This is a genomic window from Methanoregula formicica SMSP, assembly GCF_000327485.1.
GTDB classification, from domain to species: domain Archaea; phylum Halobacteriota; class Methanomicrobia; order Methanomicrobiales; family Methanospirillaceae; genus Methanoregula; species Methanoregula formicica.
This window is the reverse complement of the sequence record NC_019943.1, coordinates 284,593-340,580: the sequence shown is the minus strand read 5'-3', so window position 1 is coordinate 340,580 and position 55,988 is coordinate 284,593. Positions and strand designations below refer to the sequence as shown.

General features: G+C 55.1%; 59 protein-coding genes, 3 tRNA genes and 1 pseudogene (2 of these 63 only partly in view). 27 read left to right on the top strand and 36 right to left on the bottom strand.

What is annotated here, in order from left to right; all coding sequences use genetic code 11:
• From METFOR_RS01740 to METFOR_RS01725, 4 genes are all read left to right on the top strand, one after another.
• Positions 1-131, top strand: partial view of a histidinol phosphate phosphatase domain-containing protein gene (locus tag METFOR_RS01740; RefSeq protein ID WP_015284387.1) — the final stretch only. Its footprint begins 523 nt before the window's first position; only the last 131 of its 654 coding nucleotides appear in the window; its start codon lies beyond the left edge, outside the window; its stop codon occupies positions 129-131.
• Positions 132-230: 99 nt separating this feature from the next.
• Positions 231-455, top strand: coding sequence for an H/ACA ribonucleoprotein complex subunit GAR1 (locus METFOR_RS01735; RefSeq protein ID WP_015284386.1), 225 nt, complete (start codon positions 231-233; stop codon positions 453-455).
• A 70-nt stretch (positions 456-525) separates the two neighbouring features.
• Entirely contained in the window at positions 526-1,530 is a 1,005-nt protein-coding gene (locus tag METFOR_RS01730) for a transcription initiation factor IIB (RefSeq protein WP_048111065.1), read from the top strand.
• Between the two features lie 81 nt (positions 1,531-1,611).
• A tRNA-Ala gene (locus tag METFOR_RS01725) sits at positions 1,612-1,683 on the top strand.
• 25 nt (positions 1,684-1,708) lie between these two features.
• Here METFOR_RS01725 and METFOR_RS01720 read toward each other — a convergent pair.
• Positions 1,709-1,894: a hypothetical protein gene (locus tag METFOR_RS01720; RefSeq protein ID WP_015284384.1), complete on the bottom strand. Its 186-nt coding sequence runs from the start codon at positions 1,892-1,894 to the stop codon at positions 1,709-1,711.
• 113 nt (positions 1,895-2,007) lie between these two features.
• Between METFOR_RS01720 and METFOR_RS01715 the strand changes: the two genes are divergently transcribed.
• The 3 genes from METFOR_RS01715 (at position 2,008) to METFOR_RS14350 (ending at position 4,500) form a co-directional block, all read left to right on the top strand.
• Positions 2,008-2,079 (top strand) — tRNA-Ala (locus METFOR_RS01715).
• Positions 2,080-2,201: 122 nt separating this feature from the next.
• A complete protein-coding gene (locus METFOR_RS01710) occupies positions 2,202-3,296 on the top strand; it encodes a RyR domain-containing protein (protein WP_015284383.1) in 1,095 nt (364 codons plus the stop codon).
• Between the two features lie 79 nt (positions 3,297-3,375).
• The gene (locus METFOR_RS14350; protein ID WP_015284382.1) at positions 3,376-4,500 is read left to right on the top strand and encodes a toll/interleukin-1 receptor domain-containing protein; all 1,125 of its coding nucleotides are present in this window, start codon (positions 3,376-3,378) and stop codon (positions 4,498-4,500) included.
• Positions 4,501-4,517: 17 nt separating this feature from the next.
• Here the strand turns inward: METFOR_RS14350 and METFOR_RS01700 are convergent, their stop codons facing one another.
• The 4 genes from METFOR_RS01700 to METFOR_RS01685 form a co-directional block, all read right to left on the bottom strand.
• A complete protein-coding gene (locus tag METFOR_RS01700) occupies positions 4,518-4,943 on the bottom strand; it encodes a hypothetical protein (RefSeq protein ID WP_015284381.1) in 426 nt (141 codons plus the stop codon).
• A 97-nt stretch (positions 4,944-5,040) separates the two neighbouring features.
• The gene (gene thiL / locus METFOR_RS01695) at positions 5,041-5,907 is read right to left on the bottom strand and encodes a thiamine-phosphate kinase (RefSeq protein WP_048110745.1); all 867 of its coding nucleotides are present in this window, start codon (positions 5,905-5,907) and stop codon (positions 5,041-5,043) included.
• Complete coding sequence (locus METFOR_RS01690) at positions 5,900-7,864, bottom strand: DUF460 domain-containing protein (protein ID WP_015284379.1); 1,965 nt, start codon at positions 7,862-7,864, stop codon at positions 5,900-5,902. The genes thiL and METFOR_RS01690 overlap by 8 nt, the downstream gene beginning before the upstream one ends.
• Positions 7,849-8,703 carry an RIO1 family regulatory kinase/ATPase domain-containing protein gene (locus METFOR_RS01685; RefSeq protein ID WP_015284378.1) on the bottom strand — a complete coding sequence of 285 codons (855 nt, stop codon included), beginning with the start codon at positions 8,701-8,703 and terminating at the stop codon, positions 7,849-7,851. Before METFOR_RS01685 ends, METFOR_RS01690 begins: the two co-directional genes overlap by 16 nt.
• Positions 8,704-8,813: 110 nt before the next feature.
• Here METFOR_RS01685 and METFOR_RS01680 point away from each other — a divergent pair, with 110 nt between their 5' ends.
• Together METFOR_RS01680 and METFOR_RS01675 are read left to right on the top strand one after the other, a co-directional pair.
• A complete protein-coding gene (locus tag METFOR_RS01680) occupies positions 8,814-9,494 on the top strand; it encodes an adenine nucleotide alpha hydrolase family protein (protein ID WP_015284377.1) in 681 nt (226 codons plus the stop codon).
• A 19-nt stretch (positions 9,495-9,513) separates the two neighbouring features.
• Positions 9,514-10,278 (top strand): NAD+ synthase, encoded by a 765-nt coding sequence (locus tag METFOR_RS01675; protein WP_015284376.1) that lies wholly within the window; start codon positions 9,514-9,516, stop codon positions 10,276-10,278.
• Here METFOR_RS01675 and METFOR_RS01670 read toward each other — a convergent pair.
• Positions 10,244-10,945, bottom strand: coding sequence for a glucose-6-phosphate isomerase family protein (locus METFOR_RS01670; protein WP_015284375.1), 702 nt, complete (start codon positions 10,943-10,945; stop codon positions 10,244-10,246). The genes METFOR_RS01675 and METFOR_RS01670 overlap by 35 nt on opposite strands.
• Before the next feature lie 103 nt (positions 10,946-11,048).
• Positions 11,049-11,795: a DUF128 domain-containing protein gene (locus tag METFOR_RS01665; protein ID WP_015284374.1), complete on the bottom strand. Its 747-nt coding sequence runs from the start codon at positions 11,793-11,795 to the stop codon at positions 11,049-11,051.
• A gap of 63 nt (positions 11,796-11,858) precedes the next feature.
• Between METFOR_RS01665 and METFOR_RS01660 the strand changes: the two genes are divergently transcribed.
• The 4 genes from METFOR_RS01660 (at position 11,859) to METFOR_RS01645 (ending at position 16,742) form a co-directional block, all read left to right on the top strand.
• On the top strand, positions 11,859-12,809 hold the full coding sequence (locus tag METFOR_RS01660; protein ID WP_048110744.1) for a hypothetical protein: 951 nt from the start codon (positions 11,859-11,861) through the stop codon (positions 12,807-12,809).
• Positions 12,810-12,902: 93 nt separating this feature from the next.
• A complete protein-coding gene (locus METFOR_RS01655) occupies positions 12,903-14,234 on the top strand; it encodes a dihydrolipoyl dehydrogenase family protein (RefSeq protein ID WP_015284372.1) in 1,332 nt (443 codons plus the stop codon).
• Positions 14,235-14,348: 114 nt separating this feature from the next.
• A complete protein-coding gene (lysS, locus tag METFOR_RS01650; RefSeq protein WP_015284371.1) occupies positions 14,349-15,881 on the top strand; it encodes a lysine--tRNA ligase in 1,533 nt (510 codons plus the stop codon).
• 195 nt (positions 15,882-16,076) lie between these two features.
• Positions 16,077-16,742, top strand: a complete 666-nt coding sequence (locus tag METFOR_RS01645; RefSeq protein ID WP_015284370.1) for a hypothetical protein — start codon at positions 16,077-16,079, stop codon at positions 16,740-16,742.
• A 35-nt stretch (positions 16,743-16,777) separates the two neighbouring features.
• On the opposite strand, the gene METFOR_RS01640 is transcribed toward METFOR_RS01645, so the two are convergent.
• Positions 16,778-18,262, bottom strand: a complete 1,485-nt coding sequence (locus METFOR_RS01640; RefSeq protein WP_015284369.1) for a transglutaminase domain-containing protein — start codon at positions 18,260-18,262, stop codon at positions 16,778-16,780.
• A gap of 107 nt (positions 18,263-18,369) precedes the next feature.
• On the opposite strand from METFOR_RS01640, the gene METFOR_RS01635 reads away from it, so the two are divergent.
• Positions 18,370-18,957 (top strand): class I SAM-dependent methyltransferase, encoded by a 588-nt coding sequence (locus METFOR_RS01635; RefSeq protein WP_015284368.1) that lies wholly within the window; start codon positions 18,370-18,372, stop codon positions 18,955-18,957.
• 382 nt (positions 18,958-19,339) lie between these two features.
• On the opposite strand, the gene METFOR_RS01630 is transcribed toward METFOR_RS01635, so the two are convergent.
• Positions 19,340-19,792, bottom strand: coding sequence for a HEAT repeat domain-containing protein (locus tag METFOR_RS01630; protein WP_015284367.1), 453 nt, complete (start codon positions 19,790-19,792; stop codon positions 19,340-19,342).
• A 272-nt stretch (positions 19,793-20,064) separates the two neighbouring features.
• On the opposite strand from METFOR_RS01630, the gene METFOR_RS14345 reads away from it, so the two are divergent.
• The gene (locus METFOR_RS14345; protein ID WP_015284366.1) at positions 20,065-21,483 is read left to right on the top strand and encodes a hybrid sensor histidine kinase/response regulator; all 1,419 of its coding nucleotides are present in this window, start codon (positions 20,065-20,067) and stop codon (positions 21,481-21,483) included.
• Between the two features lie 38 nt (positions 21,484-21,521).
• On the opposite strand, the gene METFOR_RS01620 is transcribed toward METFOR_RS14345, so the two are convergent.
• The 5 genes from METFOR_RS01620 to METFOR_RS01600 all read right to left on the bottom strand — a co-directional run bounded on the left by METFOR_RS01620 (position 21,522) and on the right by METFOR_RS01600 (position 23,373).
• Entirely contained in the window at positions 21,522-21,746 is a 225-nt protein-coding gene (locus tag METFOR_RS01620; RefSeq protein ID WP_015284365.1) for a hypothetical protein, read from the bottom strand.
• A complete protein-coding gene (locus tag METFOR_RS01615) occupies positions 21,743-22,075 on the bottom strand; it encodes a hypothetical protein (RefSeq protein ID WP_015284364.1) in 333 nt (110 codons plus the stop codon). Before METFOR_RS01615 ends, METFOR_RS01620 begins: the two co-directional genes overlap by 4 nt.
• On the bottom strand, positions 22,076-22,417 hold the full coding sequence (locus METFOR_RS01610; protein WP_015284363.1) for a hypothetical protein: 342 nt from the start codon (positions 22,415-22,417) through the stop codon (positions 22,076-22,078).
• Between the two features lie 83 nt (positions 22,418-22,500).
• On the bottom strand, positions 22,501-22,980 hold the full coding sequence (gene rlmH, locus METFOR_RS01605; RefSeq protein WP_015284362.1) for a 23S rRNA (pseudouridine(1915)-N(3))-methyltransferase RlmH: 480 nt from the start codon (positions 22,978-22,980) through the stop codon (positions 22,501-22,503).
• A gap of 78 nt (positions 22,981-23,058) precedes the next feature.
• Positions 23,059-23,373, bottom strand: coding sequence for a hypothetical protein (locus tag METFOR_RS01600; protein WP_015284361.1), 315 nt, complete (start codon positions 23,371-23,373; stop codon positions 23,059-23,061).
• Between the two features lie 155 nt (positions 23,374-23,528).
• Here METFOR_RS01600 and METFOR_RS01595 point away from each other — a divergent pair, with 155 nt between their 5' ends.
• Complete coding sequence (locus tag METFOR_RS01595; RefSeq protein WP_015284360.1) at positions 23,529-24,014, top strand: hypothetical protein; 486 nt, start codon at positions 23,529-23,531, stop codon at positions 24,012-24,014.
• Between the two features lie 2 nt (positions 24,015-24,016).
• On the opposite strand, the gene METFOR_RS01590 is transcribed toward METFOR_RS01595, so the two are convergent.
• The 15 genes from METFOR_RS01590 to METFOR_RS01530 all read right to left on the bottom strand — a co-directional run bounded on the left by METFOR_RS01590 (position 24,017) and on the right by METFOR_RS01530 (position 37,318).
• The gene (locus METFOR_RS01590; RefSeq protein WP_015284359.1) at positions 24,017-25,234 is read right to left on the bottom strand and encodes a phosphoglycerate kinase; all 1,218 of its coding nucleotides are present in this window, start codon (positions 25,232-25,234) and stop codon (positions 24,017-24,019) included.
• Between the two features lie 19 nt (positions 25,235-25,253).
• Entirely contained in the window at positions 25,254-25,883 is a 630-nt protein-coding gene (locus tag METFOR_RS01585; protein WP_015284358.1) for a V-type ATP synthase subunit D, read from the bottom strand.
• 6 nt (positions 25,884-25,889) lie between these two features.
• On the bottom strand, positions 25,890-27,278 hold the full coding sequence (locus METFOR_RS01580) for an ATP synthase subunit B (protein ID WP_015284357.1): 1,389 nt from the start codon (positions 27,276-27,278) through the stop codon (positions 25,890-25,892).
• Entirely contained in the window at positions 27,275-29,038 is a 1,764-nt protein-coding gene (locus tag METFOR_RS01575; protein ID WP_015284356.1) for an ATP synthase subunit A, read from the bottom strand. The genes METFOR_RS01580 and METFOR_RS01575 overlap by 4 nt, the downstream gene beginning before the upstream one ends.
• Positions 29,029-29,334, bottom strand: coding sequence for a V-type ATP synthase subunit F (locus METFOR_RS01570; RefSeq protein WP_015284355.1), 306 nt, complete (start codon positions 29,332-29,334; stop codon positions 29,029-29,031). The genes METFOR_RS01575 and METFOR_RS01570 overlap by 10 nt, the downstream gene beginning before the upstream one ends.
• The gene (locus tag METFOR_RS01565) at positions 29,335-30,390 is read right to left on the bottom strand and encodes a V-type ATP synthase subunit C (protein ID WP_015284354.1); all 1,056 of its coding nucleotides are present in this window, start codon (positions 30,388-30,390) and stop codon (positions 29,335-29,337) included.
• Between the two features lie 12 nt (positions 30,391-30,402).
• Positions 30,403-30,981, bottom strand: coding sequence for a V-type ATP synthase subunit E family protein (locus METFOR_RS01560; protein ID WP_015284353.1), 579 nt, complete (start codon positions 30,979-30,981; stop codon positions 30,403-30,405).
• 11 nt (positions 30,982-30,992) lie between these two features.
• Positions 30,993-31,253 (bottom strand): ATP synthase subunit C, encoded by a 261-nt coding sequence (locus METFOR_RS01555; RefSeq protein WP_015284352.1) that lies wholly within the window; start codon positions 31,251-31,253, stop codon positions 30,993-30,995.
• Between the two features lie 3 nt (positions 31,254-31,256).
• On the bottom strand, positions 31,257-33,284 hold the full coding sequence (locus tag METFOR_RS01550; protein WP_015284351.1) for a V-type ATP synthase subunit I: 2,028 nt from the start codon (positions 33,282-33,284) through the stop codon (positions 31,257-31,259).
• Positions 33,271-33,600: a hypothetical protein gene (locus tag METFOR_RS01545; protein ID WP_015284350.1), complete on the bottom strand. Its 330-nt coding sequence runs from the start codon at positions 33,598-33,600 to the stop codon at positions 33,271-33,273. Before METFOR_RS01545 ends, METFOR_RS01550 begins: the two co-directional genes overlap by 14 nt.
• Positions 33,601-33,789: 189 nt before the next feature.
• Complete coding sequence (locus tag METFOR_RS01540) at positions 33,790-34,257, bottom strand: hypothetical protein (RefSeq protein ID WP_015284349.1); 468 nt, start codon at positions 34,255-34,257, stop codon at positions 33,790-33,792.
• 4 nt (positions 34,258-34,261) lie between these two features.
• Positions 34,262-34,420, bottom strand: coding sequence for a hypothetical protein (locus tag METFOR_RS15705; protein WP_015284348.1), 159 nt, complete (start codon positions 34,418-34,420; stop codon positions 34,262-34,264).
• 258 nt (positions 34,421-34,678) lie between these two features.
• On the bottom strand, positions 34,679-35,119 hold the full coding sequence (locus METFOR_RS15210; RefSeq protein ID WP_148277566.1) for a hypothetical protein: 441 nt from the start codon (positions 35,117-35,119) through the stop codon (positions 34,679-34,681).
• A 393-nt stretch (positions 35,120-35,512) separates the two neighbouring features.
• On the bottom strand, positions 35,513-36,304 hold the full coding sequence (locus tag METFOR_RS01535) for a hypothetical protein (RefSeq protein ID WP_015284346.1): 792 nt from the start codon (positions 36,302-36,304) through the stop codon (positions 35,513-35,515).
• Positions 36,305-36,514: 210 nt separating this feature from the next.
• Complete coding sequence (locus METFOR_RS01530) at positions 36,515-37,318, bottom strand: hypothetical protein (protein WP_015284345.1); 804 nt, start codon at positions 37,316-37,318, stop codon at positions 36,515-36,517.
• Between the two features lie 689 nt (positions 37,319-38,007).
• Here METFOR_RS01530 and METFOR_RS01525 point away from each other — a divergent pair.
• The 3 genes and pseudogenes from METFOR_RS01525 (at position 38,008) to METFOR_RS15875 (ending at position 39,827) form a co-directional block, all read left to right on the top strand.
• The gene (locus tag METFOR_RS01525) at positions 38,008-38,655 is read left to right on the top strand and encodes a hypothetical protein (protein ID WP_148277565.1); all 648 of its coding nucleotides are present in this window, start codon (positions 38,008-38,010) and stop codon (positions 38,653-38,655) included.
• Positions 38,646-38,963 (top strand): annotated as a pseudogene (locus METFOR_RS16170) (C39 family peptidase); the annotation flags it as partial. The gene METFOR_RS01525 and the pseudogene METFOR_RS16170, both read left to right, overlap by 10 nt.
• Before the next feature lie 147 nt (positions 38,964-39,110).
• Positions 39,111-39,827 (top strand): InlB B-repeat-containing protein, encoded by a 717-nt coding sequence (locus tag METFOR_RS15875; RefSeq protein WP_233504431.1) that lies wholly within the window; start codon positions 39,111-39,113, stop codon positions 39,825-39,827.
• Positions 39,828-40,055: 228 nt separating this feature from the next.
• Here the strand turns inward: METFOR_RS15875 and METFOR_RS01515 are convergent, their stop codons facing one another.
• Both METFOR_RS01515 and METFOR_RS01510 read right to left on the bottom strand, forming a co-directional pair.
• Positions 40,056-41,984: a type II secretion system F family protein gene (locus tag METFOR_RS01515; RefSeq protein ID WP_015284344.1), complete on the bottom strand. Its 1,929-nt coding sequence runs from the start codon at positions 41,982-41,984 to the stop codon at positions 40,056-40,058.
• Between the two features lie 2 nt (positions 41,985-41,986).
• Positions 41,987-43,729 carry a type II/IV secretion system ATPase subunit gene (locus METFOR_RS01510; protein ID WP_015284343.1) on the bottom strand — a complete coding sequence of 581 codons (1,743 nt, stop codon included), beginning with the start codon at positions 43,727-43,729 and terminating at the stop codon, positions 41,987-41,989.
• A 238-nt stretch (positions 43,730-43,967) separates the two neighbouring features.
• Between METFOR_RS01510 and METFOR_RS01505 the strand changes: the two genes are divergently transcribed.
• Positions 43,968-44,795 carry an RAD55 family ATPase gene (locus tag METFOR_RS01505; RefSeq protein ID WP_015284342.1) on the top strand — a complete coding sequence of 276 codons (828 nt, stop codon included), beginning with the start codon at positions 43,968-43,970 and terminating at the stop codon, positions 44,793-44,795.
• Positions 44,792-45,490 carry a KaiC domain-containing protein gene (locus METFOR_RS01500; RefSeq protein ID WP_015284341.1) on the top strand — a complete coding sequence of 233 codons (699 nt, stop codon included), beginning with the start codon at positions 44,792-44,794 and terminating at the stop codon, positions 45,488-45,490. Before METFOR_RS01505 ends, METFOR_RS01500 begins: the two co-directional genes overlap by 4 nt.
• Positions 45,491-46,315: 825 nt before the next feature.
• Here the strand turns inward: METFOR_RS01500 and METFOR_RS01490 are convergent.
• The 4 genes from METFOR_RS01490 to lonB are packed head-to-tail and all read right to left on the bottom strand — an operon-like array spanning position 46,316 to position 51,176.
• Complete coding sequence (locus METFOR_RS01490; RefSeq protein ID WP_015284340.1) at positions 46,316-46,579, bottom strand: pro-sigmaK processing inhibitor BofA family protein; 264 nt, start codon at positions 46,577-46,579, stop codon at positions 46,316-46,318.
• 13 nt (positions 46,580-46,592) lie between these two features.
• Complete coding sequence (locus METFOR_RS01485) at positions 46,593-47,885, bottom strand: TldD/PmbA family protein (RefSeq protein WP_233504429.1); 1,293 nt, start codon at positions 47,883-47,885, stop codon at positions 46,593-46,595.
• Entirely contained in the window at positions 47,866-49,197 is a 1,332-nt protein-coding gene (locus tag METFOR_RS01480; protein WP_015284338.1) for a TldD/PmbA family protein, read from the bottom strand. The genes METFOR_RS01485 and METFOR_RS01480 overlap by 20 nt, the downstream gene beginning before the upstream one ends.
• 5 nt (positions 49,198-49,202) lie before the next feature.
• Entirely contained in the window at positions 49,203-51,176 is a 1,974-nt protein-coding gene (gene lonB, locus METFOR_RS01475; protein WP_015284337.1) for an ATP-dependent protease LonB, read from the bottom strand.
• Between the two features lie 181 nt (positions 51,177-51,357).
• Between lonB and METFOR_RS01470 the strand changes: the two genes are divergently transcribed.
• The 5 genes from METFOR_RS01470 (at position 51,358) to METFOR_RS01450 (ending at position 55,228) form a co-directional block, all read left to right on the top strand.
• Positions 51,358-52,257 (top strand): ribose-phosphate diphosphokinase, encoded by a 900-nt coding sequence (locus METFOR_RS01470; protein WP_015284336.1) that lies wholly within the window; start codon positions 51,358-51,360, stop codon positions 52,255-52,257.
• A gap of 50 nt (positions 52,258-52,307) precedes the next feature.
• Positions 52,308-52,763, top strand: coding sequence for an NOB1 family endonuclease (locus METFOR_RS01465; RefSeq protein WP_015284335.1), 456 nt, complete (start codon positions 52,308-52,310; stop codon positions 52,761-52,763).
• A gap of 21 nt (positions 52,764-52,784) precedes the next feature.
• On the top strand, positions 52,785-53,390 hold the full coding sequence (locus METFOR_RS01460) for an orotate phosphoribosyltransferase-like protein (protein ID WP_015284334.1): 606 nt from the start codon (positions 52,785-52,787) through the stop codon (positions 53,388-53,390).
• Between the two features lie 79 nt (positions 53,391-53,469).
• On the top strand, positions 53,470-55,068 hold the full coding sequence (thsA, locus tag METFOR_RS01455; RefSeq protein ID WP_015284333.1) for a thermosome subunit alpha: 1,599 nt from the start codon (positions 53,470-53,472) through the stop codon (positions 55,066-55,068).
• A gap of 75 nt (positions 55,069-55,143) precedes the next feature.
• Positions 55,144-55,228 (top strand) — tRNA-Ser (locus METFOR_RS01450).
• A gap of 261 nt (positions 55,229-55,489) precedes the next feature.
• On the opposite strand, the gene METFOR_RS01445 is transcribed toward METFOR_RS01450, so the two are convergent.
• Complete coding sequence (locus tag METFOR_RS01445; protein ID WP_015284332.1) at positions 55,490-55,732, bottom strand: ribbon-helix-helix domain-containing protein; 243 nt, start codon at positions 55,730-55,732, stop codon at positions 55,490-55,492.
• A gap of 69 nt (positions 55,733-55,801) precedes the next feature.
• Here METFOR_RS01445 and METFOR_RS01440 point away from each other — a divergent pair, with 69 nt between their 5' ends.
• On the top strand, positions 55,802-55,988 hold the beginning of the coding sequence (locus tag METFOR_RS01440; RefSeq protein ID WP_015284331.1) for a site-specific integrase. Its footprint extends 950 nt past the window's final position; 187 of the gene's 1,137 nt are visible here — the first part of the coding sequence; the start codon lies at positions 55,802-55,804; the stop codon falls past the right edge of the window.

The following is a 55,988-nucleotide window of genomic DNA, read 5'->3' as shown; positions in this document are numbered from 1 at the left end:
CGGATGCGCACGCACCCCATGACATCATGAACGAGCGCGCGAAATTTATTGTTGCAAAAGGAGCCGGGCTGAGCGACCGGGAGTGCAGGGAAGTACTATCTTTAAATATCGACGATTTTCTCGGGCTCTGAATTTTCTATTTATACTTTCACGCAACATTTAAATACCGTGCCGTCGCACATATATAGATTACTAAAAGAATCAGCATTAATGTACCCCCGAGGTTATTCGTGAAAGTTGTTGGCCGAGCGATGAGCACTATTGGCAGCCGGATGCTCATCATCCAGTGCGATGCCGCCCAGCTTCCCCCGCTGTACAGCGAGGTAAGCGATCGGCGGATGAAGCCCGTGGGAAAGATCCTGGATCTCTTCGGGAACATCAAAGCCCCGTATGCCGCCGTTCTCTGCCGGGAAAAATGCACTGTCCAGCCCAATGAGAAACTCTTCACAAAGTAACTCCCGCTAAGGGATACCGGTAAAAATCCCGTAATCAAAATGCCCGCTTATCAGGATAAGGTGAATGTGGATGCAGGAAATCGAGAAACTTAAAGTCCTCCAGTCCGAGCGTGAAGCGCTCAAGGCGAGGACGAAACAGAAAGAGCAGGAGAAGAAAGCCGAGAACCACACGGAAACCGTGTGCCCCGAGTGTGGCGGCAGGCAGCTTGTCCACGACTACGAACGTGCAGAACTTGTCTGCCAGAGCTGCGGGCTTGTCATCGATGACGACTTCATCGACCGCGGCCCGGAGTGGCGTGCATTCGACCACGACCAGAGAATGAAGAGGTCACGTGTCGGTGCACCGATGACCTTCACGATCCACGATAAAGGTCTCTCGACCATGATCGACTGGCGCAACCGTGACTCCTATGGTCGGGCCATCTCCTCCAAGAACCGGGCGCAGCTCTACCGTCTCCGCAAGTGGCAGCGCCGGATCCGTGTCAGTAATGCAACCGAGCGCAACCTCGCATTCGCCCTCTCCGAGCTGGACCGCATGGCCTCGGCACTGGGCCTGCCGCGGAACGTCCGTGAGACCGCGGCCGTCGTCTACCGTGACGCTGTTGACAAGAACCTGATCCGTGGCCGGAGCATCGAAGGTGTTGCAGCAGCTGCACTCTACGCAGCCTGCCGGCAGTGCAGCGTGCCAAGAACGCTCGACGAGATTGCAGAAGTATCCCGTGTTTCAAGGAAGGAAATCGGCAGGACATACCGGTTCATCTCCCGTGAACTGGGACTCAAGCTTCTCCCGACCTCCCCGATCGACTACGTGCCCCGGTTCTGCTCAGGCCTCACCCTCAAGGGCGAGGTGCAGAGCCGTGCAGTGGAGATCCTCCGTCAGGCAGGGGAACGCGAACTGACAAGCGGCCGTGGCCCGACGGGTGTCGCCGCAGCAGCCATCTATATCTCCTCCATCCTGGGCGGGGAGCGGCGCACCCAGCGCGAAGTAGCAGAGGTCGCCGGTGTGACCGAGGTCACCATCCGGAACCGGTACAAGGAACTGGCAGAGAAACTCGATATCGAGATCATCCTCTAAACACCTTCTTTTTCCCAAACTCCTGACAGGACGCCAAGAACTATATCCCAAAGACTCGAAAATATACAGAACACATCAAGCGGGCTCGTAGATCAGGGGTAGATCGCTACGTTCGCAACGTAGAGGCCGCGGGTTCAAATCCCGCCGGGTCCATCGCTGTTTTCAAAAAAGGGATTGGTCACTTCTTCTGCAGCATTGCCTGCACTTCATCGTCGAGTGTTGCTTTCAGCTTCTCCATGGCTTCATTGAGATCGGTGGTTATCGTGATAGTAAACGAATTATCGCTCTTCTTGTCATGGTAGTTCACGATATACTCGATCTGCCCGTCCTTTCCCTTCTTCGGCTCAATGATCAGTTGCGCCATAGGTCAACGCATCTACGTTGGAGCCCTCCCTACATCTTCCTTGCTATATGAGGATCAGTAACAACTATATGGAATCCGCAGAAAAATAACATACCGCAAAGACAGGTGCATGCGGGCTCGTAGATCAGGGGTAGATCGTCACGTTTGCAACGTGAAGGCCACGGGTTCAAATCCCGTCGAGTCCATTCTCATTTTCCAAAAAACAATCAATTACCGAAGGTTATCTATTCCCAGCTCGCTTCGTTTCACATTTGACAAGTGTTATGGGACAGAGGAGTATATCATCAAACAGTTGCGGTGATCTCGGATGGACAATCCACCAGCCAATCTGCAGGAAACCCTTCTCTTTGCCCTTGACGGTCTGGCAGAGTGGGTGCTGGTACTGGAGCCCGATGGCACAGTGGCCTGGTCCAACCGTATCTTCAACGAGTTCATGGGATATGAAGACGTCCCGGGATACCGCCGTCACCTTCGTCAATTCTTTCCAGCTTTCTCTGATGAACTGCTCTCGGAGATTCATGATTTTACCGCACCGGGTCTTTACCATTCCACGGCAACCAAAACACTGACGGGAAAAGATGGGATGAATCATGTCATCCGGTTCACCATGGTTCCCCGTTGTGATAAGAACGGGAATATCGCGGGTGCCTTGGTCTATGGCCTAGACATTACCGAGCTTGTTGAGATGGAGCAGTTCAAGAGGGATGCTTATGCCCAGATCGAGAAGAACATCGAACAGTTCGCCATCCTGGGAGACCACCTTCGCAACCCGCTCACCGCCATCATCGGCCTCTCGGATTTGCTTGAAGACCAGAAGACTGCAGGAAAGATCCACACCCTGGCAACCGAGATCGACGATATCATAACAAGGATCGATAAGGGATGGATTGAATCGGAGAAGGTCCGCACCATCATCAGGAAATACTATGACATCGGTGCAACCGGTACCCGGGAGCTGGTTGCGCGGGCAATCCATGAACACTACCTGGAAAACGAAGGAAAAGCAGGCCAGACCCCCGAGACGAACTCCTCCATGGTTCCTTGGAACGAGCTGCCCAACCGGCTGAAGGATTCGAATATCCGTCAGGCCGAGAATATCTGGAAGATGCTCCACCGCATCCACTGTACCATCGCGCTCTCTTCAGGGGATAAAGAGCCGCTCTTTGCCTTCTCGGATAATGAGGTGGAACTCCTTGCCGAGATGGAACACGAGCGGTGGATCGACGAGCGGGTGAAGAAAGGCTGGGTCTACGTAGGGAATAGGGACGACATGCAGAAGATCCATGACTGCATCCTCCCCTGGGCCAATCTTTCAGACGCGCAGAGAATGAAGGACCGGAACGCTGTCAGGGCGCTGCCGGCAATCCTTGCAAAGGTATACCTGAAGATTGTCCGCGTGTAACGGCAACACTAATCATCATATAGTCCTGATAAAAATCCATAGAGGGAGGGCAGGATCTCTACGCGATCCTGACAGGCACATGACAGACGATCCACTCCAGAAGAGTTCCGGCCATCATGACGTTTTTATCAGTTATGCGCAGGAGGACAAGATCATTGCCGATGCCGTATGTGCACGATTAGAATCGCGGAATATCCGGTGCTGGATCGCCCCGCGGGATATCAATCCCGGTAAGAACTTTCCTGAAGCCATCATCGAGGGTATTGAAGAAGGAAAAGTGCTTGTTGTCATTTTTTCCTCGTCGGCGAACAAGTCTCCCCATGTGACAAGGGAGCTGACCCATGCCGTGAACAAGGGGCGCATCATCATCCCGTTCCGTATCGAGGACGTCACTCCCTCGAAGTCCATGGAATATCTTATCGGTGTACCGCACTGGCTCGATGCCGTCACACCCCCTATGGAACAACATATCGACCGTCTTGTCGGGACTGTGGAGCACATCATCGGCAAAAGAACTGTGACAGCTGTTCCTCCGATACCTGCAGAAGCAGCTGCATCCCCACCGGTGCCGAAGCTCGTACCTCAAGAAATCCCTGACGAATCCTCCCCGGGGCAGATGCCTGAAACAACTCCTGTTATTCCGACCCCGAAAGAGGAGGCAAAAGAAGCCGCCGGCAGCCGACCCTCATCAGGAGTTCCCGTGTGGAATACGAAAGTACTTGCCGCTGCAGGCATTGGTCTCGTTGTGGTTATCCTTCTTTCAGTTATGATGCTGACAGGGATCTTCAACCCGCCCACAGGCCTGAATGCTTCCGGCGCAGCCGGCACTTCATCAGCAATTGACTACCGGAGTTCGGATGCCCTGGTGAATACGGTAGTGCTGACCGTGGAACCAACGCAGACCCTTGCAAAAGACACGGAGCTGTACATCGATGCGAACAAGGACAACAGCAATGCCATGGTGACCGTGACATTCAATGGGGGGCCAGGGATGGGGCTTATAAAAGACAACCGGGTTATCCTGACGCGGTCAGACGGGACAGAGACCGGGGGAAAACTCAATTTCAACCAGCGGCTCTCAGAGGTAAAACTGCAGGGCACCCGGGGGACAGACCGTATCCGGGTGATTGTCACCCTCTATTCCGGATCAGAAAAAACAATTGTTGATAAACTATTGTATTACCGGACTTATCGCTCGATGTAAGACCTCAACAGGCAGGATCAGTCCACCCAATCAAGCAGGTGGCGGGACTTCCCTTCAGCCTCCCGTGCAATGACCTTCCGTTTCACGCTCTTTTCGGATCCTGCAGCAGGGATAGCAACCTGCTCATATTTACCATAGTCCATATACCCGTCCTCACCAGAATCGGCAATCTCCTGGAGAGAGAAAGGTCCCGGATCATGACCGCTTTCCGGCAGGTGTGGTTCTTCATGGATGAGTGGATTCTCCATCTGCATTGCCGGCACTGCAGGAACCGGCTCAGCAGAAAGGACCGGGGGGGCGTTCATCAGGATTGGCGATGGGGAGGGGACTGCTGGTGGATTCTTGTGGAAATTATTCTTCAGGAGAAGGAAATCAACAAAATCTTCCACTTCCATCCGTTGCTCCGGCGTCAGCCGTGCCATCCTGCTCTCGAGTGGTTCCATGCCTGTCTTCCCGCCTGTACTCTCTGAAGAAATGTCTCTTGCGCCTTGTATATAAGGAAACTGCGATAAGCCCGCGGAATGCTGCCTGAAAAAAAAGTTATTCCCAGCGGTGCTGGTAGCCCCGCTTTTCCAGAGGGATACCGTCAACCGTGACGGCATTTTTCTCGGTGACCGTGCCGATTACAGTAGCGGCCACATCATCCACCGGGAACCGGTCCGGTGCGATGGTAAAGATCAGCTCATAGTCACCGCCGCCATAGAGTGCAAGTTCTCGTGCCCGTTCTGCAGGGATGCCGGCTGGCAGGGGGAGTTTCGACAAATCGAGCGCAAAGCCGCAATTTTCGTTCACACTCATCAGGTCATAGAGCGAGAGGGCAATCCCGTCGCTGTCGTCCATCATTGCGCTCACACCGGCCTTCCCGAGGAGCTGCCCCTCCGTTACCCGTGGCTGCGGCTCGAACAAATACTTCTCAAACTGGTGGTACCCATCCAGCCATGCCTGCGCCTGTCCCGGCGTACCAGTGATACAGACAAGGTCGCCCGGCCATGCCCCGGTCCTCCGGGCGATGTCCCGCCTGTCAACAAGTCCAAGGCCGGTCGTAACGACCGTGAGCTCATTATGCCGGTCGATGTCGCCGCCAATGATCTCCGCGCCATACTTCATGCAGCAGTCCTTTGCCCCCTGCATGACACCCTCGAGGCATTTCCAGTCATCAAGGCCAACCGCAATCAGTAAATATTTCGGCGCAGCGCCCATGCTCGCTATGTCAGAGAGGGTGACTGCTGCGCTCATCCAGCCGGCCTGCCAGTCGGTCATCCCCGGGACAAAATCGGTTGACCGGTGGAGCATATCTGTTGTTGCCACCATTACCTGCCCACCACAGGCAAACTCGGCACAGTCATCAACACATTTCTCCTTCCCGACAATGCCCATCACGGTTTTCAGAAGATCCCGGTCATCCACCTTTCTTCACTACCTTACCCCGTTCGCTCTTGTACTCCTTGAAGATGTGCTCGATCAGTTCCGTTTTCTTCTCCCGTTCGTGCCGCTCCTGCTCCCCCTTCCAGCGGGCAAGCGTAGATTCCAGCGCCTCCTTCGCGCAGAGCCCCTGTTTCCCCCGGACCTGAGTAATTGTCTCCTTATCGGAAAGAAGCGGGATACCCGCCTCACGGAATGAGAGGGATAAGTGCGGGTCCCCGACGGCAAGATTTTTTTCTGCTACAATGACGGCACGCACGCGGAGATCAGCAATATCGCGGACAATGCTCCTTCCCCACCCATCAGTCCTGTTCACGTACACCAGATCGCCCTCATCCACACCGACATCGTCTGCGAGCTTGCGAAGTCCCTCCTTTGTGAGGGTGTCCATGACCTTCACCGGGACCACATCGCCTTCCATCGAGAGCTCGGCAAATTTCCGGATCCGGGCAAGGCGCTTTACCAGGTTGCGGTTGTGCCGCTCCTCTTTGTGCAGGCGTTTTTTCAGGCTTTGGATGACTGCATCCCGTTTTACCACTTCGGCATTCTTTGCCAGCGCTGCATCCCGGGAAGTGCTGACCTTCTTCAGGCGTGAGGACATGCGGTGAAGTTCGTAATCTTTTGCTTTGATCTCTTCCTGCAGTTCGGCCACGTATGCCCTGAGGCGTTTGACCATCCCGTCCAGCACCCGCACCCGCTCATCATGTTTCTCATCGACCGTAACCGGCGCGGCATCCGGAATTAAAACAGGGGTAACCGTGTTCATCTCCCCGATGACCTGTTCAAGCGACTGCCCCCGGAGGACCCGCGCCCTCACCTCATCGAGGTCGTGCCCCGACGGGATCCGTTTCATCAGGTTCTGGAACCGGTGGCGGTACTGCCGAAAGGCATCGAGCGCCGCAGACAGCGCATCGCGCTCATGGTCGTTGGTGTATTCGAATGGGGCAGTAAGCTCCATCTTGGTCTCGACACTGGTATCCTGTTTCGGGGTGAACGCGATCGCTGAGAACGCACGGCGGATCTTCTCGACCGTGAAGGGCATCTCCTCGACATCAGAGGCGATGATGAGCGGTTTTCCCACCTTATAGAGCGCCTCGATCACATCGGACATCGTCATCTGGCGCGAGCTCTGGAGGTGGAGGAGGTTGCCATCAAGGTCCAGTGCGGCAAAGGCCGTCGTTGTCCCGGGATCGATTCCCACGATCAGGTACCGGGGTTTCGCGGAGAGCGGGCGGAACCGGATCCGCTCAAGCCGCTTGCCACTGATCCGGACCTGCACATCAGCACCCCTGTACGTGGAGACCGGCACCTGGTCACGGACGGCAAAAACCCGGAACGCAACCCTGCTGCACCCGCCAAACGCCCGGGTTTCCTTCTTCTCGTACCGTAAGCCAGCGGTAACAAGCGCCTGTTCAATCTCCCTCCCCTTGAGCTGCACCGCCCCATGCATCTTCCTCACATACCGGTTCTGGCTCCACCCGCCCTTGCCCGGGGAACGGTGACGGCTGACTACAATCTCGCTCTCGTTCTCGAACGCAATCACTTCAGCCCCGGCGCCCAGCGTGGCAACCTGTGCCGTTGTCCGTGCTTCCGCAAAGGGATCGAACTTGTTGAAACTGATATTGTACCGGCCGGCAACCTTCTGGAGCGACTCCTTGCGTTCACCTCCCGTCACCTGTACAAGACGGGTCCGGGGGGGAAGCCCCTGCAGGAAGAAAAAGAGTTCGTGCTGGTCTGCCGCGATCTCCTGCAGGCTGTCAACGGCAAGGATATCCGGTTGTTCTGCGGTAAGGAGGCGGAAGAGGCGGAACAGGGAGACCTCAGTCTCGCTCTCGATCCGTGAGCCGTCCATACGGACGAGCGCGTACATCGGCCGCCGGGAGCGGGAACGGACTGATCCTTTGACGATGTCAATACCGAAAACCTTCAGCCGATCACCCATTGCAACGCAACCTCCCGGTCACGCCGGATCTTATATTTCCGTCTGAAGAATGCGAGAATATTGTCGATGTCCCGTCCAGCGATGGCCTCAGCATTGGGGTGAGCGGTCCCGATCCATTGGGGCCAGTCGATGAGGACACATCGCCTGTTCTCAACAAGGATATTGTATTCCGAAAGGTCCGAATGGATGATGCCCGCCCTGTACGCGTTCCGGACATTTTCCAGGATCTCATCGAGGGTTTTTTCAGGGGTTTCAAGCGCGGTCCGGTTGAGAATCCCCCCTTCAATAAGAGACATCACCACGGCATGCCGGTTCTGGGCAATGGGAAGCGGAACACTCACCGCAGGGTGCAGCCTTTTTAAGGCCAGGTACTCACGCTCTGCCGACTTTTTTGAGGCGATCAGCCAGGGGCAGTGCCCCTCCTCCATGTACTCCCGGTTCACCCGCGCTGACGAGAAGGAACGCTGACCAACCCGGTGAAACTTGACGGCAACGGGGCCAAGACCAAGTGCCTCGTGCACAACAGACTCCTTTCCCTCACCAATCAAGGCTCCCAGCGCCGAGAGTGTACCTTTCTGGGACAGCGCAGTGAGAGCCAGGGTATCATATCCGCCAAAGACAAGGGCATACCCGTCGTACGGCACCGGGTTGAACCGGACCATTCCCCAGGCAATGAGCCGGGAGAGCCGGTAATTGACCTCGGATTCGGAGAGCTTTGTTGCAGCCCGTATATGTTCAAGCGGCACCCAAGAGTACCGCTTCATCCCGCGTTCAAGGGCTAGCAGGATCGACCGCTCGTATTTGTTCAGGTTGCGGATCTGTTCCGCGGCGACGACCATATCCGTTAGAGAGGTTATGTGCGAGAGTATAAAACCTTCAGCACCCGGGCATTCCAGGCTGCATAACCTTAAACATCTTGCATTGTCCAGAACTGATCGGGTCAGACGGAATGCAGTGCAGCAAGTGCCGGCAGAAGGCAATCCATTACCAGCCATACTCCGGCCAGTATCTCTGTGTGGAGCACCTTGTAGCCGATATCGAAACAAAAGCCAAGCGCACGATCCGCCAGCAAAAAGGAATGTGCCCAGGCGATCATATCGCTGTGATCATCACAGGAGATCCCGCCGAAAGAGCCCTTCTCTTCTTTCTCCACAATCTGGCCGGTAAACGGAGGGATATCCTAGTATCGGGGATCCCGGGAGGAGCCCACGAGAGTCCTGATTCTATAGCAGGACGCACCGGAGCAACACGGATAGCGCTCGCAACCACGCTCGAAGACTGTTCTGCAGCTATCCTTGCCGGAATCCTCAGGGGGGAGCCGATGACCAGCATCATTGGGAGAAGAGGAGATACAGGCACACGTCCCGTTTTCGCTCCCTTCTGCCATATTCCCTCCTGCGAGATCGCCCAGTATTCCCGGATTCACGGGCTGGAGGAGAGCAGCGTGCCTGCCGCACGGCAAAATGACTCCCTGTATGAGGATGTGAAGAACATACTTGGAGCATATGCGCACCGTCACCCGGCAGCACCCCACGCGATCCTGAATCTTGGCGAGATGCTCTCTGCTGCAGCACAAGAAACGGAAGCAGAACAGAACAAGCACCGAACAGTTGATGAAGAAACCCGGTAACAATTAGAGGCAGAGGTGTATGGAGACAGAGGACGGGCTCTGGTGCCGTTTGGGCAGGATCGAACAGATGGTCCGGCATGCCTACTGGCAGACCGGGTGCAAAGGGATTGTCATAGGGTTGAGCGGGGGGATTGACTCGGCAGTAGCGGCGGTATTCTGCTGCCGGGCAGTGGGGCCGGAAAACGTACTAGGCCTCCTGATGCCTTCATCGGTAAGTAGCCCTGACGATCTCCGCGATGCTGAAGACCTGTGCAGCCGGTTTAAAATCCCCTATGAAGTTATCAGTATCGATCCGATGCTCGAAGGCTTTCGGACTATGCCTGGCTTTACAGAAACACCCTATCTCCTCGGAAACCTGATGGCCCGGATCCGGATGATTACTCTCTATTATTACGCCAACCGTGACCACCGGATTGTCTGTGGCACGTCCAACCGGAGCGAGTATATGCTGGGCTACAGCACAAAATACGGCGATAGTGCTGCTGATATCCAGCCTCTCCTCCATTTCTACAAGACCGACATCTTCGTAGCTGCACGAGAACTAAACATACCGGAACCCATCATCAGGAAGGTCCCTTCTGCCGGACTGTGGGCAGGGCAAAGCGACGAGAAGGAGATCGGGCTTTCCTACACCGAGATCGATGCAGCACTCAGGGCACTTGAAGAGAATTCATGGAAGGCACAAAATCCCTCGGAAGAGAAGGTGCTCGCACTGGTGAAAAAGAGCGGGCACAAGCGTATGCCTGCCCCTAGCCTCTTAACAGGTTCTCAAAGAGAGTGCTGAACCGTTCGGGATAGTTAAGGAACGAGAGGGCCTTCTCGTCCCCGATCAGGCTGTACAGGGGGCCTTTGGGGACGCCCCAATGTCCGGATCCCGGACTTGCCGACCGTACCGAGGGAACGCGGGGGTAACGTGCGTTCTTCCGGATCTCGCCGTTACAGAGCGCAAAATACGCTGCCCCGCGGCGGGAGATATATTCCCCATACTCGCTCTCGAATTCCGTTGACACAATGTTTGCCATAGCCAGCGTCTCATCAGTTGTCGGGTTGATGGTGACATGGCCGTACCCGGGCGGGATGACGACAAGATCTCCGGCACGTGCATCGATCATGACAATATCGAGAAGGTCCAGGGACTGAAGGAGATACCGGGCTGTTCCTTCCAGGACCTCATATATCTCAGGGTAGCCCACGCCGGCCGGGTTCCTCGGGTGGTAATGACCTTTGGTCTTAACCCACTCCCCGCAGAGATTGTTGGGGGGGATTACCGTCAGGTCGTACCGCAATTTATGGGCATGCAACCACGTCCAGTCGGCATCGGACTGTGCAAGATCGCGGTACATGCAATACAACGGACCCTCATGTGCACAGTTCGGATCGGCAAGGACTGGTTGCATCTCATTAATTGTCCGAACCGTTGGAGGAGGCAGCTCCCCGTCCCACCCAAACATAACCACATCGTTCACCTTTCAAGTAGATAATACCGGGTGTCATGGTGTTATGGACAATCTGGAGAGACGTTCAGGGAGAAACATTCTGGAACGAAGACGTTCGTTAGTAGTCCCGGATTTCGTCCATTTCCGACACGTCGATGAGACCTTTCATGGCCTGAACCTGGATCCACCGGTCAGCTTCCCGGATGGCTGCGAGGGGGTTTGTCCCCCCGATGGCGGCAATACCGATGAACTGCGGGCTGACCGGGACACCGAGAAGGGGGACGTTCGGCATACCAACGTCGAGCACCCCGGAGAAGTTGCTACCGGACAGTTCATCGAGCACCTGCCCGACAAGGGGTTCGGCTTCCATATGGAACTCGCGGATATTGGCAAGGATGTTGCCGCTGCCCTTGCGCATCACATCCGTCACAGAAGTAGTCTTCTGGGACATCAGGACCTGGAGCGGGTCGATGGTGGTGTGTTCGTAAAGGATCATATGGGTGAAGCGCACCGGTGTCCGGTTCTCGATCTCCACAATCCCGCCCCCGATGGGCCTCACCGGGATGCCATGCCGGATCAGGATGCCGTCAAACGAGATGCTGCACATGGTGCAGATTCCCGTGCAGCCGGGAGGGATCGTAAGCCCTGAGATCTTCTTTTCCGGTTCAAGGAACTTAACAAGCCCGCTCATGCTGATGCCGGACCGGTTAGCATCCTTCAATACCGAGATGGCAAATTCCAAGTCCCCGGTTTTTACCAGGGACAGATTATAGACAATGCTCCCCTCATTTTTTGCCGGATCGTAGGTTGTCTGGAGGGCATAGTCCTCGATTTTGTTGTTGACAAATTTCAGAGGGGGGTTCATTACAGTAATCTCGGGCATTTCAATAGAAAAATTGTTCTATAAGACCACGAAAATGTATTCTTAATGGAACACGACATGCGGGAAAAAGCCAAGAATGCGATGAGACTCATTCTTGAAGCGGCTCGTTTTGAGGTGGAAGAGGTCGACGACCCCCTCGACCTTTCTGCGATCCATGACAGCACATGCATTCTTGTGCTCTGCTCAAACGACCGGAACATGATCGCCCAGTTCGATAAAACCAACTACAGTCTCATGATCGACGATCATGAGATGACCTGCAAGAAACTGCTCTTCACCCTTGATAAGAGTATTACCACAGAGAACTGCATCCAGTGGGGAGTGGAGGAATTTGTCCGGTACACCGGCGAGGCAGTGCTTGCAGATATCGTTGGTCGCGAACTTGCTCTCGATCTCACCGCGTCACGGGCAAAGGCTGCGGCTATTGCAGCGGCTGAGGTGGCAAAGGATGAGCCATCGGGAATCACGCTCCTCCATTTCCCGGTCAAGATTTCAGAACAGGCTGCAATCCGGGCCGGAGGTGTCCAGGGACAGGCCAAGCTTCGGTTCATGCCTTACTTCCTCTTCCACTTCACCAGCACCGGGGAGCAGGTGTACAAGGACCGCCGGATCCCGTTCGATGCTGACGGGTGGGGGGCCATCAATGCCATCAATGGGATCAAGATCGACCTTGATGGAAAACAGGCCGAGGAGAAAGAGATCCCCGGCGGGGCCGAAGTGTGCGATCCCCATATCCGGAAAGAGGAGGCAACGGAACGGATCGTCAGCGAGCTGATCGACAGGCTGACCCAGAAGGTCCGGATCAAGCAGGAAAAGGGGGACGCGATCTTCTACGAGGAGAAGGTCCTGAAGCCCGACCGGAAGAATATCACTGTGGAGACGAGGCAGGTCTACATCCCTGTCTGGCAGATCCGGGGCAAGAAGATCGTGGAAGTAAATGCATTTACCGGTGAACTGCTCTCAGAGCCAATGGATGAGGGCGTCGAAGTCTTCTGACACGCACATGATCCCGCATTTTCCTCTTTTTATCAGTTTTCGCAGGGGCATACCCTGCAACAATTCCTGCTTCAGCCGGATGGGCAGGCGTTCATGATCGTGGTTCTTGGCGGTGGCCCCGCAGGACGGCTTGCCGCGATCCGACTTGCATCTGCCGGCAGGGAGGTCACGCTCGTCGAGAAAGGTGGTATCGGCGGGCAGTGCCTCCATTACGGGTGCATGCCGGTCTGTGCCATGAACGACGTTGCACGGCATATCCAAGCCGCGGGTTTGTTCAGCAAGCTCGGGATCCTCGGAAAGGTGCCGGATCTTGACTTTGAGGCGCTCCTGCGCGAGATGGCAAAGGTGCAGGAAACCATCACGGATGTCCTTGACAAGGAGACACGGGATGCCGGTGTGGAAATTCTCTACGGGCAGGAAGGGAGATTTGATGGTAGGGAGGTTATTGTTGGCAGCGAGAGCCTGAAAAGCGAAGCCGTCATCCTTTCCACCGGATCACGCCCGGCACTGCCGGACATCGATGGTATAAGGAATGAAGGCGTTTTCACTCCGCATTCCCTTAAGGCTATGAAATCTCTGCCAGGGAGGCTTGTCATCATTGGCGGGGGGATCATGGCAGCGGAATTCGCCTACATCTTCTCCCGGTTCGGGAGCAGGGTCACGGTTCTTTCCCGGAGCGGTTTTTTGAAAAATCTCGATGAGACCATCCGGAAACGGGCGGTGCGCGAGCTTGCCGGTGTGGAGATCCGGGAGGGCACCGATGTCCTTGCTGTCGGAGGTTCACCAGAAAACCTCAAGATCCCTCTGAAAAATGGCGGAAAAGAGAGTGTTCTTGCCTGCGATGCGGTCCTCGTAGCAGCAGGACTCACGCCCAATTCTGGGATGCTTGAAGGGATTCCAAAACGACCCAACGGCGAGGTGATCGTGGATGAGTACATGCAGACAACCATTTCTGGTATCTATGCCGCAGGCGATGTCACCGGCCCGCCGTTCCTGACCCCTGTTGCCCGGTTGCAGGGGATCGTGGCAGCGGACAATATCCTCGGGGCGCGGAGGAAGATGGATTACTCAGCCATCCCCCAGGCCCTCAACCTCGGGTATGAACTTGCGTTCTGCTCCGATAACAATCCCCGGTCAAAACCGCTTGTCATCCCGGGCGTAGCAGGGCCCGGAACATTCTGGGCTGTCCCGGCCTCAGATACCGGCTTTGCAAAGATCCTTGTTGCACCGGATGGCACCCTCAGCGGCATGGCCACGGCCTCGCCCGGGGGTGGGCTGATTGCCGGCTATATGGCACTTTTGATGAAGCGCCACTTTTTGGTTCACGACTTTTCCGACTTCATCGAGGTCCACCCGTCCACCGACGGGGTCTACGGACTGGCAAAGTATGCCTCCGGAGTCCTGAAGAAACACGAAAAACACTGATACCCCCATGATAAGCCGGATTCCCGGAACCCTGACGGGGGATTATTATGGTATTATTACGCCCGGGGTCCCATAGATAGGATACATACCGTCCTACACCGTGGTGCATACACAATGACCGACTCCACCGAGAATACCGCATTCGACCAGACACGGCTCGACAAGATCGTGGCCCTCCGTGAGAAAGGGCACTGCATGTTTCCCCCGACATTCGACCGCAGGAACACCGTCTCCGAGATCAAAACAAAGTACGCGGAGATCACCCATGACAAGAGCGCCGAGAGCGTCTCCACGGCCGGGCGTGTCCACATCGTGCGGAACCATGGGAAGACGATCTTTGCCGATCTTGCAGACGAGAGCGGCAAGATCCAGCTCTACATCCGTAAGAACGATCTCGGCGAGGAACAATTCGAGCTCTTCAACCAGTTTGTCGAGCGGGGGGACATCATCGGGGTCGAGGGTCACGTCTTCCGGACGAAACTGGGGGAGATCACCATCTGGGTGGACAAATTCAGTCTCCTCTGCAAAGCGGTCTGTTCCCTCCCCGAGAAGTTCCACGGGTTAAAGGACGTGGAGAAGCGCTACCGCCAGCGCTACGTTGACCTGATCGTGAACGAAGAGAACCGGCAGACATTCCGGAACCGGAGTCGGATCATCTCGCTCCTAAGGAGATACCTCGACGACCATGGGTTCCTCGAATTCGAGACTCCCATACTCCAGCCGGTTTACGGGGGCGCAAACGCCCGGCCGTTCACCACCTACCACAACTTCCTTAACCAGAAGCTCTACCTCAGGATCGCTCCCGAGCTCTACCTGAAGCGGCTAATCGTCGGCGGGTTCGAGCAGGTCTTCGAGATCTCCCGGAACTTCCGGAATGAGGGTGTGGACGCGGATCACAACCCAGAGTTCACCATGGTCGAGATCTACTGGGTGTACCGTGACTTCCGGGACATGATGGAGCTCACCGAGAACATTGTCACGTATATCATCGAAAAGATCCACGGGAAGTACGAGCTCCCGTTCAGCGACGTGACATTGAACTTCACAAAACCGTGGAGGAAACTTTCGATGGCGGATGCTGTAAAGGAGATCGGCGGCATCGACATCTTCGCCCACTCTGTTGACGAACTCAGGAAACTCGCCCATGAGCACAGGATCGAGGACCCGGACAAGCCGCAGTCCCAGCGTGAGTACCTCATCGCATTCTTTGAAGGGCTTGTCGAGGAGAAACTCATCCAGCCGACCTTCATCTACGACTACCCGGTCGAGAACTCACCGCTCGCCAAGCGCCACCGCGAGAAGGAGGGCTTCACCGAGCGCTTCGAGCTCTTCATTGCCGGCATGGAAGTGGGCAACGGCTTCTCGGAGCTGAACGACCCGGTGGACCAAAAGGAGCGGTTCGAGGAACAGGACAAAAAACGCCAGCTGGGCGATGTCGAGGCCCAGATGATCGACTACGACTTCATCAATGCGATCGGGTTCGGTATGCCCCCCGCCGGGGGTGTCGGCATCGGTATCGACCGGCTCGTGATGCTTCTCACCAACAATAATTCCATCAAGGAGGTCATCCTCTTCCCCTCGATGAAGACCCTGAAGGCAGGCGAAGAAGAAGAGCCGGAAGAAGAGAAACCGGCTGCCGGGAATTAAAGTTCTCCTTTTCTCATCCTTTATTCCGTCCGCAATTCCATTCATTGCATGGATCTCCGGCTATCGTCTCTTCTCCCTGTCCTGTTCTGTGTTTCACTCGTCCTTATTGCAGGTTGTACCTCCCCATCTGCTCAACAAACCGTTCCTGCCTCTCCATCCCCTGCAGCCCATAAGGGGATTCCCATGGAGGAGACCATGGCTGCACTCCCCGCATCCACTACCATAAAAGAGTCAATCGCGGAACAGCTCGCATCCGTGCAATCTGACAGCCCGGTCTTCCGTGAAACGTACCGGATGTTCCAAAATATCAGGTCAACCGAGTATGTCCACCCACCCTATACATCGGATGATACCACAGGGACCTACAAATTCGACTGCCTCGGATTTGTCGACCACGTACTCATGAATGCAACACCGGCAGCGTACAGTGAGATCGGCAAGGGTGCCAACCCTTCGATAGAGTCCTATGCTGCCGCGTTCAATACCATGGACACGAAGAGCCCGGCGGCCCTGTATGGATCAAAGGTCCAAAGGCCCGTTGATCTCAGGCCCGGAGATGTCTGTCTCTGGCTGAGACCGAATACCCTCGACACCGGTCACATGTGGATCATTGCCGGGGAACCAACGATCAACCCGAAACGGGCGGACGAGGTCATGGTCCGGATCTTTGACTCAACCGGCACAGTACACAGCGATGACTCGCGGACCGGATCCGCATGGAAGACGGGTCTTGGCACCGGGATCCTCGGCTTCATGACAGATACCGATGGGAATCCTGTCGGCCTGTACTGGGAGGGCGGGGCGAGCACCGCTGCCGGAGAGAAGGACACGACCATTGTCTGCGGGCGGCTGACCCGGTAACGGACTGAGCGGAAGAAAAAAGGGATTATTCCCGCTTACACCTTTTTCACAACTACCTTCCAGTTCTCGAGCATCTCGAACTCCGGGTCGGTATCGCAGGTGTCGCAGACTGCCTTGGGCGACTGCACGACCATATCGAACATGACGACATTGCCCGCGGGCGGGGTAAGCGGGACGTCCACATCTTTCTGGATGATGTAGCGGTATGGGTCGAGGTTTCTCGCATAGAAGTCCTTGTACTGGTGACGGTCATCGTCCGATGCCTCGTACGACCATTCCGCACCCTCGGCTATCGTCACGTCGTTCGGTATCCAGCCATAGCCTGGCAGGTAATACTCTGACCAGAAGTGAGTTCCCGCATAGCCGGGGACGAGCTGGTAGCCGCCGATGGCCCGGGCCGGGATACCGAGCGAACGGCAGAGCGCGGCAAAGTACATGCTCTGCGTACCGCAGTCACCGTAGCCGGTCCTGAGCATATAGACCGATTCAGGTGTCCCGCTGGCGCTGAGCCATACATGGGGGACATGGCTGTAGGGATGCGAGACAACATGCCAGTACAACTTCTCTGCCTGCAGGTAGGGATTGGTCTCGTTCCCCACAATCGAGAGCGCCTTTGCTTTCATCTCGGGTGAGACTACGATGTTCTTTCCGGATGCGGTGTACTTCTGGTATTCAGGATCGCTCGAGTTGTACGTTCCTACCTTTGCCGGATCGATCGTGTACCGCACTTCATACTGCATGTAGCGGAACCGTGCGGTAATATTGAGGAAATCGCCTTTCACGGACTCCAGGGGGATCTCAAGGTATGTAAGGCCCATATCTGCATCTGTACCGGTCTGCGATTTCACGTACTGTGCCGGCTCAACGGAGATAATGGTCACGTCTTTCTGGGAGGGGGACTCAACGGGCAGGGGGACCCAGAGCCGGAAGGTTCCGTTTTTCGGAAGCAATCCTGCGGGGATCCTGAGCGTTTCTGTGCCTTCCCACCGGACCGGGTTGACATACACTGCCCCCTCTGTGGCAGGGGTCGCTGTAAGGGGCTTCATCTCGTCATAAAATGGCGTCTTGCCCATGCCCGCGGTTGCATTTCGTATCAGGTCAGAATTATGGTACCTCACATTGCCAACGGTATCGGTGAAGTACAGGGTTTCCCCGTCACTCGTGATGCACTGGCCCGTTTTACAGGAGAGCCATGTTTCTTTCTGCCCGGCCGATGCTGACGGATATGCTTCATCGATCATGGCTGCCATGACCGACTGGTTGTACGGAAACTCAACGAACATCCGCGCAGAAAGGGAGGCCTTGTTCAGGGCTTCCTTTGCTTTTGCAGCATTGCCTTCTGCCCGGTACTGTCGGGATGTTTTCTCGTACAGGTCAGCAGCAGCATGATAGTTCTCCAGTGCATACTGGCTTTCTGCCTGTGCATAGAGGGCATCCCCCTGCGACGGGGATGTTTTCTGGGATGTGCACCCGGCGGCAAGAATTGCGACGAACAGGATGAGAAGAACAATGCGTTTCATGGGTATCTTCCTACGTAAAACTATGACAGAGTCTCTGGATATTAACATTGGGATAGAGTCGGAAGACTGCCGGAACAGTTATCCCCGAAGTGCACGCAGATCTCTCTATGTCTCCGGGTGAGATGCCCCGCCGCCACCAGCACGAGGTCTTTTCAGCAAAGAATGCCGCCCACCTCGATACCGCGTTCCGCCGGTTCCTCTACCGTCCCGACCGGCTGGCGGAACGGTACGTAAAGTACGGTGACCGTGTGCTCGATTTCGGCTGCGGGCCGGGCTTCTTCACCCGGGAATTCGCCCTGCGGGTAGGAGAGATCGGGCAGGTCTGGTCTGCCGACCTTCAGGAGGAGATGCTCGACATCCTCTCGAAAAAACTTGACCGCAAGGAACTGATGTCGCGGGTACGGACGCACCGGTGCCCGCCTGACCGGATCGATCTTCCTATAGAGCTGCACGGGACATTCGATGTGGCGTTTGCCATCTTTGTCCTGCACGAGGTGCCGGACCTGGAACAATACTTCCGTGAGATCGCACTGCTCCTTAAGCCGGGGGGTACCTTCTTCTACACCGAACCACTGTATATCGTCCCCGGTAAGGAGTTCGCGGAAAACCTTGCGCTACTGGAAAACACCGGGTTCCGGGTTGAGGACCGGTACTGGTATTTCCTGAACCGGGCTGCTGTACTCAGGAAAGTGTGAGGCGGTGTCCTGCATACCCCCCTCCTCTTTTTTTTTAAATTCCCGGTAACCCCCCTGCCTTGTGGGGGGGTGGTATTCGGTATACCCCTCCCCCTTTCAGCCGGGATCCACTTCCCATTCTCATTTCGGGTAACATCCAGGGCTGATCTCTCCGAGAGTGAAAACCTCCAGAGGGCTCTTGAAAGCCTGTGGAATAATGCGTCCTTTCAAACGTGATGGGGGGGTATCCTGTTGACCCCCCACCCGGTTCGTGAAAATCGTTCCTGATCCCCCCCGCATGGGGAGTGGGGGGTCTGCCGGAGACCCCTGTCTGACGCCTCGTGGACCAGGCAGGCAGACTTACCGGTAATTACCCCGGGAAAACGGGAGCACTATCTCCCCCTCACGGACCGGAACTCATCTCCTTCGCGCCAATCCCTTTGAGCAGGTTTTCCGTGCGGGTGCGGAGGGCGTCATCTTCATTTCCGTCAGCGGCAAATTCACGGAGACCGCAAACTGCCCCGGTGCTCCGGATAGCGGTAAGGGCAACAGCTGCCTGTTCCCGGATTGCCGCATGTTCAGTGCGGTCCCGCAGCCGCGCCACCAGGTCATCGACCGGGCGTCCACTCCTGAGCAGGCCAAGAGCGATCGCAGATGCAAGCCGGATCTCCGGGTCTGCATCGTACAACAGGTCGGCCACGGGCCGGACTGCACGCGGATCGCCGCTCTTCCCGAGAGCCGCGACAGCCCGCTGCCGGGTTTCACTATCCGCGCCGGACTGCGCTGCAGAAATAAGATCATACACTCCCCCGCGGGGCAGGACAGAATACTCCTGCCCCTGCCATTCAAGACTCATATCCACATTATTCACCAATCATCAGCATATTCAGAGGACAATACCAGCTCTCATCAACCGGAAAACCGGTTCAGAAGATGAAAAACAGCCTCCGCTTACCATGAGCGGAGCGTACCCGCGTTGCAGCAATCCTTTCCGGAAGGCCTTGGAGGTACATTACAATATTATAATGTAACCCTATTATAAATAATTATTCGATAAAAAATGCACCCTTTTATGAGGACCTCTCCATATCGGTAATTGTATAAACCTCATCAGACGTACCTCTGGTAATGCTGCGCATTCTGGGTGTAGATGATGATCCGGCCCTGCTTGAGGACTGCAGGCGTTCCCTTAACGAGACTGGCCTGTTCACCATTGATACCGCAACCTCTGCCGGCACCGCGATGCAGGTGCACAACGCTGCACCCTATGACCTCATCATCAGCGATTACCCGGTGCCGGAGATAAACGGGATCCCGCTTGTAAAGGCACTCCGGGAACAAGGCGACACAACCCCGTTCATCATCTTTACCGGGAGAGGAAGCGAAGAAGTCGTGATGCAGGCCCTCAGCCATGGTGCGGACGGGTATGTCAAAAAAGGAGGGGCGAAAGGCGAACAATTCGCCCGGCTCACCGCTACCATCCACCAGGTCATCGGAAAACGGAAGGCGGAAGATCGGGCATTCAGGGTGGAAAATGACCTGCTTGCAGGCATCATCCGCACGGTCCCGGCCGGTGTCGGGATTCTCAAAGGGAAAACCATCACTCACGCCAGCGAACATCTCTGCACACTGACCGGGTATACCCGGGAAGAACTGGAAACCACCGACATCCACACCCTCTGGCCGGATGCCGATACCTGCCTCCTGCCACCGGCAGACGGCAATAACCACACGATGAACGGGAATGCCCTTCCGGTGGAAACCCGATGGCAGAGAAAGGACGGCGCAATTCTGCGGGTCCTTCTCAGTCATGGCCCTCTCTATTCCGTTCATCCGGAACGGGGGACAATCATCTGCCTGTTCGATATCACGATGCATATGATGGCTGACGATGCCCTGCGCATGGCCAACAAGAAACTGAACCTCCTCTCCAGTATCACCCGCCACGATATCTTAAACAAGATCTCGATCATTGACAGCAACATCATTTTTATCCAGAAGAGGAATCCTCCGAAGGAGATTGACTCCTTCCTCCTGAAGATCGGGACCACAACACGCGCTATCCAGACCCAAATCGAGTTCAGCCGGGTGTACCAGGATCTGGGGAGCACGGACTCACGCTGGCAGAAGATCGATTCCGTCCTGCCAAGGAGGATGGTGCCGGAAGGGGTGCAATTCCAGACCACCTGCGGTGATGTGGAGGTGTTTGCGGACCCGATGCTCCAGAAGGTCTTCTTCAACCTCTTTGACAACTCCTTGCGGCATGGAGGGCATGTCCGGAATCTCCAGGTCACCTGCCGCGAGGGCGAGGGGGGACTGAAGATCCTCTGGGAAGACGATGGCGTGGGTATTCCCGATGACGAGAAAGAGCGGGTGTTCGAACGCGGGTATGGCAAAAACACCGGCCTTGGACTTTTCCTTGTCCGGGAGATCCTGGGGATCACCGGGATTACAATCAGGGAGACCGGCACACCGGGGAAGGGTGCCGTCTTCGAGATGAGCATACCTCGAGGTGTGTATCGGTACCCGGTCGGAAAAAAAGGGTAAAACGGGGAACACGAACTACCAGGGCGGGATTCCCTTACTCAAAGGGCCTTTATCTGGGTGACTAGTCCCCGGGCAAATTCATCGCCGGCAAAGATCCGGAGCGGCTCATAGAGATCGTCTGCCAGCACGGGAAGCGTTTCTGATGTGATATGTTCCGGCGCGATCCCGAGCTTCTTGCACTTGATACGGAGTGCGGACTGGGCCAGTGCATGGCCGATTTTCGGTTCGAGAATTAGCATGATACGGTCCGAATATTCCGTCATGGCTTCTCCTCCCCGGACAGGTGCAGCAGCCGATATCCCGCATAAATAAAGCAGCCGGCCGATACGATGTACCCGATGGACTGCAACCACCGCAGGGAATACTCATTTGTGAACCCGAACTCGGTGCCGTCGGCATATATACGGAGCCAGCCGGCGACAAAAGTGAAGAACGCAAACAGGATAAGAGTATCGAGGAAAAGACGGATCTTCCCGGTGAAAAAGCGACGGATGGCAACGTACAGCACCAGCGCCACAAGGAAGATGAGCGGGGCTGCACCTTTCAGGATAAGCACAAGCGGGCTCGTGTTGTAATCGAGAAGGTCGGCCATCTATTCTCCTCCCCCTTTCAGCCCGAACGCTTCGGCAATCTCGGAGAATTTCCTGTACACGAGAACGGCCACAAAAAGACTGACGAGTGCAAAGATGATGGCGCCGGTGCTCTCCATCCACTTGAACTGGATGAGGTAGTCCCCCAAAAACCGGGCACCAGCCCCGATGCAGGCAGCGATACCGCCGCACATCAATGCCCCGGCGATGATCTTCAGGTTGCCCCCGTATTTCCTCCAGGCAAGATAAAAGAACCATGTCCCGATGATGTACAGGATGATGATAAGGCATTTGAACAGCGGATTGAGGCTGCTTGCCTTGTAGGACAGTACCTCGATGACCACGGAACTTCCTTCCTGTCTCGAAATCAGATCTTGAATAAGAAAAATGTATCGGATTTTCTGAAAAAAGACGATCCCGTAATTCGTTACTTATGGTAGGGTTCGCCCCGGAGGATCCGGAACGCCCGGTAGATCTGCTCGATGAGAAGAAGGCGGGCTATCGGATGGGTAAACGTCATGTGCGAGAGGGAGAGCCGGAGGTTGCTCCTTGAGAGAACTGCCGGGGCAAGCCCGAGGTCTCCGCCGATGATGAATGCGATCTGGTTGTTGCCGGCAAGTTCCCAGCGCGAGAGGGCTTCGGCAAGGGCCGTGCTTGACCAGTCCTCCCCGTTGACGTCAAGCGCAACAACATACGAGCCCTCGGGGATGGCTGCAAAGATTCGTTCCCCTTCCTTTGCCATCGCAGCCCGTTCAATTGGCGGGGTTGCAGACACCGGGCGTTTCTCTTCGGGAACCTCGATGATCTGGATCTTCGCATAGGGGCGCAGGCGCTTCTCATATTCAAGGATGCCGTCCTGCAGGAACCGTTCCTTGATCCTGCCGACGGAGATAACTCGGATGTGCATGATACAAGCGATCCTTCCAGTTCAATAATCAATAACGCAGGCTACAGGGAGGAGAAAAGAGACGGGGAAGTACGTTACCTATGGATTACCCTTGGCATCCTTTGTTTCCATCTTCTGGTGGGACAACACATCGAGGAGCACTTCTTTCATCATCGTTTTCATGAGCTCCCTTCCTTCCTCTGATGACATATAATCCTTGAACAGTTCCCTGAACTGTCCCATATCGTGGTGATTATCGACGAAGGATAATAAAGCTTGCGTGATACAGTCCGAGACCGTAGAGAACTTCTTTTCCTCGTACACGAGTTTATTGACTTTCTCGTAGATATTGGGGGGCATTTTATAGGAGATCGCAACACGTTCCCCGCGGCTCGCCTGTACTTTTACAGCCATTCCCTAAAAAATAGGGTAAAATACTATAAATAGGCTGTTAAACGCCCGCGATAATTCATAAGTACTACAGAAACCGGCACTCGTATTTCCTAAATAATTCATATGGAATACTTTTTATAGCGCGGCAGTTAAAGGGGAATTATCGTGAGGTGACCATGATGAACGAGATTCTCCTGTTGCTTCTCCCGATTGTCGGGGTGTTTGCCATCGGCTGCAGCATTGCACTCCTTGCGCTCGGAAAGATGATTGACCGTTTCCCGACCGACGACGAGGAGAAACGTGAACGCAGCCTTGCAAGCCCCATCGAGTCCACGAAGATCGCGGTCCTCATCTTCTGGATCGTATTCATTGTCGGCATCTGGGCGCTCCTGCAGGAGACCCGCTTCGGCCTGATCCTCGGTATCACCGCGATCTTTGCGGTCTGTCTCTTCATGTTCACGGCACTTGGATTCTCGTTTGCCGTTCTCTCAACCATGCGGAGCCGGAGCAGGCATCTGGAAAAACCGGTCATGCAGGTGGGGACTTCCGACGAGATTGTTACCATCTCAAAGCCCGCGTACGAGAGGCCCGCCATTGTATCCCGGAAACGGCCGAACAGCTTCCTTACCGGAATGATGCTCGACGTAATGAAAAAAGAGTGAGATTACCCGAATATCTTTTTTGACTGCTCGAGGGCGTCGACCGCGGGCAGGACTTTTCCGGTCAAAAACTCGATACATGCGCCACCGCCGGTCGATATGTGGGTGAAGTCGCCGTCAAGACCCATCTTCTCGATGACCGCAGCGGTATGCCCCCCGCCGACAACAGAGAAGTCGACCTTTGAGGCGGCCTTGATCATCTCGTAAGTGCCGGTGGCAAAATCCGATTCCTCGAAGAGGCCGGCCGGGCCGTTGAAGACTACGGTGCCGGACTTTTTTAAGACCCCGACCATGTCGTGGATTGCATCCATGCCGATATCGAGGACCGGGCAGTCTTCGGGGGGGATCTTCGTGATAGGATATTCCTTCCGGTGGTTGTTCTCGCGGACAGCAACCGTCTGGGGCATGATAACCCGGTCCTTGTATTTTCCAAGAATCTCCTTTGCCTTCTCGATCTCGGGCTGGTACTTGAGCTGGGCAATCAGCTGGGTGGAGGGTCTGCCGATATCGTACCCTGCCGCGATCAAAAAGACGTTTGCCACGACGCCGATAACAATCACCGTGTCCGCGATTCCCTTGTCGAGCACGTTTCTTGCAACGTCGATTGAGTCGTCCACCTTGGTGCCGCCAAGCACCATGCAGACCGGTCGTGGCGCACCCGAGAAGACTTTCGAGAGCGTGAAGACCTCCTTCTCCATGAGGAGGCCCCCGGCTGACCGCATGGTCATGGGGAGACCGACAACGGTCGGCTGGGACCGGTGGGCAGTGCCGAACGCATCGTTAACAAAGACATCCCCCAACGTGGAGAGTCTTTTGATGAGATGGGTCTTCTTTGCCTCTTCGGGTTTCAGCGTCAGGTTCTCCTCGGCATTGAACCTGACGTTCTCCAGCATAACGACCTCGCCCGGTTTCATCTTATGCACGGCTTCGCGGGCGTGCCTGCCGAAGATACTGTCCACGTAGGTCACGGGTTTCCCGAGAAGTTGTTCCAGCTTTTCGGCATGGGCCTCGAGCGTGGTGAAGTCCTTCTTGCCGGGCCTGCTCTGGTGGGTGATGATGACGACTTTGCTCTTGTCCAGGGCATGGATGGTCGGGAGGTGCTCCCGGAACCGCTTGTCGTCTAAAATAATGTTGGATGAGGGGTCGATGGGGGAGTTGAGGTCGAGCCGGAGGAGGACTGTTTTCCCCTCAGCTCCCAAGTCCCTGATAGTTCCAATCGGCATCGATTAATCCCTTTTTCTGTTATGAAGTACTGCGGGCCTTGATCTTCTTCATCCGGAAGAGCTCTTCTCTTTCCATCTCGTCAAGGCGCATCTTGATGAAATCCCGGGCAGCGGTGAGTTCCGGGATGACCTTGAACTCGAGCGCGTTGACCCGACGCTTGGTCTTCTCGATCTCGTCGAGCAGGCGTTTCATGGTGGTTTCAATTTCTGCACTGATGATGATCGCTTCCACGAGCTCCTCGAATGCCGATGCGGTCTCATCAATGACCGTCGATGTCCCGAGCACACCATAACCGCGGTCCGCGAGCGTTTTCCTGACTTTCGAGGACTCGATCTGCGGCACGACAACACCCATGATATTCTTGCTCTTCAGGGCAATCTGCGGCACTTCCTTGACGGAGAATGCCGCCGACTTCACTCCGATGGCCCCCTCAACGGTGTTTGCGAGCGCCATCATCTCGACAGCGCGGGCGTGCTTCTTGAGGAGATCCCCCTTGCAGTCCTTTGCATCTGCGAGTACCTTGAAAAATTCAAGGATCAGCCCGTCGCGCTTCATCTTAAGGATCTTGTAGCCGCGCTCGGAGAGCTGGATCTTCCTCTTCAGGTTGATCAGTTCCGAGCGGGTTGGCTTGACATCGCGCAGCGCCATGGCTGGTTACTCCTTCTTTGCACCGGCCTTGAGTTTGGGGTGGTACTTGTTGATGAGGTCACGGTCGATACGGGTGAGCTGTTCAACCGGCAGCGACGAGAGGAGCTCCCAGCCGAGGTTGAGGGTGTCCTCGATGGTGCGGTCCTCGTCATACCCCTGGCGGACAAAACGGTTCTCGAACAGGTCCGCAAACTCAAGGAGCAGGCGGTCGCGCTCGGAAAGCGCGTCCTTACCGACGATGGCCACCAGGCCGCGGAGGTCATTGCCTTCTGCATAGCCGGCGTACATCTGGTCGGAGACCTTCTTGTGGTCCTCACGGGTGTGACCTTTCCCGATACCGAGGTTCATCAGACGGGAAAGCGAGGGCAGCACGTTGATGGGCGGATAAATGCCCTTGCGGTGCAGTTCACGGTTGACCACGATCTGGCCTTCGGTGATGTAACCGGTCAGGTCTGGGATCGGGTGGGTGATATCGTCACCGGGCATGGTCAGGATCGGGATCTGGGTAACGGAACCCTTCTGGCCCTTGATCATGCCGGCACGCTCGTAGATGCAGGCGAGATCCGTGTACATATAACCCGGGTAGCCACGACGGCCGGGCACTTCTTCACGGGCTGCACCGATCTGGCGGAGCGCTTCACAGTAGTTGGTCATATCGGTCAGGATGACCAGCACGTGCATACCGAGCTCGAAGGCAAGGTATTCTGCGGTGGTCAGGGCGAGACGCGGGGTGATGATACGCTCGACGGCCGGGTCATCCGCAAGGTTGAGGAAGACGACGGCACGCTCGAGGGCACCGGTGCGCTCGAAGTCCTGCATGAAGTAGTTCGCTTCTTCCTTGGTGATACCCATGGCAGCGAAGACTACGGCGAAACTCTCGGTCGAGCCGGGCACCTTTGCCTGCCGGGCGATCTGCAGCGCAACATTGTTGTGCGGGAGACCTGCGCCCGAGAAGATCGGGAGCTTCTGGCCACGGACAAGGGTGTTGGTCCCGTCGATCGTGGAGATACCGGTCTGGATGAAATCTGCCGGCATGCCGCGGGCGTACGGGTTGATGGCCGCACCGGTGATGTCGAGGCGCTTCTCCGGGACAATCTCCGGGCCGCCGTCGATAGGCTTACCGCCACCGGACAGGATACGGCCAAGCATATCTTTGCCCACGGGCATCTTGATGGTCTCGCCGGTGAACCGGATACCGCTGTCCCTGCCGATACCGGTGGTGGTCTCGAAGATCTGGACAACCACGAGCTCGTCGCTTGTGTCCAGCACCTGGCCACGCTTGATCGTCCCGTCGAAGAGGACGACGTTCACGAGTTCCTGGTAAGCAACCGGCTCAGTCTTCTCTACGAAAACCAGGGGGCCGGCAATCTTGTTGATAGTCCTGTATTCCTTCATGCTGCCGACCTCAGGGTGTTGAACTCAGCGTCCATCTGCTTCTCGATCTTCGCGAGTTCGGGCTTGTAGTCCTTGATGAACTTGATCTGGGGCAGTTCGCCCTTGCTCTTGACACCGATGATCTGGGCCGGGGAAACGCCGGCAAGCTGGGCGGCATAGGCAAGGTCGGCGAACATCTTGATCGCCTTCATCATGTCGTACTGCTTGGTCATGTCACAGAACGTGTCGACCGAGTCATACGCGTTCTGCTGGAGGAAGATCTCACGGATCATGCGGGCCACTTCGATAGTGACCTGCTCAGCCTCGGGCAGGGCGTCGGAACCGACGAGCTGCACGATCTCCTGGAGTTCTGCTTCCTTCTGGAGGACTTCCATTGCCCAGGACCGGATCTTGTTCCAGTCGGGGGAAACTTCCTTGTCGTAATAGTCCTGGAGAGCTTCCAGGTAGAGAGAGTACGAGTTCAGCCAGTTGATGGCCGGGAAGTGCCGGCGCTGGGAGAGCTTGGCGTCCAGTGCCCAGAAGACCTTGACGATACGCAGGGTGTTCTGGGTGACCGGCTCCGAGAAGTCTCCGCCGGGGGGGGAAACCGCACCGATAACCGAGACGGACCCGCCGGCGCCATTGAGGGTCTCAACAAGACCGGCGCGCTCGTAAAACTCCGAGAGACGGGCTGCAAGGTATGCAGGGTACCCTTCTTCACCGGGCATCTCTTCGAGACGGCTGGAGATCTCACGCATGGCTTCTGCCCAGCGGGAGGTCGAGTCTGCCATCAGGGATACATCGTACCCCATGTCACGGAAATATTCCGCGATGGTGATACCGGTGTACACCGATGCTTCACGGGCTGCCACCGGCATGTTGGAGGTGTTTGCAATGAGCACCGTCCGCTCCATGAGGGGCTTTCCGCTCTTCGGGTCCTCGAGGTGCGGGAATTCCGTAAGAACTTCCGTCATCTCGTTGCCGCGTTCTCCGCAGCCGATGTAGACCACGATCTCGGCATCCGACCACTTTGCCAGCTGCTGCTGGGTAACCGTCTTGCCGCTCCCGAACGGGCCGGGAATTGCAGCGGTGCCACCCTTTGCGATCGGGAAGAGACCGTCAAGGATGCGCTGACCGGTGATCAACGGGATCGTCGGGTTCAGCTTCTCCTTCACGGGGCGCGGGACACGGACCGGCCAGCGCTGGATCATCGGGAACTCGCGGCCGTCATCGAGGACACAGATGGTCTCATCAACGGTGAAGTCCCCGCTCTTGATCGTCTTGACCGTGCCGGCCTTTGCGTTGGGCGGGAGCATGATCTTGTGGACGATGTTCGTTTCCTGAACCTCGCCGAGGATCGTACCCGGTTCGACCTTGTCGCCGGCCTTTACGAGCGGCTTGAAGGTCCATTTCTTCGTGTGGGAGAGCCCGGGCGCGGACACACCGCGCTCGATGAAGTTGCCCATCTTGTCGACGAGCACCGAGAGCGGGCGCTGGATACCATCATAGATACTGGTCAGCAGGCCCGGCCCGAGTTCCACGGCAAGCGAGAGCCCGGTGTTCGATACCGGCTCACCCGGGCGGATACCGGATGTATCCTCGTATACCTGGATGATAATGTGCTCGCCCTGGATCTTGATGACTTCTCCCATCAGCTCTTCTTTGCCGACCTTCACCACATCGTACATGTGGGCGTCAAGGTTGACTGCCGTAACGACAGGGCCGGCGATCCTTTTGAGGACCCCTTGTTTTCCGTTTGCTTGTTTTCCTTTTACTTCCACAGATCAACACCCACCGATCTCTTGATTCTCTCCCGCATGGAGAGCCCGCCTTCCTCTTCACCGCCAATCGCAATCACGGTCGGCTTCACGGAATTCTCAAGCGTTGCGCGGAGCCTCCGCGGGATCTTGTCCATGTCGCCTGAGTTAAGGACAAGGATACCGACCTCGCTGTCCTGCAGCACCGTGGTGATGTGCTCATTGAGCTTCTCATCGTTTTCCGCTGCATAGGTCTTACGGATGCCCGCAAGGCGGAACCCGAGGATGAACTCGCTGTTGCCGATTACTGCAATCTCCATTTACATCACCAGGTATTCCGCGATCTTCTCGGACGGCAGTCTCGATTCCTTGCCCCGGGCAAGTGCCCGCAGGTTGAAGACCTCGTACTTCTTCTTCTCGAGATATACGAGAATCGGGTGGATCGAGAACGGATTCCGCTTGCTCATCTTCTCCATCTGCTCAAGCTGGACTCGGGTCAGTCGGACCTCGATGTCGGAGATGCTGCCTTTCTGGCCCTTCAGCTCGTCCAGCAGTGCATGGAGCGATTCGTTCCGGAAATTCACCTTGAGCTGGTCGATGAACTCGTTCGTGTCGCGGATGGAATCCAGGCTGGTGAAGTCCGTCACCGAGAGCGTGCCGCCAGTGACAAACATGTCCCGGACATCCTCATCGGTCTGTGCATCCACACGGAGCCGGAAGAGGGTCTTGGCATTCTTGATATCGATCTCCAGCTGGATGTAGGACAGGAACGCTGATGCGCCCTTGATCCCGGACTTTGCATCGGCAAGGATCTCCCCGTAGAACTGCTTGTACAGCTCGTTTTCCATATGGGAGAACGAACCGGACTCTTTTGCTGCCGGGAACTCCCGTGCAAGCACCGGGAACATCCGGTGGCCTTTCAACAGTTCGATGATCCGTTCGTTGCTTTCTTCGGAAAGGAGCCGGTCCAGCACAACCTTGTCCAAGCTGCCGGCGGGGATTAATATCTCCTTGATCTTGCCGGGTTTCTCACCCTGCACCTTGCCCCGGAGGATGGTTAAGACATTCTGGATGTCCCACCGCCGGAGATAGGCATGGGTGAAGCCCTTGAGCGTGCCCGGTGCAATCTCCTGGATCTTCTGGTATTCTTTTGCGAGGTTCCAGCTTAAGGCGACTTCCACTAGGTCGATGCCTTTGAACGCCGTCCCAAGCTCGTCGATCTCCTGTTTGTATTCGGTTTCTTCGATGACGCGGGTGATCTCGGCAACGCTCATGTTGAGCATCCGCATGTACTCCTCACGCGGGAGGAGCTTGGCTTTCCGCACCCGCATCCTGGTGCACACATAGATGTACGGTGCTGAAATATTCACACCCATACGTGTGCCTCCTTACCCGAACAGGATATCCGACGCATCCTTTAACCCGGATTCCCACACGCCCGATAAAAACGTGCGGTAGCTGTAATCAATCTGCAACTCCGCCCCTTCGCCTTCGACCAGGATGCCGCCGTCGATGTTGACGGGCTCGCCGAGTTTAAACCCGGAAAATTCCGGGTTCTCGGCTATGACCGCCTTTGCTGCGGCTACATCCCGGGCATTGCAGGAGACCTTCCCTTTCGGGATCTCCTTCTTTGCCTCGGCGAGGAGTTTCTTGATTGCTTCGCGATGGAAGCTCTCAGGGAGGGCAGCGATATCCTTCAGCACGGCCTCGTACGCCTGGTCCAGGAGTGCTTTCTGCGTGTTTAAGAGCTCGCGCTTGACAAGGAGGTTCGCTGCGGAGACCTCCTGGCTCAGAATGTGAGCGGCCTGTTTTGCGGACTCTTCTTCGGCAGCAAGCTTGATCTCGCCGGCCTTCTTGTTGGCCGCAGCGAGGATCGCGTCAACGTCCTGTTTTGACTCCAGCCGTATCTTCTCTGCCTCGGACCTGCCTTTTTCCCTGATCTCTTCGACTACTGCTTCCAGTCCCATTGTTCTCTCCCTTAGAAGAGCAGAAGGAGACCGACGACGAGACCGAAGATGACGATTGTTTCAGGGATAACGGTGAAGAGAAGGCCCAGACCGAAGAAGTCCTTGTTCTCTGCAATGGCGCCGACTGCTGCGGCACCGATGCCCATCTCGGCGACACCGGTACCGACACCGGTGAGCCCAACGGCGAGACCAGCGCCGACTGCCTTCATTCCGATCTGTGCTGCCTTAATCGATTCGATGTCTGCTGTTGCTACAACTGCTTCAACTGCCATAATTTATTCCTCCGTAAATCTGCGTTTCATCCCGAACGGGACGTACTTCATGCCTCCACCCTTGTAGAACTTGGTGAAGAATTCGACATAGTGCAAACGAATTGAGTGGAGACCTCCCCCCAGGATACCCAGTGCGGTATTGAGCGCATGACCGAGCAGGAATATGACCAGCCCAACAAGGATCATGACGATACCGACAAGGGAGAGCTCTTTCATACCGGGATTGATGAACATCCCGATGGACATATAGTTGGTCACCATCGCGATCGCGACCGATGAGAGGCCGACCGCGACGAGACGGGCATAGGAAAGAACATGAGAGATGATCGTGGGTAACTCGATCACTTCAAGGACGGACTCCCGCGCGATGAAAAGAACACCGGCAAGGATGAGCGCCGCCCCGGCGAATGTGCCGATATTGAACCCCATTGCAACGGCCGGCAGCCCGGTGAGATCGGGCATAAGCGGCATTACAACATTGGACCAGATTGCGACAAGGATACCCCACATGACAGCGAGCCAGCCGAAGTTGGCCATGACCGCCTTCATGCGGTGTTCCCCGTGGTCCTGTTTTGCATGGTTATACATGCCGAGCACACGGCCCAGCGTGATGTGCAGGATACCAATCCAGATGGCCATCATCATCAGTATCGGGATTGCCGGCCCGTGGGCCCCCGGTTCCGTTGACCCGATCAGGAGGTGCCTGCTGGGCATCAGCCCGGCGTACCCGTGGATCAGGTTCGGGAATCCGCCAACACCGGACGCCCATTCAACGAGTTGCGTGAGCTCAAAACCCAGGAACTCATTGAAGAGCACACCGAAGATGATGCTGGAGATACACGCATTCCGGAGCACGGTCATGAACATCTGGCCGTCTTCGCCCTTCATCATCTTCCGCAGGAAGAACCACATCACCAGGAGAATCAGGCCGTACCCGACATCCCCGAGGATAAGACCAAAGAAGATCGGGAACACGATGGCAAGCATGAGTGTCGGGTCCACTTCGGTATACTTGGGCCGGGAATAGATATCCATGAGCATCTGCGCCGGCTTGGCAAAATCCGGATTGTTGTACTCAACGGGCACATTGTCGTGCTCGGGATCCGTGGGCAATACCTCGACAAGGATCCTGCCGCCGGTCGCTTTCACGAGTGCCGCGCTGATCTCCCCGACCTTCTCCGAGGGTACCCAGCCTTCTGCAACAAAGGTCTGCTTTGTTGTCGCAAACCGGAGCGGGGCCTCGGACTGCTCGGCCTCTGCCCTGAGATACTCCTCGCAGGCCACCATGAACCCGGCATGCTGCTGCCGGACCGCATCGAGTTTTGCCGAAAGTCCGGCAATCTCCTTGTTCAGGGCTGCAACCTGCTCCAGGTAATAGCTGATCCGTTCCTTCGGGAAACCGGTCTCATCAGGGATCTGGACTGACTGGAATGCTGCTTCCTGCAGGGCCCGCTCGGTTTCGCCCTTCTGTGCTGACGGGGCAACGATAACAACGAAGTTCTTCTCCTTCCCCTTGACAAACTGCATCTCATTCGGAACGGAGAGGGACACTTCCTTTGCAACGTAGCCGGCGTAGACGGTAAAATCCCGGTACCCGCGGTACACGGAAAGATCGGCCGCGATGTCTGCAAACGGGGTGATCTCGGCGATCTTCTGCTCGAACTCCTTGACCCTGTTCTCGAATTTTCCGCGTTTCTGCGTCAGCTCCTCGACTTCGTTTGCAAGAACCGGCAGCTCCCGTTCGATCCGTGCCTTCAGTTCGGCCCTTGTGCCGGACTGTGCCGGATCCATGTCGTCTGCATTGATGGAGACGGCGTTCTCGATTGCCCGGATCTTCAGCAGATCAACGGATACTTCGCTTGCCCCGGGAAGTGGCGTACCAATCTTAAAGCCCTCATAGCCTGCTTTGCCGCCTTCGACATATTCCTCGATATGGAACAGGTGGTGGCGGTAGAGCTCCGCGACAACGGGAGTCATCTGGTCCCGTGACGCGGCGATGAAGAGCCGGCTCATCTGCTTAGGCTTTAACATGCAGCTGCTCCTTAAACCGCAAAACCAGCAGCTGCACTGCCTTTGAGAGGTTCTGTTCCCCTTTTGCTTTCAGTGCCGCTGCGCGCTGATTACCGCTTTTGATGATTTCAGCGTGCTTAAGTGCCGCCTGGTGCCGTGCTTCTTCCAGTTTCAGCTTTTTGTACTGTTCTGCATTGCTCTGCGCTTTGGTTACCAGATTGTCCGCCTCAAGTTCGGCCTGGGAATGTCGCTGTTTCTTCTCTTCCTGGGCCTTGCTGATCGTGGACAAGTGGTCATTTTCAGCTTTCTTGATGTCGTTCAGGACCTCAGTTTTCATCCAACCCTCCTCTCACGGCAAGTACAATAATAGGTAAAAAAAGCCATATATGTATTGCTATTTTACTGGAGAAGACGAAAATAGCGTTTTATTGTCTTTTTACCGCAAACACTCGCTGGGGATTTTTATTTTGCCTGCTACCCGGAAATCGGGGAACAACCCCACACCGGCATTGTCAACCGGGGGAAGTTAACCGGTTAATACCCGGAAATTGACATACCGGTGCGTGGCACCTTCCGGGAGGTCCACGATCTCAACACCCTCGGAATGGGCCTTGAGAGTGATCCCTGCAAGCTCGTCGCTGGAGCAGACCAGGTGCTGCTCCGGATGGGTTCCCCGCCGGATAGAGCAATTGGTGGTGATGAGCGGCCCGACACACACCAGGTACGAGAACCGTTTCGAGCCCGGGTGGTCCTTTGGCAGGACGATCAGGGGCATACGGTACGTCCTGACGAATTCGGTGAGCATGAAGGCCGGCTCCAATGCTCCTCCTTCCGGAGCCGAGACTACGATGATATCCGAAGGCTCGATGGTCTGGCTGTATTCTTTATCAGGAGTCTCGATACGGATAGCAAAGAGGGCGTTTGCTTTGGCAGCCAGGAGAAAAGAACGGGTGCCGGAGATGAGCAGGAACTCATCCTTGAGCGGCACGATCATAGTATCAGATTGCCGTCACATTATCAGACTGGCAGCTGGAACAGATGGGTTTCTTGCTGACGCTCTCGAACTTTTCGCCACAGTCATTGCAACGGTAGTTCTTCCCCTTTACCCTCTCGTCGAAATTCAGGTCACCGGTGGGGCCGCCACCAACAGTACACACGTTCGTTCACCTCAATAGGTCATCCTCACCGCGAGAAATTAAAACTATCTGAAAATCCCCACCCAGCAATTCCCGTATTGAATTATTCGCTTGAATTTTGATACCATAACCGTAATTGGAAAAAACATCCGTGGATCCAGATCAGTAATACATCTGGCCGTAATGAGTTGCAAAAGCAGAACGAGGATTACCAGTATTAACGGCTTGGAAAATTTTTGGGTTCGGGGTTTTCACAAGCGCTCTCATTTCAAGTGGTTTCTAATTATTCCCGGTCCGGTTCAGGGTTTTCTGCCACTCGGGATGTGCGGGATTCGGATATATTCCATCCAGCAATTGCATCTCCCCGTGAATAGATCTCCATCCGCTTTGCGGCCCGGTGTAATATCCTGAGAAAAATTCTGAATAAGTATTTCCTACCCAGTCATCATACCCCTGCTTCCAGGTGTTTCGTCCCTGAAGTGAGAAGGAGACGGATACACGTGTTTTATCAGATGCATTATATCGGGCAAATATCGCCGTTTTTTCTGGAATTTTCCGGGGAATATAATGGATATTCGTGTTTTGAATATCTCTTATCCGTGGGCTCTCCCAGGTAAAATTATATTTTGGGACGATCAGGGACCCATTTCCGATTGGATACAATGTATTAACGAGAGAAAAGTCTGGCTTTGAGGGGGTAATTCTGATCCTTTTTTCCATCTGATAAATTTTATTGGTGGTTCTATCTGGTATCAGTCGGTCTCCGTGAATCATAACGAAAAATGGAGTGTAGTTGTCAATATTACTTGAAGTGGTTAAATCAAGGTCCGGGGGGGTTTTTAGAAATTCTGTATCAATCCTATGTTGAAGAACTCATGCGGGGATAAGGCGGGGCCCCGGCCTCGACAAGGGCTCCCTGGATACAACAGGAAAGTGCCAGGATAATCAGGAGTATCAGGATCGATCTGTTATAACGCATTTATCCCACCGTCATTATGAATCATTGTATATTTGATTTCGTTTTTTGATTGGATTATCGTTTGATAAACCATTATATCACACCATCAGAATAAATGCATATTTTTTTCATGTAATCCGGTGAAAAAACGAGATTCAATGGTTCCCGCGGATTTTTCTGATCATTACAACGATTGCAACGGCCCCGAAGGGAATTACTGTCGGGACGGGAATCGTTGGTGTGGCCATTGGCACTACAGGATTAAATTGATCGTCAGAATAGCCGGTGGCGAGGAACGACTCCAGATTGGGGAGATAATCATCTACATCTGAGGATCCGATGATCCCATAATAAGCAATAAAATAGTTTGGCCCGGGAAAGTAACCGGAATTGAATATTGCAAAGTATCCCGAAGTATTCATGCTGTCGTATTTAATTACGTTGATATGCCGGATCGTGAGTTTTCCTGATGTCGTGTTGTCCAATACAGACCGTGCTTCCGCAAAAGTCAGGGTTACATTCGACATCGAACCATGTTGGGATAAATATGTAAAGAGGCGTTCCCGCTGTTCCTTGAAAGTCTCCCATTTGTTGAAATACCACATGATAGCTATAAACCTGTCATTGGTCTTGTTACAGGACATATTCCTTAATGCATAATCTTGGGACAGATCAGGAAAGAATGGTGGCGGACTGTCGGATATATCAGGGGCGCTGTCGGACATATCCGGGGGAATTGTAAGAACCGAAGGTTGTGTCTGAATGGGGGGATATGCATCGGTAACGGTACAGTTTTCCTCGGACTGGTTGACATACGGCGTGAAATCGCGTGGGATAAAAAAGGTAGGTCGATCATAATATGGCGGAGCCCCGGCAAAGGCTCCCTGGATACAACTGGAAAGTGCCAGGATAATCAGAACTATCAGGATCGATCTGTTATAGCGCATTCATCCCACCTGTATCGCACGGTATATTTTATAATAATACACAATGAACCTGTTGCCTTTACGGGACGTTTAAATAATAGCCTGTTTCCAATGAGGACGAAGTGCAAGTCCCGATAACGCAACAGAACCGTCAAAACAGGGGTGATTTTTTTCAAAACGATAACCCCAAGCCAGCTTAATAGAGAATATTATGCAACCACTGCTTTGTGACTAGCGTTTCTTCAGTAACCTGCTAACGAAGATGGCTATCATCGCAGCAATTACCGCTATAGAGGTGACCAGCTCAACAAGCGTTACCAGAACAGGGAGCGGAATCGGAGCATCGGGCAGTGATGCCAGTGGCACTTCGGGATTCACAACATTTGAACGGCTGCTATTCATAAACTGTGGCACAATGATCATTATCCTTTTCAGCCGGGAGGATTGCTCCCCAATGTCGGATGATCCAACAACTCCATAGTAGGCAATATAATAATTCGGACCCGGAAAATAATACGAACCAAAGATGATGAAATATCCTGAAGTGGAATTACTGTTGTATTGAATTACATCTATCTGTCGGATTTTGAATCCTTCGATAAAAGAATTGTTAGTACTGGCATATGTTTCATTAAAATCAAGGGTGATGTTGGAAACCGTACCGGACCGGTTCAGGTACTGAAGAATCTGTTCTCTCCCATGACTGAATTCATCCCAGTCATTAAAATACCATATTTCAGATATATACTTATCTCCACTATCAGATGAAATATTCATGAAAGCATGGTATTTTGACATATTGAGAAAGAACGGTGGTGAACGGAAAGACCAGTTGGTTGGATAGACATCAGTAACAGATAAGCAATTTCCGTTTTCACAGATCTTTTCAAATGATTGATTGGCATAAGGAGAATGGAAAGGGAGAAGATATCCGGGCCTGCCTTCGGGAATTGGTGGTTCAGCTGATACAATCTGAATAGTGCAGGAAAGAGTCACGATAATCAACAGTATCAGGATCCATCCGTTATATCTCATTCAATCCACCATCATTATGAATCATAGTATATTTGATCTCGTCATAAATTTTTTGTTATTTTTCATACAAGTCTATGAACACGATCGGACCGGTCGGCACACTGAAGGCCCGATCGATCCCGAACTATGTCTTGAGACAATCCTTGTTTTATTACAGCATTTCTTACGAGAGAGATATCTCAATAGAGGGATATATAAAATATTTTAGATTCTGTCATATTGCATTGTTCCACTCGACTTATACGTAACAAAATAATAAAATATGTATAGTTAAGCCACAGATCGATTATTATTAGAAATCTGATAAAATAAGAAAAAAAATCAAATCAGTACAACCGGGAAGGAGGGTGTTCACCTGCCTGAGAACAGATGATGAAACCCCTCCTGCCGTAGTGGCATGATACAAGTATCTTCTGCAGGTATGAAGATTTGGATCATGCCTCCAGGAAAAAAGATGGAGGTAAAACAACATGAAACAGATAAAACCGGCCATCGCCCTGCTGGCATTCCTGCTGGCATCGATGGTTATCGTACCGTTTGCGAACGCTGCACCGGATGCTGCGGTATCCGCAAAGGGCAGTTCCGATCCAAATTTTGTCAGTATTGATCAGGCGACATCCGTTGCAACACAATTCGTAAATACAATCTCATCGTCGAATCCGGAATTCGCTGACTGGAAAGGAGCGTCTGTGGAAAAAGAGACTACGTATTACGACCTGGCCGGGAAATATTCTGCATATTCCTTCGATGTCCTGGCAAACGGACAATATGATGGTTATATAATAATTTCTGCCACGCGGGAAAATTACCCGGTTCTTGAATTCTCGAAAGGAAAAACTCCGAACAGTGAAATCCCAACACAAAATGCCGCAAAATCACTTGCCGCTGCTACGGCAGTATCCCGGCAGGCAACGCTTGGCGAAGGAAAACCAGTCTATCTGGGGGGAAGTTTCTATCTCATGCAGTATCCGGTCCAGAAAACCGGGGTATTAAAAAACAACGTCCCGGGCACACAAGATACCATTCTCGTTGACCTGAATGAAAATCAAGTCGTATCTCATGATAGTACAGTAAAATCGGCATCCCAGAGTATATCATCTGCAAACCTTGTAAATATCGGGCTGGATGAACAGAATATCACCCAGAACCTGAATTACCGGAAACAGGATGCACTTGCTGCATGGAATAGTCTTGATAAGGCTACTGCTGCCGCGTCAGCTGCAACAAGTAAATCTGCTTCCGCATCTGCATCGTATAACTACCAGAAAACCATATCCGATGTTCCATATTTTATTGGGAACATGGGTGTTCCCCAACATCTGCTGCAATGGTTCTAGGGTACTGGCGTAATCTCGGTCTGACACGGTTACCTGATGATAATGGGATTAATACTACCACACGTCTACCTAATGGAGATCCATTAAACCAAGCATTAGCTACTGCGATGGGGACCGGCCCCTTCCTCGGACAAGAGGGATGGACATGGCCGTGGATGATTGCCTATGGTATAAACCGTGTCACTCTTGATAACGGGTATCCCTCCTACATCTCGTCGAGTGCGGTCAATACACTTCTTAGTTGGCCGATGATACAAAGCGAAATCGATGCCAACAGACCATTTGAATTATCTGTATTTTCAATAAACCCCTCTACCTTATCGTTCTGGGGACACAGTTATGCAGTTGTCGGCTATGGTTATGACAGCTGGCTTTCCGCACAAAATATCGAAGTATATACAACATGGCAGAACGACCCGCATAAGTATATCACTTTCGGCAGCTGGGATGGGGCAATGAACACCTATGTACGACCAAGATATACCTACACGATTACTTCGAGTGCTGGTCCGGGAGGATCTATCTCTCCTGCAGGCTCTGTTTCCACTCCGGTTGAAACTACACCATCATTTACGATCACACCGGACTCGGGCTATATTATTGACCAGATCCTTGTTGATAATTCAGCGGTTACACAAAACCCATACACATTCCCTCCAGTTACTGCAGACCACACCATCTCCGCCACGTTCAAGCAAACAACACCGCCCGGCAATTACTGGCTTGAGCGTGTTATTGATGTTTACAACGGCCCGAATGGCCTGCCGGCGTATAACAACGCGCTTCTCGGAAGCGATCTCGGGATGTATACAACTCTCGGGTCAGATGGCTGGATCCAGCCTGCGTTCAGCGATCAGCTGGACTACAATGCTGTCACTTCATGTTCCGTGTACGAATACTCATCGTACATCGGAGTGTCCACCCTAGCCGTGAACCCGAACGATTTCATCGATCCGGATTACCGGGAATGGAATATCGGTACCGGATACGAAACGTACCATGTCGCATTCATCAGGCCCAACCAGATGAAGATTTCAGTCATCGGCCCCGGTGGTGGAAACATTCTGGGTGCGGTCTGCACGGTTCCCGGCTCCACAGCTGTGACAGCATCCTCTGTTGCCCCGAAGGTCATCAACATCATTGATAACCAGACCGCGACAACCAAAGGATAACACGGTCACTTTTTTCTATTTTACTTCGGCCCGGTTCATGGTAAAAAACTGCATTATTTCTCATGGTTGGGAATCGATCGTAAGACAATACCTGACTTGCATCCGGAAAAGGATAAACAAAAAAAGTGGATACATCAGATCAGGACGATTCGATTCATCACACCATCTCGAACGAGCCGGGTTTGACCTGAATGGCACTGTCAGCAAAAGCCAGGGATAAAATCCGCATCAGATGAGGACGAAGTTGAAGGTCACGAGCGCGATGATCAGGAGCACGCAGGAATGCTTGACTCCCGCGGCAACGGACGACTCCCCCATCTGTCCGGCGATCAGGCCGGAAAAGAGCGCCTGCATGAGGCACGCATGGTACAGGATACGGGCAAACGTTGCAAGAGGGATAGACCCGAAGCTTGAGATGGATCCCGCAGTGGAGAGCCCCTGGGTATCGATATCGGCAAGGATGGGAAGAAACTGCATGGTTAGGACCGCAACGACAAAGAGAAAGACAAAGAACGACAGGTACACGATTGCCGTATAGATGAACATCTCCGTGAGCCGCTCTTTTTTCAGGGCTTCACTCATCTTCGCATCGCTCGATGCGATCGAGAGCACCTCGCTGATCTGGCCGCTCATCTCGCTTGCCTTGGTGATCAGCGTAACAGTCCGGGCGATTGCCGGCGTGCTGACCCGCTGCTCGAAGCGTACCAGCGCCTCGGTGAAATTTGCCCCCCAGTCCATGTCCCGTTTAATCCGCCGGATCTCGTAGCTGAGCAGCCCGAGGTTAGTATTCACCATGATCGCGATGGCTTGGGCGATAGTGAGGCCGACCTGGTTGATGCCGGAAAGCCGCTCGAGGAAATCGGGGACAAGGGACTGGATGCCGAGGACTTTCCGCGACCAGATCTCGTAAAAGATGGCATACGGGATGAGGATGATGAGCAGGGCAAGGACAATATGATCATCGACAACACCGAGATAGACATCGACGTCCCGGTACAGGGGAACCCGGAGGAACACCGAGGTGATGTACAGGATCGCTATCGGAACGGTGATGTACAGCGTGTGGTCGACATTGGTGATGAAGCTCTCAAGGGGGTGGCGGATATGATCGGCAATGGTCCGTATGCGGTCGTACTTTTTCAGCTGCTCGAACTGGTGTGCCTCGTCCTCCTTTTTGACGATGGTGATGTCCGGGTAGGCATGCAGCCACTTGATGGTGGTGTACCGTTCCGTCTTCTCGGCCTTGATGGAGATCAGGTCGATGAGGACGATGAATATCAGTGACCCGATGGGCAGGATCGCGTACGTGACAAGCGAGAGCTGGAGGACGGCGGTGCCGCCGGTCATCCCCATCACGACCATGATGATGATGAGAAAGAGCGGGCCGGCAACAAAGAGCGTGACGTAGCCTTCGGCAACGAGCGAGAGGACGTTCAGGAATTGTTTCTGCTCGAAACGTGCTTCTTCCTGGTACATCCGAACCCTCATGGAGAGGAACTCTCCCATGTCCCCGCCGCCATCGATGATGGAGAGGAGATCCTCCAAGAATAGCTTGAGTTTCTCCGATGGCGTTGTCTCGGAAAGGTGCCGGATCGCCGTGACGACATCGTACCCGAAGAAGTCCGCGTCCCGGACGATCTGGCGGAACTCCAGGGCAACCTCGCCGTAGATATCCGCACGCTCCGAGATGGATTGGAAGATGGGCATCAGCTGGGCCCCACCTTTTCGCATGGCGTACATATACGCAACCGCGTTGTGGAGGGTCAGGTTGATCTTGATCGCCCGGTTCGTCTTCTCGATGCCGGGTAACCTCATCAGGAGGGCGTACCCGAGATACATGCCGATTGCAAACGAAAAGACGAGAACGGCGACGGCGATGACAAACGCAGGCACCTGGCCACTGAAGAAGGCCGGCAGCTGCAGCCCGAAGACATTGGTGATGCCGATCCGGCCTTCCAGGGAGGGCAGGGTGAAGGAGAGGCTGGCAACAAAGCCGAGCGCGGCAAAGGCGATCCCGGCAAGGAGGGAGACCTGGACCGCACGCCAGACGTACTGTTCCGTTGTCATCCCAATCCGGGCGGAGATCATGTCGGCATGGAGACTCGTGAACCGGACTGGATCGCGCTTAATCCACTGGGAGATGTAGTTCCGAAGCATTATCAGATTACCTTGCGGAGGTCGTCGATATTCTCCAGGACCCTGGTTTTATTGATATGATAGGCATGGAAGAGCGAGGCAACAGAGATGTAATCCCGGATGCCCTGTTTCATCATGGCCGCAAGGATCGATTTACGGAGGCTGATCTCGTTCTCCAGCTGCTCGCGGGTCCAGCCACGCCTTTCGGCAATATCCATGTATATCTGCGACCTGCCGGTATAGTTGATGACGTCGTGGACAGGATCGTAGACGAAGACGTTGTTGACGCGGAGGTTGCCGCTAGAAGGATCTATCCCCGCAATCTCGACGATCTCCTGCGCCCGGCGGACCCGTTCGGTGCCATGGTAGATGAGCCCCTGGACGCTGACGATGTTTAAGGCCTGCATCATATTCCGGGGCACGTTTAAGGGTTCGCTCTCCAGCCGGTGGATGGCGGCATCAACACTGCCGCCGTGCATGGTCGAAAAGGTCGTGTGGCCGGTATTCATGGCCTGGAAAAGCGTCTGGGCCTCGTGGCCGCGGACTTCCCCGACAAGGATGAACTCCGGCCGCTGCCGCATCGCAGCCCGCAGCAGGTCGAACATGCTGATGGCATTCCCACCTTCGGTGAGGGCCTCGCGGGTGACGCTTGCGATCCAGTTGTCATGGTAGAGCGTGATCTCGCGGGTGTCCTCAATGCTGACCACCTTTGCAACGGGGGGGATGAAAAGCGAGACCGCGTTCAAGGAGGTTGTCTTCCCGGATGCCGTCCCCCCGATGAAGAGAAGGCTCTTGTTGTTCTCGATGGCAAGCCAGAAGTAGACAAGCGACTCGGGGTTGAACGTTTTGTTCTCCAGCAGCTCGATGGGGGAGAACGGCTCTTCCCGGAACTTGCGGATCGTGAAGGATGTGCCCCGGGTGGTCACTTCCGTCCCGAACGTCAGCTGGAGACGGGACCCGTCAGGAAGGGTGGCATCAATCATCGGTGCGCCGGTGGAGATATGCTTGCCGGAGCGCTGCGCAAGCGTGATGGCAAGGGAGTTGAGGATGTCCGGCTCGAAGGTGATGTTGGTCCTGATGTTCCGGTACCTGCGGTGGTAGAGGAAGATAGGGATCCGGTGACCATCGCAGGAGATATCCTCCAGCTGCGGGTCTTTCATCAGCGGATCGAGGCGCGACCACCCGATATAATTCCGGATCAGGAAGTATTGGATCTTGAACCGGGTGTGTGGTTCCAAAACGAGACCGTAGTCCCCGACCAGTACGTTCATTTTCTCAAGGAGGAGGTGTTTTCTGTCTCTCCGGATCTCATCCGACGTGAGGATCAGCACGTCACGGAGATCTTCGTGAAGGCGCTCGAGCAGTTCGTATTCGAAATCGGAGAGCGTTGGTTCGAAGAGGAGGTACTCGTCCTGGTTCGTCCTCTTGTTGTGGCCGATGACGACCAGCGAGCAGCCCTGCTCAACCCAGTACTGGTCCACTGCCTCGTAGGTCTCCGGCACGCTCGCCACTACGAGTGTCCCGTCCCGCTCGAAGTCATACTCCTCGACCGGCTCTTTGTCACTGCCCTTTTCGAGCGAGAGGAGCCGGCGGATCGAGAGGCCGGGCTTCTTCCCCGTTGATCCGGCAGAAGCGGCATCCCCGCCTGCCGCAGCGGCCTGCTGCCCGGTTCCACTCCCGGCCGCAGCACCCCCATCGGCCGGTGATCCGGGCTGTGTTCCGGTCTCGACACGTTTGCGGGATTTTATGAGGTCTCCCAGTCCCATGGTCCGCGATCTCCCTCCTGAAGATACTGGTGTTCCGATGTATAGTTCGTGAGATCAAATTATATAAGGCTGTGTCTGCCCGGGGACATCCGGGCGAAGAAACCGGCCCGTTTCATCGTTCCTTTCCCCATTTTTCCCGGAACGGCCCCGCTCCCTCCTGCCGGCAGATATCTTTATCAGCCAGTCCATGACACTTTCTCTTGCATAGTTCCGATTGATCGTCAATTGAGAGGCAAAAATGCAGGATTCCCATCGCAAGAAAATGCCTACCGGTATCGCTTCGCTCGACCCCGTACTTGAAGGTGGCGTCCCGCCGGGATCGGTCATCCTCCTTCTCGGGGACCTCGGTGCGGGGAGTTACGAGTTCACCTACAGTTCGGTTGTCAACATCCTCGGTCTCATGAAGGGGAGCCTGCCGGAGAACCTGGTTGCCCCGCAGGAGATACGGTACATCACGTTCACCCGGATCAAGGACGACGTGCGCCAGGAGATCCTGCACTCGTTCCATATCACGGGACTGGAGGAGCTGGTTGAAGCCATAAAATTCGACGACCTCTCGGAGCTCTACTTCGACAACAGCGTTGTTCCGAATGAATGGTACAGCCAGAGCACGGTCATAAACCGGCTGCAGAAGCGGGCAACCCAGGACAGCCTCCTTGTCCAGCTGGCAAATGTAGTCAACAACGCTACTCCCGGCGGCCTTATCATCCTTGACTCCATCACTGATATCGCAACCCAGTCCACGGTACCGCATTGCTGGATCAACCTTGCCGGGTTCCTCCGGGGCCTGCAGCGGGTAGCGAAGCAGCGGGGCACAACGGTGTACCTGCTGCTGAGCAGGGGGATTTTGGAGTCTGCGCAGGAGCGGGAGCTTGCCGATATCGCGGATGCCGTGCTCCTCTTCAAGTGGGAGGAATCGACCGGCGCCCGGCGGCAGCGGGTCATGTACTTCGAGAAGTTCCGCGGGGTAATGCCCCACCTGGAAGAGAAGGACCTGGTGAAGTTCGCGGTCAGGATCTCGGAGGCCGGCGGGTTTGAGGTCAGCAATATCCGGGTGGTCATATGAACAGCGACCGCGTCAAGATCGGGATCCCGGGCCTGGACGATATGCTGGGCGGGGGGCTGATCAAAAACAGCATCTGTTCGATCATCGGCACCTACGGTACGGGAAAGACGACCTTCTCGCTGGAGTTTGTCTGGGAGGGGCTCAAGAAAAAAGAGAACATCATTTACATCAGCCTTGAGGAACGGGAAGGGCGTATCCTCACCTACATGGAGCAGAAAGGGTGGGATGTCAAGCCGTACCTGAACAAGTCGCTCTTTGTGATCAAGCTCGATCCCACGGATTTCAACCTAGCCAATAACCGGATCAAGAACGAGCTGCCCAAGCTCATCGAGGAGGTGAAGGCAACACGAGTCGTCATCGATCCCATCTCCCTGTTCGAGGACCTCTTCACTACGGATTCCGAGCGCCGGCAGGAGATGTTCCGGTTCATCGAGGGGCTCCGCGACAAGAACTGCACCATCATGCTGACATCGGAAACGCACCGGGACAATGTCTTCTCCAGCCGCCATGGCCTCATCGAGTACCTCTCTGACACCGTCATCCTCCTCCGCTACGTGCGGCCATCCGATCTCTCCGCGGTCCACCTTGCCCTTGAAGTGGTGAAGATGCGGATGTCGTTACACTCCCGCGAGATCAAGCCGTACGAGCTCCAGCAGGACCAGGTGCTGGTGTACTCGGAAGCGAATGTGTTCTAACCGACTGGTTCATCAGAACCAGGAGGTAGAGAAGAACCCGTCAGGGTTCTTCGAATTCCGAAAGGTCGAAGAGCCAATGGCTCTTCTCCTCCTCGACCTTTTTTTGAAGGTCTCGGATTCATCAGAACCAGGAGGTAGAGAATGCTGAAGATCGCCAGACCTGAAGCAGGAGAATCGAACAAGTCATCAGACTTGTGAGATGAGAAGAACGTAGTTCTTAGAAGACCGTAGGTCTTCGACCGAACCCGTCAGGATTCTTCGACTGGCAACGGACCCTCTCGGACCGAAGATTCTACAACGTAAAATCCCCGCTGGCCCGGAAACCATCATAGCCCCCAACCAAACGCGGGATCGTCCCAGCTACAAGCCAAAACCTGTGTCACCCACTTTTCGGCCCGTAGAATGTGGCAAAAATTTACCTCCCACATCCGGCGTAAAAACAGGTCTTTCACCAAAATTATTCCCCCATTTTCCGGAATGTCGAATGTTGAACGCATGAGACATGAGAAGACGAAGTTTTCGAATTATTCCCTCTGGGTCCGGAAATCAGGCCAAACGGAGCCCGTAGAAGGCCCGTATTTCCGCATCCCGACAGGTGGACACCTTACCGGAACCGGGTGGTTCCGGCACAGGATCCCTGGCAACAGGAGAGCTCCCAGTCAAATTCTGCCAGAGATCCAATTGGGGAATTTTTCAGAATTCAGTTCCGGCCGGGACGTTGTCCAGTACCGCAGAAAAAAATTTTGGATCATGTAAAATTTTTTCGGATTTTTTCCGGATTCCTTTGGGAGATATTTTCGATAAAAAACTGTCCGGTTTTCTTTATCAGATCGTGATCCCGAGAATCCCCAGCAGCATCAGGATCAGGACGCCAGGGATCCCGCCGATGGCGCAGATGAGGAGCGTTGCTGCATCGTAGCCGAGGTCCGGTTTTCCCATCCACTGCATGACATGGAGGAAGTTGACAAGAAATAGACCGATGATACCGCAGATAGCGTTCACGACAATGACTGAGAGCTGTTTCACGAGGAACCAGACAATGGCGATGATGGCGACCACAAGGATGATGGCAACGAGAATATTGGTCATGATCTTAGCTTTTTTATTTACCAATAAGACGCTGTTGATTTATTCTTACGGAAGGCAGGATCAGGGACCCGATGGTCCGGGATTCCCGGCTCAGCCCGGTAATCTGGTGCTGGAGATCAAAGACATTCCCCGAGAGCATGGCGCTCCGGATCGGTTCCTGGAACTCCCCCCCTTCCCGGAAGAAAGCATTGGAGAGCTCGACCGAGAACTCGCCGCTCATCGGATTTGCTGTGTGGGCCCCGACAACATTGTGCACGAAGACCACGCGTTCGTCATCAACAGTATCCCGTTTCCCGTCAAGGACAAAGTTATGGTGGCCGATGGACGGGGACCCCCCGTACCCGCCCCGTACCGCGTTTGCGGTGCTCTGCTTTCCATAACGATACGCCGTCTTCAGGTCGTAGGCAAAGGCGCACAGGACGCCATCGAGAATGAAATCGATCCGTTTTGTCGGCATCCCTTCCGCGTCCCAGCGGGAGCTCCCGTCCGCCCCGGGAATGAGCGGGTCGTCATACATCGAGACCAGCGGGTCGGCAACCTTCTGATCGAGGCTGTCCGCGAGCCGCGAGCGTTTGGCATGGACATTGCGGCCGCTCAGGGCGGGGACAAAGACCGTACCGAGGAGTTCTGCATAGGCAAGCGGGGAGAGCAGGATATCGTAGTCACCACTCGGTATGTCTTTTCCCTTTGCGGATTCGCAGGCAAAGAACGTTGCCCGTTCGCCGACCGTAACCGGGTCCACGCGGTCCAGCGCCCACGAGTGATCGAACTCGTATCCCGTGGACTGCCCATAGATGGCTTCAAGCGAGAGGGAGACCGAGGTGTGACGGCTGGTGTACCGTACGCCATGGCTGCTCGCAAGGGTCACTTCAAGGGCTGATACTCCCGCTGATCCCGAGGTCACTTCAGCCGGGTGCTCTGCCGCACCCTCCAGCATGGCCTCCAGGAGTTTCCCGGCAGTCGCGGGGCCTACTTCCAGCGAACGATCGAACGAGAGCGAAGTCTGGTCGAGAGGTTCCGGCCCGGGGAGCCCCTTCCATTCCTGCGGCGTTGCTAGGTTCCCGCTTGCAATTGCCGCTTTCAGGCATTCGCGCCACCGCCCGGGATCGCTCGTGCTGGAAGACCCGATCCGTCCCTTGTGGATCGTGCGGACGCCCAGACCGCAGTCCTCGGAGGTCGATGCATGACTCACCTTTTTCTTCCGCAAATCGGCGGAGACGCTGGTGCCCGCTACGTAAAAAACCTCGACTTCGTCAACGCTCTTCTCCGCTTCCCGGATCAGCTGGTCAATCCATTCCACTGCCACCCACCACCGCATCCACTAAGAGAACATGGGGAGCCCCGTCGCTCACGGGAACGCTCTGGCCGCCCTTGCCACAGTATCCGGGGCTCATCTTCCGGTCGTTCCCGCACAGCACGATCTGGTACAGGGTCGAGAGGATCTCGCCCGACAGGGAGACATCGCGGACCATCTTCGTGCACTCGCCATTCTCAACAAGATAGCCGTACTCCGCGTTGAACTGGAAGATACCCCTGCCCGGGTCGACTTGCCCCCCACGGGAACCGGCAAGGAAGATCCCGTTTTTGCATTCAGCAAAGATCTCCTCTTTTGTGGAGTCGCCGTTCTCGATGAACGTGTTGCTCATCCGCACCAGCGGGGGCTCGCCCGGCATGGCACGGGCATGGCCGGCAACACCGTTCCCGATTGCGGCGAGCGACTCGCGATTGTGGAGGAAGGCATTGACCACGCCGCGCCGGATGATCTCGGTCCGGGCAACGGCAACCCCCTCTGCATCGACAGGGTCAAACCCGAACTCGCAGAGACTGGGATCATCAACGATTGTCAGGGTCTCGTTCCCAATCCGTTCCCCGGTCCTCCCTTTCAGGACCGAACTCCCCTCCTGGATCAGGTCGCCCTCGCTCGCATGGCCAATGGCTTCATGGGCAAAGACACCGGCCAGCTCCGGATCGAGCACTGTCCGCATCTTCCCTCCTTTCGCAGCAACCGCATCCAGCAGGGAGACTGCTGTTTGTGCCGCTTTCCTGCCCGCATCCTGCTGGTGCCGGAGGTTGAACCCGTGGATGGAGTGCTCCCGTTCGTACCCCATCTGGACATTGCCGTTCCGCGATGCCACGGCAAGGACATTGAACCCCGACCGCCCCATCGCGTACGTGAACTCGTTGCCGGAACTGTCGGAGAAGTGGACCTGCTCGAACTTCTCGGTGTAGTTCGCCCGCCGGTTGACGACGAGCGGGAGCGTGGCACTCTTCTCGATTTCAGAAAGGATCGCCGATTTCTCTTCAAGGCTGATCTCCCGCGGATCCTCATTCATGGGAGGGACCGGCAGCTGGCGGCGGGTAACATCGCCAAGAACAACCTGCTCCTCCGTTATCACGGCAAGGCGGGCCGCCTGTTCGAGCATCTCGTCAAACTTCCGGCCGATACAGGGAGAAAAATTGTCGATCTGGAGCACGCCCCACCCGGACCGGACAAGGACCCGGAGGATGGCCTTGTTGAAAAACGAAGTCCCGGCAGATTCGATAATGCCGTTGTCGATGTCGATGTGCGTGATCTCGCCGGTCACGTGTCTCAGGTCGTAGTAGGAGATGCCGTCCATCGCATTCAGGCCGTTGTCGGATTGATCTCCGGCGCTTCTGCGATCATTGCAGTGGACCGCATCGCCATCTTTTTGAGCTTGGTGAGGAAACTCTCCGAGTTCTCCGGTACGAGAGCGTATTTGAGAACATCATCGATCGTGTCGACAGGGATAATAGTAACGAGCGGTTTGTACTTTTCCTCGATCAACACATCGCCAACATTCATCCGGGGAATGAGAACCGTCTTGATCCCTGCCTTCGCTGCTGCTTCGATCTTGTAGGTGACACCACCGATTGGGAGCACATCGCCCCGCACCGAAAGCGAACCGGTCATCGCAAGGTCCTGACGTACCGGGATACCTTCGATGGCGCTGACAACAGCGGTCGCAACACTCACCGAGGCCGAGTCACCCTCCACACCCATGTAGGTGCCGATGAACTGGATGTGGATATCGATGTTCTTGACATCCTTGCCGGTGAATTTTTTCAGGAGTGCGCTGACATTCTTGATCGATTCCTGGGCAATCTCCTTGAGCATCCCGGTGGCAATTACTTCGCCACCTTCCTTTCCTATTGCCGGAGTAACCTCTGCCATGATGGGCAGTACCGAACCGGCATCGCTGCCGGTTACCGCAAGGCCGTTCACGCGGCCGATGCGGGTGCCCTCCACGACCGTCATCTCGTATTCGCGCAGGTGCCGGGTGACTTCATCCGAGACCTGGTCCTCGATCGACCGGGCGGTCTTCTTTGCCGTGATGACATGTGCTGCCGTGGTTATCGGAGCGTTTTCCTGACGGGCAATATCACCAGCAACCCGGATCAAACCACCCATATCACGGAGTTTGAGGGTAAGGTGGCCTTTCCGGTTCGATCGCCGGCGGGCTTCCCGGATGATCTCATCGATGCCGCTCTGGTCGAAGTGCGGGATCTTGCCATCGTTCTTGACCTCCTGGGCGATGAACCGGACATACTTCTGCCGGTTCTCGGGCGTGTCCTCCATGCTCTCGGCCATGTAGACCTCGTACCCGTACCCCCGGATACGGGACCGGAGTGCGGGGTGCATTCCCTGGATGGCGTCGATATTGCCCGCTGCAACCATCACGAACTTACAGGGGACCGGCTCCGTCCTGACCATGGCACCGCTCGACCGCTCGCTCTGCCCGGTGATGGGGAACTCCCCTTCCTGCAGGGCCGTGAGCAGGTTCTGCTGGGAGTGGGGGTCCAGCGTGTTGATCTCGTCGATGAAGAGGACGCCGCCGTTCGACCGGTGGATTGCACCGGCCTCGACCCGGTCATGCGCCGGGGTCTCAAGACCGCCGCTCTGGAAGGGATCGTGCCGGACATCGCCCAACAGGGCGCCGGCATGGGATCCTGTGCCGTCAATGAAGGGGGCGATGTTCTTGGTGTCGTTCGAGACAAGGAGTTTGGGCACCATCGCCTCTTCCCTTGGAGTAGAGTACCGCAGGGCCATGAAGACGAATGCCCCGGCAATCAGCCCCATCAGGAGCTGCATGGTGATGATGGCGTACCCGGCAATACCGAGCATCAGGAGCATCATAAGGGTCTGCCGGAACTGGGACTTCTTCTTCGCTTCGGCCTTGTGGGCAGCAACGATCTGCTTGCCCCTTCCCCCGGCAACAGTCCGGATGACCGGGTTATTCGAGTCATCGGAATTCGGGTACACGAGGATGTCCTGCAGCTCCTCCTTGGGCAGGAGTTCGGCCATCGCCTTTGCAAGCATCGACTTACCGGTACCGGGGCTCCCGATCATCATCACGTGCCGGCGCTGGATCGCTGCTTTCCGGATGACCTCTACTGCCCGCTCCTGGCCGATCACCTGGTCGATTAACGATGCAGGGACTTCGATCTGCGATGATGTCGCAACTCCGCCCTCCGGGGTTGCCGCTGTCGCGGTTGCCGGGGAAGGGGACAACTCGGGAGCCGCAGCTTCCGGTTGTACCGGCTCTTCCGGGAGTGGTTGTTCTGGTGCACTTTCCATGACGATGATGCCCTCTACGGATGGATTTTCATATACAATGTCTCATGCAAGTTTAAGTACTTTCAGCTGATCACGCGGCAGGATGGCGGGACCTTCAGGGCCTGGGTATATTCACCCTTCAATCAGCATCCACCCTCCATCCTGACACCGAGTGGGAAAACTACAATAGGGTTTATCTTCCATGTACTTGGTTGATAAGCGCCGGGCAGGCACCGGGGCGGGGAACGGTTCCATGAAAGTGATGTGTACAGAACGGTCGCAGGTGCTCGGTGCCCGCGTTGCACGGGCGCTGAAAGTTCCGGTTGCAAGTGTCGCCTTTTCCCGGTTTCCCGATGGCGAGCAGTATCTTTTGGCAGGCGATCCCGACGATGAGACGCTGATCGTTGCAAGCGTTGTGGACAACGATGTACTCGTCCAGCTGATGCTCCTTGCTGATGCCTGTGAATCCTCCCGTACACGTCTCGTGCTCCCCTACATGGCCTATGCGCGCCAGGACAAGCAGTTCAAAAAGGGAGAACCCCTCTCGGCACGTGCCGTTGCAAAAGCGCTCAGCCGCGGAGTGGCGGAAGTCATCACTGTCAACATCCACGACCCGGCGGTGCTGGAACACTTCACTGTGCCGGCGCGGAACATCTCCATTGCAGCGGAGATCGGGGCCTACGTCGGGACACTGGGCCTGAACAATCCCCTTATCCTGGCACCGGACGACGGCGCCCTTGCGTTTGCCGGGCAGGTCGCGGCAACCGGCGGGTGGGAATACGACCACCTGGACAAGACGCGGCTTTCCGGCGTCGAGGTCCGTATGGCACCAAAGAACGTCTGTGCGGCCTCCCGCCCGGTCGTCATCGTCGACGATATCATCTCGACCGGTGGCACCATCGCAACGGCGACGGGCATGCTCTACCAGCAGGGAGCAACCGATGTCTATGCTGCCTGTGTCCACGGGGTCCTGACCGGGGGCGCCTATGCCCGGCTCATGGCTGCCGGGGTCCGCGATGTCATCAGCAGCGACACGATCGAGCGGGGCTGCAGCAGGGTATCGGCTGCCGGAACCATTGCAGCGGCGGTACGAACGCCCTGAGCCATGCCAGCGTGTATGATCCCCTTCCTGTTCTGGCGGACCCCCACTCTATGAAGGCTGTCCTTGATGCCAGTGTCTTCTTTTCTGATATCCCGTTAGAGGGAGACCTCTTCACAACACCGTCCGTCTGCGATGAACTCGTGGATATCCGGGCAAAAGGGAACTTCGAGAAACTGTGCACAGCGGGGCTTACCGTTGTCTCTCCGGCCCGGACGAGTCTCCAGGCTGTGGACCGGGCAGCGGAGAAGAGCCGGGACAGCGGCGTGATCTCCGGTACCGACCGCGATCTCCTCGCCCTTGCAAAGGAGCTCGGAGCCATGCTGTACACCGATGATTTTGCCATCCAGAATGTTGCGGGGGTGCTCGGTGTCAGGACACACGCCATTTTTCAGAGAAAAGCACGCCCGGTCCGCTGGAAGTACCGGTGCACGGGATGCGGCCGCTATTACAGTCACGACGGCGATTGCCCGGTCTGCGGTGCAGCAATTAAAAGAAAACTTAAATAGCTGCCAGAAGAGCTTTTGTGCATGTCTTCGTTAGACGATCTGATTGGGAAAGCCAAGGTGCTTCTCTCGGAAGGGCACAGCCCGGGTCAGATTGCAGATGAACTCTCCCTTTCCATGGAAACGGTGACATGGCTCCTCACGCAGGCCAAGGGAACGTCCGCCCCAAAAGACGTCCATATCGACTGGACAGCAGTCTCCAGCCATGCCCCCATGCTTGAAGAGACCGCAATCATGCTCCTGAACCGGTACTACCAGTCCCAGAAGGAGACGACTGCGGGTTCACCGGTTGCGGACGTGATCGTGGGGATCGCTCTCTCGGGCATCCCGCTTGCCACCCTGATTGCAGTCCAGGAGGCGGCCCAGCTCGCAATCTACCACCCGGCAAAGCAGAGCCAGAGCGAGAGACCCACGGGGTCAATCAGCGGGAACTTCGCACCCGTTACTGGCCAGCGCTGCATCATTGTCGACGATGTCATCACCTCCGGCAATACCATGAAGGAAGTCGTCCGGTACCTCAAGAAGCACAATGCGACCCCTGTTGCGATCTGGGTCATCTTTGACAAGCGCGGCATCAGGGATATTGATGGCGTGCCGGTCTGTTCACTCTACAAGGTATCTCCGGTGTAGCCCATTCCTGTTCCGGATTTACACCATACAATTTATATAGAAGTTCAATTCCACCTTTTACAACATCGGAGGATCCATTATGCTATCTGGACAGCCAATTATCATTTTAAAAGAAAATGTGGAGCGTAATACCGGGAAAGAAGCCCAGCGCTCGAATATTGCGGCCGCAAAGGCAATTGCCGGCGCCGTGAAGTCGACGCTTGGCCCCCGGGGCATGGACAAGATGCTCGTCGGCTCCACAGGTGACATCGTCATAACGAATGACGGGGCAACGATCTTAAGCGAGATCGCTGTTCAGCATCCCGGCGCAAAGATGGTCATCGAGGTCGCCCGGACCCAGGACGACGAAGTCGGTGACGGGACCACCACCGCGATCATCCTGGTCGGCGCGCTGATGGAGCAGGCCGAGATCATGCTCGAACAGGGCATCCACCCAACCGTCATTGCCCAGGGATACCGCATGGGCATGGAGAAGGCCCTTGAGATAACAACCGGCCTCTCCCACAAGGTCGATGCAACCGACCGGAAGACCCTCCTGAAGATAACCGACACGGCAATCACCGGCAAGTCGGTTGAGCAGGTCAAGGACAAGCTCGACGGTATCATCGTCGATGCGGTCATGGCCGTTGCCGAGAAGGCGAACGGGAAGATCGTTGTTGACGAAGAAGATGTCATGATAAAGAAGCAAAAGGGCCAGGCAATGGACGATGCCGAACTGATCCGTGGCGTTGTGATTGACAAGGTCCGTGTCAACGACGGGATGCCAAAGAAGATCCCGAAGGCAAAGGTTGCCCTCATCGCGTCCCCACTCGAGATAACAAAGACTCAGGTCAAGGCAAAGATTAAGATCTCCACCGCAGAGCAGGTGAACGCATTCTCCGAGCAGGAGCGCGGGGCGTTGAAGAAACTTGCCGACCTCGTCATCGACAGCGGCGCAAACGTCCTCCTCTGCCAGAAAGGCATCTCCGATATTGCACAGTTCTACCTGGCAAAGGCAGGTGTGTTTGCCATTGAAGATGTCCCCGAGAAGGACCTCAAGTATGCAGCCCGGGCACTCAACGCAAACATTGTTGCAAAGCCGGACGCCCTGACCGCAAAGGACCTCGGCACCGCAGACCTCGTGGAGGAAGACACCGAAGGGAACGTCACGCGGATCTCCGGCTGCAAGAACCCCAAGACCATCACCATTCTCCTCCGGGGGACGAGCGACTACCTGCTTGACGAGCTCGAGCGGGCGGTTGTTGACGGGACCCGTGTTGTCATGGATGCCATGGAAGACGGAACCTATGTTGTTGGCGGAGCAGCAGTCGAGACCGAGATGCTCATGAAGATCCGCGACTATGCCCAGACCGTTGGCGGCCGCGTCCAGCTCGCTATCGAGGGCTATGCAACCGCGTTTGAGGCCATCCCGCGGGCACTTGCCGAGAACTCCGGCTTCAACCCCATTGACAAGATTGTGGAACTCAAGAACGCCCATGCAAAGGGCAAGAAGAACGCCGGCCTGAACGTATACCAGGGCAAGGTCGTTGACATGCTCAGCGAAGGCGTCATCGAGCCGCTCCGTTCCAAGCGCCAGTCCATCCAGAGCGCATCCGAAACCGCGATCATGCTCATCCGTGTCGATGACATGATGATCACCCAGCAGGGTGGCAAGGCCGGTGCTGCTCCCCATATGTAACGGGAACCACCAAATCCCCTTTTTTCATTCAGATAACTATTAGACGGATCGATGAGAAAAAGTAGAGAACCGGGTGCCGAGGTAGTCTAGCCCGGAAAGGCGGTAGCCTCGAAAGCTACTGGCGCTTCGCGCCTCGGGAGTTCAACTCTCCCCCTCGGCGTCACAAACCAAATCTCCCCATTATGCGCTCCTTTTCTAAAAAGGGCTTTAATTTACCTTCAGAATGGTTTTATGGACTGATTTTTAAATAATTGGTGAATTGACTGATCTCCTCAAATTTGCCTTATTTTGTTAAAAAGTCTAAAATATTGCGTATTTTTCGAAAAGATTTGAACTCTGACATTCAAATCCCCTGTTCAGCGTTGAACTAAAAATGGTGTTTTTCAACACACACAAAGCAGAAAGCGCGCGAGAAGAGGAGTTACTTGTTAGCTAATTCATGCAGGAGTTTCAGGCCGTCTTCAGATTTCAAGAAACTGACTACCTTACTTTCAACAACGTCTTCAAAATCGCGCTTGTCGAAATAAGATCGCAACGATGCTGTGATGATATCAGCCTGGTTCGAGAACTCCTCTTTTGCAATTAAGGAATCAATCTTCTTTTGCAAATCAGTGGGAATTTTGTAACCAATCTGTTTCTTTGGTTTTCCACGAATTGTAGCCACAAATTAACCTTTTTTGGCAAAATTGATGTGTGTTTGTGACTCTGTAGTTATACTAGAGATAAACTGCTAATGACTGATTTTCATTATGGAAAAGCTGAGTACGGAGATAGATCCATTCAATCCGCTATTGAAAGAAACGAGCTTTCAGAGAATGATGCAAAGATAATTTTGGAATTTGTCGGGGAGCTCGTTGCACTCCAAGGCATTTCTCTCTCCCGTCGCAACAATCTGATTTTCAGCTTGGTATTTTGGCGAA

Coding starts and splice junctions, on each gene's coding strand:
- METFOR_RS01730 (WP_048111065.1), top strand. CDS start 526: ATGCAGGAAATCGAGAAACTTAAAGTCCTCCAGTCCGAGCGTGAAGCG.
- METFOR_RS01720 (WP_015284384.1), bottom strand. CDS start 1,894: ATGGCGCAACTGATCATTGAGCCGAAGAAGGGAAAGGACGGGCAGATC.
- METFOR_RS01710 (WP_015284383.1), top strand. CDS start 2,202: ATGGACAATCCACCAGCCAATCTGCAGGAAACCCTTCTCTTTGCCCTT.
- METFOR_RS14350 (WP_015284382.1), top strand. CDS start 3,376: ATGACAGACGATCCACTCCAGAAGAGTTCCGGCCATCATGACGTTTTT.
- METFOR_RS01700 (WP_015284381.1), bottom strand. CDS start 4,943: ATGGAACCACTCGAGAGCAGGATGGCACGGCTGACGCCGGAGCAACGG.
- METFOR_RS01690 (WP_015284379.1), bottom strand. CDS start 7,864: ATGGGTGATCGGCTGAAGGTTTTCGGTATTGACATCGTCAAAGGATCA.
- METFOR_RS01685 (WP_015284378.1), bottom strand. CDS start 8,703: ATGGTCGTCGCCGCGGAACAGATCCGCAACCTGAACAAATACGAGCGG.
- METFOR_RS01680 (WP_015284377.1), top strand. CDS start 8,814: ATGCAGTGCAGCAAGTGCCGGCAGAAGGCAATCCATTACCAGCCATAC.
- METFOR_RS01675 (WP_015284376.1), top strand. CDS start 9,514: ATGGAGACAGAGGACGGGCTCTGGTGCCGTTTGGGCAGGATCGAACAG.
- METFOR_RS01670 (WP_015284375.1), bottom strand. CDS start 10,945: ATGTTTGGGTGGGACGGGGAGCTGCCTCCTCCAACGGTTCGGACAATT.
- METFOR_RS01665 (WP_015284374.1), bottom strand. CDS start 11,795: ATGAACCCCCCTCTGAAATTTGTCAACAACAAAATCGAGGACTATGCC.
- METFOR_RS01660 (WP_048110744.1), top strand. CDS start 11,859: ATGGAACACGACATGCGGGAAAAAGCCAAGAATGCGATGAGACTCATT.
- METFOR_RS01655 (WP_015284372.1), top strand. CDS start 12,903: ATGATCGTGGTTCTTGGCGGTGGCCCCGCAGGACGGCTTGCCGCGATC.
- lysS (WP_015284371.1), top strand. CDS start 14,349: ATGACCGACTCCACCGAGAATACCGCATTCGACCAGACACGGCTCGAC.
- METFOR_RS01645 (WP_015284370.1), top strand. CDS start 16,077: ATGGCTGCACTCCCCGCATCCACTACCATAAAAGAGTCAATCGCGGAA.
- METFOR_RS01640 (WP_015284369.1), bottom strand. CDS start 18,262: ATGAAACGCATTGTTCTTCTCATCCTGTTCGTCGCAATTCTTGCCGCC.
- METFOR_RS01635 (WP_015284368.1), top strand. CDS start 18,370: ATGTCTCCGGGTGAGATGCCCCGCCGCCACCAGCACGAGGTCTTTTCA.
- METFOR_RS01630 (WP_015284367.1), bottom strand. CDS start 19,792: ATGAGTCTTGAATGGCAGGGGCAGGAGTATTCTGTCCTGCCCCGCGGG.
- METFOR_RS14345 (WP_015284366.1), top strand. CDS start 20,065: ATGCTGCGCATTCTGGGTGTAGATGATGATCCGGCCCTGCTTGAGGAC.
- METFOR_RS01620 (WP_015284365.1), bottom strand. CDS start 21,746: ATGACGGAATATTCGGACCGTATCATGCTAATTCTCGAACCGAAAATC.
- METFOR_RS01615 (WP_015284364.1), bottom strand. CDS start 22,075: ATGGCCGACCTTCTCGATTACAACACGAGCCCGCTTGTGCTTATCCTG.
- rlmH (WP_015284362.1), bottom strand. CDS start 22,980: ATGCACATCCGAGTTATCTCCGTCGGCAGGATCAAGGAACGGTTCCTG.
- METFOR_RS01600 (WP_015284361.1), bottom strand. CDS start 23,373: ATGGCTGTAAAAGTACAGGCGAGCCGCGGGGAACGTGTTGCGATCTCC.
- METFOR_RS01595 (WP_015284360.1), top strand. CDS start 23,529: ATGATGAACGAGATTCTCCTGTTGCTTCTCCCGATTGTCGGGGTGTTT.
- METFOR_RS01590 (WP_015284359.1), bottom strand. CDS start 25,234: ATGCCGATTGGAACTATCAGGGACTTGGGAGCTGAGGGGAAAACAGTC.
- METFOR_RS01585 (WP_015284358.1), bottom strand. CDS start 25,883: ATGGCGCTGCGCGATGTCAAGCCAACCCGCTCGGAACTGATCAACCTG.
- METFOR_RS01580 (WP_015284357.1), bottom strand. CDS start 27,278: ATGAAGGAATACAGGACTATCAACAAGATTGCCGGCCCCCTGGTTTTC.
- METFOR_RS01570 (WP_015284355.1), bottom strand. CDS start 29,334: ATGGAGATTGCAGTAATCGGCAACAGCGAGTTCATCCTCGGGTTCCGC.
- METFOR_RS01565 (WP_015284354.1), bottom strand. CDS start 30,390: ATGGGTGTGAATATTTCAGCACCGTACATCTATGTGTGCACCAGGATG.
- METFOR_RS01560 (WP_015284353.1), bottom strand. CDS start 30,981: ATGGGACTGGAAGCAGTAGTCGAAGAGATCAGGGAAAAAGGCAGGTCC.
- METFOR_RS01555 (WP_015284352.1), bottom strand. CDS start 31,253: ATGGCAGTTGAAGCAGTTGTAGCAACAGCAGACATCGAATCGATTAAG.
- METFOR_RS01550 (WP_015284351.1), bottom strand. CDS start 33,284: ATGTTAAAGCCTAAGCAGATGAGCCGGCTCTTCATCGCCGCGTCACGG.
- METFOR_RS01545 (WP_015284350.1), bottom strand. CDS start 33,600: ATGAAAACTGAGGTCCTGAACGACATCAAGAAAGCTGAAAATGACCAC.
- METFOR_RS01540 (WP_015284349.1), bottom strand. CDS start 34,257: ATGATCGTGCCGCTCAAGGATGAGTTCCTGCTCATCTCCGGCACCCGT.
- METFOR_RS15210 (WP_148277566.1), bottom strand. CDS start 35,119: ATGGAAAAAAGGATCAGAATTACCCCCTCAAAGCCAGACTTTTCTCTC.
- METFOR_RS01535 (WP_015284346.1), bottom strand. CDS start 36,304: ATGCGCTATAACAGATCGATCCTGATAGTTCTGATTATCCTGGCACTT.
- METFOR_RS01530 (WP_015284345.1), bottom strand. CDS start 37,318: ATGAGATATAACGGATGGATCCTGATACTGTTGATTATCGTGACTCTT.
- METFOR_RS15875 (WP_233504431.1), top strand. CDS start 39,111: ATGAACACCTATGTACGACCAAGATATACCTACACGATTACTTCGAGT.
- METFOR_RS01515 (WP_015284344.1), bottom strand. CDS start 41,984: ATGCTTCGGAACTACATCTCCCAGTGGATTAAGCGCGATCCAGTCCGG.
- METFOR_RS01510 (WP_015284343.1), bottom strand. CDS start 43,729: ATGGGACTGGGAGACCTCATAAAATCCCGCAAACGTGTCGAGACCGGA.
- METFOR_RS01505 (WP_015284342.1), top strand. CDS start 43,968: ATGCAGGATTCCCATCGCAAGAAAATGCCTACCGGTATCGCTTCGCTC.
- METFOR_RS01500 (WP_015284341.1), top strand. CDS start 44,792: ATGAACAGCGACCGCGTCAAGATCGGGATCCCGGGCCTGGACGATATG.
- METFOR_RS01490 (WP_015284340.1), bottom strand. CDS start 46,579: ATGACCAATATTCTCGTTGCCATCATCCTTGTGGTCGCCATCATCGCC.
- METFOR_RS01480 (WP_015284338.1), bottom strand. CDS start 49,197: ATGGACGGCATCTCCTACTACGACCTGAGACACGTGACCGGCGAGATC.
- lonB (WP_015284337.1), bottom strand. CDS start 51,176: ATGGAAAGTGCACCAGAACAACCACTCCCGGAAGAGCCGGTACAACCG.
- METFOR_RS01470 (WP_015284336.1), top strand. CDS start 51,358: ATGTACTTGGTTGATAAGCGCCGGGCAGGCACCGGGGCGGGGAACGGT.
- METFOR_RS01465 (WP_015284335.1), top strand. CDS start 52,308: ATGAAGGCTGTCCTTGATGCCAGTGTCTTCTTTTCTGATATCCCGTTA.
- METFOR_RS01460 (WP_015284334.1), top strand. CDS start 52,785: ATGTCTTCGTTAGACGATCTGATTGGGAAAGCCAAGGTGCTTCTCTCG.
- thsA (WP_015284333.1), top strand. CDS start 53,470: ATGCTATCTGGACAGCCAATTATCATTTTAAAAGAAAATGTGGAGCGT.